Genomic DNA, 44,507 nt, shown 5'->3' on the forward strand with positions numbered 1-44,507 from the left:
TGATCGGCATGCTCACGGCGATTCTCACCAGCCTCAACGAACGCCGCCGAGAGATGGCGATACTGCGTTCGGTCGGGGCCCGGCCTTGGCATATTGCGGGGTTGCTGGTACTGGAAGCACTGTCACTGGCCTCGGTCGGGATCGTGGCCGGGCTTGGCTTGCTATATGCGGGTATCGCCCTGGCACAGGGGTATGTGCAGGCCAACTATGGTTTGTACTTGCCACTGGCTATGCCGAGTACCCATGAATGGACCTTGCTGGCTATCATCCTGGGGGCCGCGTTGCTGATGGGCAGCGTGCCGGCGTGGCGGGCTTACCGGCAATCGCTGGCCGACGGCCTGTCCATACACCTCTGAGTGCGCGTAATGATCAAACACCTCACCGCCTGCTTCGCGGGCACGCCCGCTCCCACAGGGAGCCCCGCAGGCTTCGGAGCGTGTGCAGTACCTGTGGGAGCGGGCATGCCCGCGAAGAGGCCGGCAATGCACATGCTGCTGGCCTTGCTGTTGCTGGTAGCGATGCCTCTATGGGCCGCCGAACCCAAGGAGCTGGACTGGCCCGCCCTGATCCCCGAAGGCGCCCCGGTCATCCCGCCGCAACTCACCCCGCTGCACGACATGTCGCAGCTCAGCAACGCCCTGTCTGCCGAATCCGCCCCACCCGCGCGCCAACAGGCGCCCGATGCGCCAGTGGTAAAAAGCCTCGACGGCCAACAGGTCAAACTACCCGGCTACATCGTGCCACTGGAGGTCAGCGAAGAAGGCCGCACCACCGAATTCCTGCTGGTCCCTTACTATGGCGCGTGCATCCACGTGCCGCCGCCACCGCCGAACCAGATCGTGCACATTTTCAGCGAGATGGGCGTGCGCGTCGAAGACCTCTACCAGCCCTACTGGATCGAGGGAAAGATGCAGGTTAGAGCTTCCAGCAGCGAGTTGGCCGACGCCGGCTACCAGATGGAAGCCGAGAAAATCTACACTTATGAGCTGAGATGAGAACTGTTTCGAATTCGTGAAGACGCTTCTTTGAGCTGGGTCAAACTTTCCGTTTAACCAGCTCCGTACCATTGGACCACTCGATTAATAACGTCCTTTGGGAGCTTCCATGAACAAGTCCTTGCTGGGTGCCTCGCTTGTGGCCCTTGCGCTCGCCGCCCCTGCCGCCCACGCCTATCAGGCGGGGGACATGATCCTGCGCGCAGGCGCCATCACCACCGCCCCGAACGAGAGCAGCGGCGACCTCAAGTTCGACGGTAACAAGGTGTCGGGCACCAAGGCGACTCTGGACAGCGATACCCAGTTGGGCCTGACCTTTGCCTACATGCTCACCGACCACATCGGCCTGGAGCTGCTGGCAGCTACCCCGTTCAAGCACACCGTCGCCGTAAAAGGCCTGGGCGGCGGGCTGGACGGCAAGCTGGCAGACATCAAGCAACTGCCACCGACGCTGTCGCTGCAGTACTACCCAATGGAACCGAATTCGCGCTTCCAGCCGTACGCTGGCGTCGGTATCAACTACACCCTGTTCTTTGACGAAGACTTGAGCAGCGCACGCAAGGACCAAGGCTTCAGCAACCTCAAGCTGCAGGATTCGGTAGGTATCGCCGGCCAACTGGGCATGGACTACATGCTGACCGACAACCTGCTGGTAAACGCCTCGGTCTGGTACGTCGACATCGACACCAAGGCCAGCGTCAACGGCCCGACCGCCCTTGGCTACAGCAAGACCAAGGTCGACGTCGACGTCGACCCGTGGGTATACATGGTCGGCCTTGGCTACAAGTTCTGACCTGAACATTGCAGGGCGGCCTCGGCCGCCCTCGCGCGTTGCAGCCATAGCCAGTAGCACAGTGCGACGGCACTGATGCCCATGCCAAGCCCACACACGGCAACCCAGCCCCAGTGTGCATACACCCAGCTCGCCAACACCGCCCCCAAACCGCTGCCCAGCGAATAGCAACACATGTAGGCGCCGATCAAACGGCTAGCCATCGCACCACGCCCCGCAAGCAACAGGCTCTGGTTGGTGACGTGCACTGCCTGCACGGCAAAGTCCAGCATCAGCACACCCAGCACGAAGGCCAGCAATGAATGCTCGACGAACGCTGTTGGCAGCCACGACAGCGTCAGCAGGGCCAACGACACCCCGGTCGTACGCTCACCCCTTCCAAGGTCGGCCAGACGACCGGCATGCGAAGCCGCCAGCGTACCCGCGACACCTGCCAGGCCAAACAGGCCGATCTCGGTATGGCTCAGCGCCAGCGGCGCAGCACTGAGCGGCATGACCATGGCACTCCACAGCACGCTGAATGCGGCGAAGATCAACACACCGAACACGCCGCGCTGGCGCAGCAACCGGTCGTGCCGATACAGGCTGAACTGGGCCATGATCAGCGCCCGGTAACCCGGCCGACTCCTCATCGGCTGCCCGCCGGGCAGACTGCGCCACAGCACCAGCGCCAGCAACATCAAGAGCCCTGCGGCGACCAGGTACACACTTCGCCAACCGGCCAGGTCAGCAAGCCCGCCCGAAGCCAGCCGTGCCAGCAGAATACCCAGTACCACACCACTGGTGACGGTGCCTACCGCCTGCCCTTGCTGGCCAGGTGAGGCCAGGCTCGCGGCATGAGCCACCATCACCTGCACCATGACTGCCATCAACCCGGCGATAGCCAGAGCCAGCAGCAATATTGCCCAGTTCGGCGCCATGCCAACGCCGACCAGCGCAAGCGCCGAGAACAGCAACTGGCCAAGCAACAGACGTTTACGGTCGACCAAGTCCCCGAGGGGCACAATCAGTAGCAGCCCCAGAGCGTAACCCCCCTGGGTCGCGCCAACTACCCAGCCAATCTGCTGCTGCGCCACCCCCAACTCAGCAGCCATCGACTCAAGCAGCGGTTGAGCGAAGTACACCGTTGCCACAGCCATCGCACTGGTGGTGGCAAGCAACAGGGTTATCCAGCGTGTCAGCGAAGGTGTCATCGGGCAAAGCCTCTGGAATCTGGTTTCAATTTGAAACCACATGCTGGCTATTTAGCAAATGTGGTTTTAATCTGCAACCAGATAATCAAGACAGGCTTGCCCCATGCTCGATGAAAACAATGCGCAGTGCCCCGTAGCCCGGGCTCTGGAGGTGCTGGGTGACCGTTGGGCGCTGATGATCCTGCGCGACGCCTTTGACGGCCTACGGCGTTTCAGTGAATTTCAGAAGAACCTGGGACTGGCGAAGAACATCCTCACCTCGCGGCTAAAGCTGTTGGTGGAAAGCGGGTTGCTGATGACACAGCCGGCGTCGGATGGCAGTGCCTATAAAGAATATGTGCTGACCGACAAAGGGCGGTCGGTGTTTCCAGTGGTGGTTGGTTTGAGGCAGTGGGGGGAGCGGTTTCTGTTCGAGGCGGGTGAAACGCGTTCGGAGCTGGTGGACGGCGTGACGGGGCAGGCGCTTGAAATATTGCAGGTCCGTGGCCAGGATGGGCGGGCCTTACATCCCGAAGATTGCCAGCGTAGAAGGGTGCGGCATGGGTGATGTCAGGGCTGCTGAGCAGCCCCGCGGGGCTCAGCCTTTACCGAGAAGCTTTGTCAGGCCTTCAACCATCGGCGTTACCTGCGCAAATTTGAACCGCGCCAACAACCGCTGGTTATTCGCTCGCGAATGGCGGATATCACCCGATCGCGCCGCCGCATAGCTGATCGCTGGCAAGCTCCCTACAACCTTCTCCAGCGCAGCCAGCAACTGGTTCAGTGAGGTCGCCTGGTTCAGCCCGATGTTCACCGCCCCCTCCTCAACCTGCGGCTGCTCCAGTGCCTGCACCATCACCTGCACCAGGTCGCCCACGTAAAGGAAGTCACGGGTCTGCTCGCCGTCACCGAACACTGTAATCGGCAAGCCCTGCACAGCGCGCTCGCAGAAGATGCTGATCACCCCGGAATACGGTGAGGAAGGGTCCTGCCGTGGCCCGAAGATATTGAAGAAGCGAAACACCACAGGCTCCAGACCATGCTGGCGACGGTAGAAGTCCAGGTACTGCTCACTGGCCAGCTTGTCCACGGCATAAGGGGTCAACGGCGCCTTGGGCGTGTCTTCGGAAATCGACTGCCCTTCACCATTGTTGCCGTACACCGCTGCGCTGGAGGCGAAGAGCACCCGACGCACGCCATGCACGCGCATGGCTTCGCAAACGTTGAGGGTACCGATGAAGTTACTCTGGTGGGTACGCACCGGGTCTTCGACCGAGGCCTGAACCGACGCTACCGCCGCCAGATGCACCACAGCACGGCAGCCAGCCGCAGCCTGAGTGACCAGCCCTGCATCGGCAACATCACCTTCGATCAGTTCCAGCCGTGGGTGGTCGACCTGCAGATTGCTCCGTCGGCCGGTGGAGAAGTCGTCGAGAATGCGTACGGCGTAGCCTTTTTCCAACAACGCATCGCACAGGTGGGAGCCAATGAAGCCGGCACCGCCGGTGATCAGGATGGGGGCGTCAGCCATGGCGGTAGAACCGGTCCAGTAGAGGTGGCAAACCAGCGCGCCAGGCACGCGGCTTGATACCGAAGGTATGAAGGATTTTCTTGCAGGCCAGTACCGCGTGCTGTGGCTCTTCGCTGGCATCCGGGCGCGCGGCATGGGCCTGCGGCGTGGGGGCCTGAACGGCCAGCTGGCGGTATTGACCGGCCTCGGCGAGGATCGCCTGGCCCAGCGCCAGCGGCGTGGTCGCCTCATTGCCGGCGTAATGGTAGGTGCCCCACAGCGGCGCATTGCAATCCAGTTGCTTGAGCACCGACAGGATCACTCGGGCGGCATCATCGACCGGCGTCGGGTTGCCACGTCGATCATCGGCCAGCAGCAGTTCCTGTGGTTGCTCGGCACGGGTCAGGAAGCGGCCCAACGCGCCATCGATGCTCTCGTCCAGCAACCAGCCAAAGCGCAGCAACACATGCTGCGGGCAGGCCGCACGCACGCTCTGCTCGATGCGCCATAGGGCCTGGCCACGCAAGCCCAGCGGCACTGGCTCGTCCTTTTCGCTATAGGCCGTGGCCCGCGAACCATCGAACACACGGTAGCTGGAGGGCTGCACCAAGGTGATCTGATGGTGCTGGCACAGCTCTGCCAACCGCTCCACCGCCCGCTCCTGTTGAGCCAGGCGCTGCTCGCTGACCGACTCGGCCTGGAACCAGTCGAAGTAATAGGCCAGGTTGACCAGCGCGTCGGGGCGATGGTCATCGAGCAGCTGAGTGAGGCTTGAGGGCGCCCAGCCGTTCTCGGGCGGGCGCGGTGCCAGGAATGCGATGTCCTCCTCGGCCCCAAGACGAATCAGCGCTTGCCCGAGGGCATTGCCACCACCCAACAGCATTAGGCGCATACGCATAGAGTCAGCAGATCCGGAGAGGTTGATGAGAAAAAAGAGTCATTTTGCGGTTTCCTGCCCGGGAAGTCCAACACCGGACCCGTTCGATGCCACAGGGGGTGATTCCACCGTTTCACTGCTCAATACCGCCACAGACAGAAATCTCCTACGACATACGAGGAATGGGCTGACTACCACGTCACGGCATAACTGCATTGAATAGTCGACTCCCCAACTGCCGGCCAGGGAGTTTCACCTAAAAACGAGAAGGAACGTTCAATGCCTCATTCGGAAGCTGCCTACCTGGATTTCTACCCAGAGCAAAGCCAGGCCCTCGCTGATTTGGGTGGAGGCTAAAGGAGTGGCACTTCAGGCTCGTATATTCGCCGATCAACTCGAGAAAGGTGCTCACTGAAGACCCGCTGCTGGTTCGTGGTTGAGCACAGAAAAATACTCCATAATCGAAATCGACTTGACGTCTGTCCAGCAAGCTTTTGAACGCAGCCTGTAACCTGGGCGCATTGTCAGTTTTTTCTCTCAGCGGGGCGATCCTCTGGCCGCTGGCGCTGGCAATAGCGCTCGCCGCCTTTCTGGGCGCGCAATTGGGGGCTCGCTGCGCAGTTCGCTTCGGCTCGCGCCTCATAAAACCGCTGCTGGTCAGCGTCTGCTGCATCATGGCACTCAAACTGCTGCTCGATACCGGCAACCCGCTCGGCGAATGGCTCAACCAGTTCTTCTAGAGAGCACCATGCACATTCAAAAGGCTTCCCCGCAGCGCGTGAAGTGGCAGTTTGACGAGCCCGCCCCGGGCAAAGAGCTGTTCATCAATGAAGTCTTTGAAAACTACCAGCAACAGGCGCGATTGCTGGTACCTGATATCGAGCGCGCAGCTCCCGCATTCGTTTTGGGGGGCGCGCGTTCCGACTTTACCCGGCTCAACCCCCTGCTTTATCGCCTGCAAGCCGCAGGCATTGGTTCACTCACTGGCAATCTGTCAGGTCATAGCCTCGCCAGCGAGCCAGGCGCAATGGCGCCGTCACTGGCGACGAACCTTGATGAAGCACAGCGTTTCCACGCGCATATCGCGCCTCGATGCCGAACGCTCATCGGCCACAGCCTAGGCGCGGCCATTACGCTCAAGCTTGCAGCACAGCTGCCACAAGTGGACAGCATCGTATTGATCTGCCCTGCAGTTTATCCAGACGATGCCCACCAGGCGCCGTTCGGCCCGGCATTCACTGCCGCCATCAACAAGCCTTTCGGTTTTCTGGAGAGCGATAGCTACACCTTCCTCAACCAGTTTCGTGGAAGAGTATTGATGGTGATCGGCGAGTACGACGGGCTCAACTCCCAGCGATTCGGCAAAGGCCCCGGCACCAGCGCTGGCAACCTGTGGCTTGCTGGCACTGAACGCTATAGCCCGATTCCTGAAGAAGTTACCCTCGCCTTGATGCGAGCAGTTTCAGCGTCACGTTTGCAATGCCTGTTTCTTACCGACTGCGACCATGGCATCGCAGCTCATTTGCGCAGTACTCCCGCAATAGCGGACCAAGTTGCGGACGCAGTAGCAACGTTCATCCTCGACAATGCTTGAGGCGTTGAGCATTACTCGATCTCGAACAGACCGTTGCGCAACGGCGCCACACTCAACCGCTCACGCACATCGTCATCTATGCGCGGATCATCCGGCCGGTACAGTTTCACCTGCCGATACGCATTGATGCGATTGATCTCCTCGCCCAGGTATTCCCACACCACCCGGGTACAGGCCGGGTTGCGCCGGTCGCCGCTGGATACGCCGGCCTTCAGGCCATTCAGCCGGGTAATGCGGCTTTTGAAGCTGGGGATGAGGATGGTCTGGCTCATTTCGTTGAACGTCAGCGACTCGTAGTCGATGAGGAACATCCGGTCCTGCAGCTGGAACGCCGCCCCCAGGTAGCGGCAGCGTACCTCGGCATGCTGATCGGTGGCGCTGGAGCGCTCCTGCCGTTCCTGGCGCTCGAACAGAAAACGGCCGCGCTCTTCCCACAGGTGCACCAGCGACACGAGGGTCGTGCCCGGCACCGACATGCAGTTGGAGTACTCGAAGTAGTAACCGCAATAGCGCGAAAGGTTGCCGCCATGTTCATGCAACGGGCGGAACAACTCGCTGATCGGGTCACTGGGTTGCTGGGCCTGGGGCGATATCCGCGCACCGATCAGACGGGCGAACTGCTCGGCGGGCAGGTTCAGTTCGTAATCCTCGACACCGAAGAAGTCGCCGATACGCTTCAGGTTGAAAGCCGTCGGACGGCTTTGCCCGCTCAGGTACTTGTTGAACTGTGCGCGGTTGATCGACAGCTGGCGGCAAACTTCGGAAATAGAGCGGTAGTGACTGCAGGCAAGTTTGAGGTTTGTAGCGAAGTGATCGCTCATATGCGGAATCCAGGTGACGCGAATGACGCCATTGTAGCATCAAGTCGCATCAAGTCAGAGCAATCCGCGAAATTGTAACCACTCTTGTCATAGCCAACCATGCGCCCCAACGAATAGCGGTGCGCCTGCCGTCCGCTGGTCTTTCCACACGAAGAATAAGAATCGAGGTCATTTTCCAATGCTCGAAGTAATCAACGATTTCCTTTCGGGGAAACTCCTCATCGTGCTGATCGTCGGGCTGGGTAGCTACTTCACCATCCGCTCCCGGTTCGTCCAGTTCCGCCACTTCACCCATATGTTCAGCGTGTTCAAGGAATCGCTGCGTGGCCAGGCAGGCCAGTTGAGCTCCTTCCAGGCCCTGATGCTGAGCCTGGCCGGCCGCGTGGGCGCCGGCAACATCGCCGGTGTCGGTATCGCAGTGACCCTGGGTGGCCCTGGTGCCGTGTTCTGGATGTGGGTTACCGCACTGGTGGGCATGTCCAGCAGCTTCTTCGAGTGCACCCTGGCCCAGGTGTACAAGCGCGCTGATGGCGACGGCCTGTACCGTGGCGGCCCGGCCTACTACATCCAGCACGGGCTGAAGCGCAAGAGCATGGCCATCGTGTTCTCGATCTTGCTGCTGGTCACCTACGGCTTCGCCTTCATCGGCCTGCAGTCGTACACCGTCACCCACTCGCTGCAGAATGCCTTTGCCTTCGACCCAAGCCACACCGGTATTGTGCTGGCCGTACTGCTGGCCATCACCTTCATCGGCGGCATCAAGCGCATCGCGGCGGTGTCGGACCTGCTGGTACCCGTCAAGACCCTGGCCTACATCGGCGTGACCCTGTACGTGATCGGCACCCAGATCGAACACGTGCCAGCCATGCTGGAAACCATCTTCAAGAGCGCCTTCGGCCTCGACCCGGCGTTTGCCGGCCTGCTCGGCAGCGCCATCGTCATGGGCGTGAAACGTGGCGTGTTCGCCAACGAAGCAGGCCTGGGCAGCGCGCCGAACGTCGCCGCCGTGGCCGCGGTGAAACACCCGGGCGCACAGGGCGTGGTCCAGGCCTTCAGCGTGTTCCTCGACACCTTCGTGATCTGCACCTGCACCGCCTTGCTGATCTTGCTGTCGGGCTTCTACACCCCGGGCTTCGAAGGTGACGGCATCGTCCTGACCCAGAACTCGCTGGCCGCCGTAGTCGGTGACTGGGGTCGCGTGTTCGTCAGCGTGGCGCTGTCGCTGTTCGTCTTCACCTGCATCCTCTACAACTACTACCTCGGCGAGAACAGCCTGCAATTCCTCAGCCGTAACCGCGCAGTGTTGATGGTGTTCCGTGGCCTGGTGCTGGCACTGGTCGTGTGGGGTTCGATGCAAGACCTGTCGACCGTGTTCGCCTTCGCCGACATCACCATGACCTGCCTGGCCTTCGTCAACCTGGTGGCCCTGGCCCTGCTGTTCAAGGTCGGCCTGCGGGTCATGCGCGACTACGACGACCAGCGCAAGGCCGGTGTAAAGCAGCCTGTGTTCGACTCGTCCAAGTTTGCCGACCTGGACCTGGACCGCAATGCCTGGCCTGCCAATCCGCAGGTGGAAACAGCCACTGACAAAGCAGTCGGCCAAGTTCAGACGCAGCGCTGATATCCTCCCCTGCCCAGCCGCCCCTTCCGCGGGCGGCTTTTCTTTGTCCGCTCACCGCTACGGATGCTTTCCATGCGCGCAGTAAAGAATCTTCTCGTTCTCTATACCGGTGGCACCATCGGCATGCTCGAAACACCCGAAGGCCTGGCACCGGCCGGTGGTTTTGACGCGCGGATGCGTGAACACTTTGCCCAGATGGCCAATGCACCCCAGGTGCAATGGACACTGCACGAGCTGAACCCGCTGCTCGACAGCGCCAATATGCAACAGCACAACTGGCTGGCGATGCGCGATGCCATCGTCGCGGCGGTGGATGTCGCGGGCCACGATGGCGTGTTGGTGCTGCACGGTACCGACAGCATGGCCTACAGCGCTGCTGCGTTGTCGTTCCTGTTGCTGGGCCTGCCAGCACCAGTAGTGCTGACCGGCTCGATGCTGCCGGCAGGTGCCCCGGACAGCGATGCCTGGGACAACCTGTGCGGCGCATTGCGCCAGTTCGAACACGGCCTGGAAGATGGCGTGCAGCTGTACTTCCACGGTCAGCTGCTGCATGGCTGTCGGGCGTCGAAGCTACGCAGCGAAGCGTTCGATGCCTTTGCTGCGCTGCCACGCCACCGTGACGCTGAGCGGGCCGATACGATCCCTGCCGAACTGGGCTACAAGCAGCCGCGCAAGCCGGTCAACCTGGCGGTTGTGCCAGTATTCCCGGGGCTTCAGGCCGGGCATTTGCAGGCCTTGATAGACAGTGGTGTGCAGGGTTTGCTGCTGGAGTGCTACGGCAGCGGGACCGGGCCATCGGATGACCAGGCGCTGTTGAATGTGCTGAGCGCAGCGCGCCAGCGCGGCGTGATGCTGGCGGCTATCAGCCAATGCCCGGAAGGCTCGGTGGTGTTCGACACCTATGCAGCGGGCAACCGCTTGCGCGGGGCCGGCCTGGTCAGTGGCGGTGGCATGACCCGTGAAGCAGCGCTGGGCAAGATGGTGGCGCTACTGGGCGCAGGGTTGGATGCTGACGCAGCGGACCGCTGGTTTGTCCTGGACCTGTGTGGCGAACGGGCTTGATCAGCGCCTTTGAGGGCCTCTTCGCGGGTAAACCCGCGCCTACGACGATTGCGTTTCCTGTGTAGAAGCGGGTTCACCCGCGAAGAGGCCCTAAAGGGTGAAAAATGGCGGAAGGCAGCGGGAGTCGAACCTGCCCGGGAACGGCTGCCGTCCCCAACCGGGTTTGAAGCCCGGCCGCGCCACCGGGCGCGATTGCCTTCCTTGAACTCAGTGCCTGGCCTGTTGTTGGGCCAGGGCGCTGTCGGCGCGGATGTGACGCTGGTCGGCCACCCTCCGGGTCAGGCCGATGCGGTCGAAGTATTCCAGAATCTGCACACTGCGCTTGCGACCGATGCCCAACATATCGCGAAACGCGGCAACCTGCACTATCGTCGTTTCACTGGCCTGCCCCAGCATCAACGCTGCCATGCGCTGTAGCGTCGCCTCGGGGTAGAACAAGTCGCGCACCACTTGATGCACCAGGCCCAGCCGGGCCAACTTGCGCAGTAACAGGCGCACATCGGCTTCGGCACGGTTCTCCTCACCCGCCAGCGTCCTGACCCAAGGTGGGTCGTATTGCCCTGCGATCAACTTCGGCTGCAGACGTGCCCACAATGCACTGTCGGCTTCGCTCAACTGCACCTTGTGATCGGGCAGATGCAGCCATGGCCCGCTGCTGGCGATGGCGCTGTCGTCGAGCAGTTCATCCAGCAGGCTGACGAAAGCCGGCCGTTCCAGGGGCAAGGCTACAAAGCGCCGCAGGCGATCGCGGTCCGGGCCGAGCTGGTCGGGCTCTTGCTCGTGAAAGCGCGCCAGCTGTTCCAGAACCTGCTGCTTGAGCGCCTGCCATTGGGCGTTGGCGAACAGCAGTTGGCCCTGCCGGGTGGCCACCACCCGCACATCATCCGGTAACTGCCAGGTTTCCCGCAGGCGGTTGAACTGCCGCTCGAGTCGCTGCGGGCTAATGCCGCCCGGTGCACTGGCGAGCAGTGCTGGCAGTGCCTGCTCCAGATCCGCTGCATCGCGCAGCACCTGCAACTGCTGCAGACGGGCATCGCTGCGGCGTTGGCGGCTTGGGGCGAACGGGTCGAGCACCTTGCCGCCGCCCAGTGTGCGTTGGGCGCGCTGATCGCGCAGCACCAGGCGGTCGCCGTGCACGGCCTGCAACGGCGCGTTGAGCAACAACTGGGCAAACATGCGTTGGCCGGCAGCCAGGCTTTCGCCTTCGAGCAAGGCGACCCGGGCCGTTACATCCTGGGTGCCGAGGTGCACATGCACAGCACTGAAATGTTCGAAAGCACGCTTCTCGTCCGGTAACAGGTTAAGCTCGATATCCACCCGAACACTGGGCGCATGCAACCATTCGGGCACCAGCCAGTCGCCCCGGTGCACCTGCTCCACGGCCAGGCGCTCGGCAGCGATGTTCAGCGCCACCCGTTGGCCTGCTTCTGCCACCAACGCGGCCTGGTTCTGTGCATGCAGGCCACGCACGCGCACCACCTTGCCGGCCTTGCCCAGCAACAACGTATCACCCGCACTGACCCGCCCGGCCAGTGCCGTGCCGGTGACCACCACACCGGCGCCGGTAACCGCAAAGGCACGGTCGACGGCCAGGCGAAAACCACCGAAGACACTACGCTGCCGTGTACCTGCTTCGGCCTCCAGCAGGGCCTGACGCAACGCGTCCACGCCCTCCCCGCTGATGCTCGACAGCGGAAACTGCCGCGCCCCGGCATATGGCCCAGGCGCCAGCAATTCACTGACTTGCATCTGCACCTCGGCCAGACGCGACGGCTCGACCCGGTCGCATTTGCTGATCGCCACCAAAGCGTGGGGAATGCCCAGCAGCTCGATGATCGCCAGGTGTTCACGGGTCTGTGGCATGACACCGTCGTCGGCCGCCACTACCAACAACACCAGGTCGATGCCATGAGCGCCGGCCAGCATGTTGTGGATAAAACGCTCGTGGCCCGGCACATCGATGAAGCCGGTCAGCGGCGCGCCTTCGCTCAGCGCCGCATAGCGGTAGCCAAGGTCGATGGTCATGCCGCGGGCGCGCTCTTCTTGCCGCTGGTCGCCGGCCTGGCCGGTCAGCGCCAGCAGCAGTGCGGTCTTGCCGTGGTCGATGTGGCCAGCGGTACCAACGATCACTGCACCGGCCCCAGCTGCAGGGCTGGCAACTGGGCCAGCCACTGGGCTTCGTCATCCAGCTGGCGCAGGTCCAGCCACAGGGCATCGTCATCAATGCGGCCCAGCACCGGCACCGGTAGGTCACGCAGGGCTCGCTCCAGCACATGCAGGCTGCGCCCGCGCAACTTCTTCGACACTTGCGGGCGCAGGCACAGCGCGGCACTGGGCAAGCGTGCAACCGGCTGGCTGCCACTGCCGATCATGCCCAACGCGGGCTCTACACGGATGGCCCATTGCTCGCCGAGGCGCGCCTGGAGCTCAGGCGCCAGGCGCTCGGCCTGGGCCTGGATCTCGGCCTGGCTGCGAGTCAGCAGGCGCAGGCTGGGCAGGCGCTCGGCCAGGCGATCAGGGTTGCGGTACAGCGCCAGCACCGCTTCGAGTGCAGCGAGGGTGATCTTGTCGACGCGCAAGGCACGCTTGAGCGGATTTTTCTTGATCCTGGTGATCAAGTCCTTGTGGCCGACAATGATCCCGGCTTGCGGCCCCCCCAGCAGTTTGTCGCCACTGAAGGTGACGATATCGGCACCATCGGCCAGGGCCTGGCGTACCGTGGGTTCGGCGGGCAGGCCCCAGCGGGTAAGGTCGAGCAGGCTGCCGCTGCCCAGGTCTTCAAGCAGTGGCAGTTGATGTTGGTGGGCGATACGTGCCAGCTCGACAGTAGGCACCTGGGTGGTGAAGCCCTGGATGCTGTAATTGCTGCAATGCACCCGCATCAGCAGACCAGTGCGCGGGCCGATGGCGGCCTCGTAGTCGCGGGCGTGGGTACGGTTGGTGGTGCCAACCTCGTGCAGCTTCACACCGGCACGGGCCATGATGTCGGGAATGCGGAAAGCACCACCGATCTCGATCAGTTCACCGCGAGAGATGATGCCTTCCTTGCGCGCGCCCAGGCTGTTGAGCGCTAGCAGTACGGCGGCGGCATTGTTGTTGACCACAGTGACGGCTTCGGCGCCGGTCAGCTCGCGAATCAGGCCTTCGATCAGGTCATCACGGTCGCCACGTTTGCCGGTGGCCAGGTCAAATTCCAGGTTGAGCGGGTAACGAGCCGCGGTCTGCATGGCCTCGATGGCTTCTTCCGGTAGCAAGGCGCGGCCCAGGTTGGTGTGCAGCACGGTCCCGGTGAGATTGAACACGCGGCGAACCTGGCTGCGTTGCTGGAGGGCGAGGCGTTCGCCGCTGCGGCCAAGGAGGATTTCCGGAGCCAGTTCGGCGCTGCCGAGTTCGCCATGACGGACGGGCTCGCGCAGGTCATCGAGCAACTGGCGCAGGGTATTCAGCACGGCGTCACGGCCGTGGCGATCGATCAGAGGGAGGCAAGCCGGGTGGCGAAGGAGGGTATCGATGGACGGCAGGCGTGGGGTGTCGCTGGCAAGGCTGTTGGACATGCGGTACTACCTTGGACTGATCCGTTGTCTGTGCTGGCCCATTCACGGGTGAACCCGCTCCTACAAGTACAGCGGGTTGGCGCATTTACCTGTAGGCAGGGGTTTGACCGCGAAGAAGGCAAGTCGATCTTTCAGTGTAGACACTCACCCGCCACCGGGCGCGAGCATCAGGTTGGGCGCCAGGCGATGGAAGCCCTCCCCGTCCAGACGTATATCCAGGGCCAGGCTGGCCAGGTCATCGGCCAGCGGCTCGGCCGCCGCATCGTTCTCCAGGTAGTTCTGCTTCAGGTAGCTGGCGCACCCGGGGCAGCATTCCGCGCGTAGCGGCGCTTTGCCTGGCGCATGGCGATCATCCTCAAGGCTGGTGTAACGCAAATCCTTGCTCGACTCGCAGTAGACACACTTGACCCGCACCACATGCCACTCACAGGCACACAACGAACAGGCCAGGTAACGCAAGCCGTTGTGCTTTCCACGGTTGCGCACCACCCCGGCCATCGCCGGCGAACCACAAGCCGGGCATTGGGCCAGGCTGCCGGCAGGCTTGAGCTGGTGTGCGGGCAGCGCCAGCAACCAGCTGGACCAGGCCGCCTGCAACGCGGCCCCGAGAAACGGCACCAGTGCTGCAGGCACACCATCGTACTGGCCTGCCAGCAAAGCAATGCCCCAGCCCTTGCGCTGATTGTCATCACTGCCTCGTAGCACCTGCAGGGCCTCACCCATCGGGCCACGGGTTTCGCCGCTGAGGTGCTCTAGCAGTGCCTGCAACCAGACCAGCCATGGCCCTTCACGCACCAGGCTGTCAGCCGCCAGCGGCGGCAAACCATGATCCATGCACAGGCGCTGACGCGCCTCGGCCACGGGCAAGCCGCTGGGCGGATTATCCACAAGCTGCTGCTGGATGCGGCATAAACGGGCAATCAGCCTCAGGTAATCGCCAAGCGCGTTGCCCTCAGCCAGTTGCTCCAGGCGCGCGGCGCGCAGTTCAAACAGGTTGGCGACAGGCAGGTGCAGAAATGGCGGCGTGACTGCCGACGCTTCGATCTGCCCGGGTTCGAGTAGGGTGCTCAAGCGCTTATCCTTCTTTTCGTCCGTGATCACCCGGCGTCTTGTCGCCGGTCACTTCGCGGTACCACAACTCATGATGCTTGCGGGCCCAGGCGCGGCTGACCCAGCCATGCAGCATGGCGCCGATCGAGCCCTTGATCCAGATGCCGGCGTAGATGTGCACGATGATGCTGAGAATCAGCACGAAGGCCGCCAGCGCGTGCAGCAGCGCAGACAAGCGAATGGCATCGATGCCAAACCAATGGCTGAAGTATGCACGCCAGATCACCACGCCACTGACCAGCAGCACCAGCATGCACACCAGCAGGGTCCAGAACAGCAGCTTCTGCCCGGCATTGTACTTGCCGATCGGCGGTACGCCCTCCTCCTCGTTGCGCATTACCCGGTCCACCCGACGCAGCCACAGGCGGTCATTGGCGGTGATGAAGTTGGCCCGCCAGAAGCGCAATACCAGGCCGAGGAAAAACACGAACATCGCCACCCCGATGAAGGGATGCAGAATGCGCGTCCACGGCCCGCCGCCGAACAGGTTGCTGAGCCAGAATAGCGCCGGATGGAACAGCGCAAGCCCCGACAGCCCAGCCAGGATGAACAGGATCGCCACCACCCAGTGGTTGCTACGCTCGTTGGCGTTGTAGCGCAGGATGGGTTTGTTGTCGTTCATGGCCGCTGCTCCCCTTGCCCACCGGGCTGCTTCGGATCATAGACATGGACCGACGGGTCCACTTGATGCACGCTTTCGTCTGGCGGTATCGGGTGTTCATCCTCCTCGACACGCTGTGGGCCGATCCGCACATAGTGGAAGAACCCCGCCAGCACCGCCGCGCCCATGGCCAACAGCGCCAGCGGCTTGGTGAAGCCCTTCCACAACCCCACCAACGGGCTGATCACTGGCTGGTCCGGCAGGCCGGCATACAGCTTCGGCGTGTCGGCATGGTGCAGCACGTACATCACGTGGGTACCACCGACGCCATCCGGGTCGTACAACCCGGCCTTGTCGTAGCCCCGCGACTTCAGATCGACGATGCGCTCGGCCGCATGCACTTTCATCTCGTCCTTGCTGCCGAACACGATCGCTCCGGTCGGGCAGGTTTTCACGCACGCCGGCTCCAGCCCCACGCTGACGCGATCGGAACACAGGGTGCACTTGTACGCCTTGTGGTCTTTCTGCGAGATACGCGGGATGTTGAACGGGCAGCCGGTGATGCAGTAGCCGCAGCCGATGCAGTGGTCCTGGTTGAAGTCGACGATACCGTTGGCGTGCTTGATGATCGCGCCCGGGCTCGGGCATGCCTTCAGGCAACCTGGGTCGGCACAGTGCATGCAACCGTCCTTGCGGATCAGCCACTCCAGGTTGCCGTCGTCGCGCTCGTGCTCGGTAAAGCGCATCAGTGTCCAGGTCTCGGCAGTGAGGTCCTGGGGGTTGTCGTAGGTGCCGTGGTTGTGGCCAACCTCGTCACGCAGTTCATTCCACTCCGAGCACGCCACCTGGCAGGCCTTGCAGCCGATGCACTTGGTAGTGTCGATCAGCTTGGCGACCTGCTCCTGCTGACGCACCGAGGGCGGCACGGTAGTGGTGGCCGAGCGGGCGATGATGTCTTGGCTGGCCATCAGAGTTTCTCCACTTTCACGAGGAACGACTTGGACTCTGGCGTCTGCGTATTGCCGTCACCGAGGAACGGCACCAAGGTATTGGTCAGGTAGCCATGCCGGGTAGCGCCGGTGAAGCCCCAGTGCAGCGGAATGCCGATTTGGTGCACGGTTTGATTATTGACCTGCAGCGGGCGAATCCGCTTGGTCACCACCGCCACCGCATCGATATGCCCACGCTTGCTCGACACCCGTACCCGGTCGCCGGCCTTGATGCCTTTCTCGTTGGCCAGCACCTCGCCTATCTCGACGAACTGCTCGGGCTGGGCAATGGCGTTGAGCCGGCAATGCTTGCTCCAGAAGTGGAAATGCTCGGTCAGCCGGTAGGTGGTCGCCGCATAAGGGAACTCATCGTGCGTGCCGAGGGTGTCCCACACAGAATCGAAGATGCGCCCGGCCGGGTTGCTGGTGGCCTTCTTGTTCTGCGGGTGCAGCGGGTTGATGCCGATCGGTGTTTCGAAGGGCTCATAGTGCTCGGGGAACGGGCCTTCGGCCATTTTGTCGATGGCGAAGAAACGCGCCACGCCTTCGGGGTTCATGATGAAGGGGTTCATCCCCGCCTCGGGCGGCGAGTCGACCTTGAAGTCCGGCACGTCGGTGCCGGTCCAGGCCTTGCCGTTCCACCATACCAGGCGCTTTTTCTCCGGGTCCCACGGCTTGCCTTGCGGGTCGCTGGAGGCACGGTTGTAAAGGATGCGGCGGTTGGCCGGCCAGGCCCAGGCCCAGTTCTGCACCTGGTGCATGCCATACGGGTCGCTGTTGTCGCGGCGAGCCATCTGGTTGCCCTGTTCGGTCCAGCTACCGGCAAAGATCCAGCAGCCAGACGCGGTGCTACCGTCGTCCTTGAGCTGACCGAAGCCCGCCAGTTGCTGGCCCGCCTTGATCACCGCGCCAGTCGGGTCGGTGACATCGGCCACCGCCCAGCCGTTCATCTCCTTGGCCAGCTCCTCCGGGGAGGGCTCTTCAGGGATCTTGTACGGCCAGCTGATATTCATTATCGCGTCAGGGTAGGCGCCCCCTTCGGCCTGGTAACGTTGGCGCAGGCGCAGGAACAGCTCGCTCATGATCTGCACGTCGGTGCGCGTCTCGCCGGGGCCGTCTGCGCCCTTCCAGTGCCATTGCAGCCAGCGGCTGCTGTTGACCAGCGAGCCGTCTTCCTCGGCGAAGCAGGTAGTGGGCAAGCGGATCACTTCGGTCTGGATAGAGGCCGTGTCGACATCGTTGAACGGCCCGACGTTACGCCAGAATTCCGAGGTCTCGGTGGCCAAGGGGTCCATGATCACCAGCCACTTGAGCTTGCCCAGTGCCGCAGTGACGCGGTTTTTGTCCGGCAGCGCGGCGATCGGGTTGAAGCCCTGGCACATATAACCGTTGACTTTGCCCTGGCCCATCATCTCGAACATGCGCAGCACGTCGTAGGCCGGTACATCGAGTTTGGGCAGCCAGTCATAACCCCAGTTGTTTTCCGCCGTGGCATTGGCGCCGTACCAGGCCTTCATCAGGCTGACGTGGAACTTGCCGTAGTTCTGCCAGTACGACAACTGCCCAGGCCGCAGCGGCTTGGAAGCGCGCTTGTCGATGTAGGCGGCGTAGTCCTGCTCGGCGTCACCGGCCAGGGTCAGGTAGCCCGGCAGCGAGTTGGACAGCAGGCCGAGGTCGGTCAGGCCCTGGATGTTGGAGTGCCCGCGCAGGGCATTGACCCCGCCACCGGGCATGCCGACGTTGCCGAGCAACAGCTGGACCATGGCCGCACTGCGGATAATCTGCGCACCGATCGAATGCTGCGTCCAACCTAGCGCATAAAGGATCGTCATGGTCTTGCCCGGAACCGAGCAGGAGGCGATCTCTTCCCAGACCTTCATCATGGCGTCCTGTGGCATGCCACAGGTCATGCTCGCCAGTTCCGGGGTATAGCGGCTGTAATGCTGCTTCATCAGCTGGAACACGCAGCGAGGGTGCTGCAGTGTCGGGTCGACCTTGGCATAGCCGTCCTCACCCAGCTCGTAACCCCAGCCGGACTTGTCGGCGTACACACGCTTGGCCTCGTCGTAGCCGCTGAACAGGCCATCCTCGAAGCCATAGTTCTCTTTGACGATGAACGACACGTCAGTGTAGTTGCGCACGTACTCGTGCTGGATCTTGTCGTTGCTGAGCAGGTAGTTGATCAGCCCGCCCATGAAGGCGATATCGGTGCCGGTACGGATCGGCGCGTAGTAGTCCGCCACCGAAGCGGTACGGGTAAACCGCGGGTCGACCACAATCAGCCGCGCCTTGTTGTGCGCTTTGGCCTCGGTCACCCACTTGAAGCCGCACGGATGCGCTTCTGCTGCGTTGCCACCCATCACCAGGACCAGATTCGCGTTGGCGATATCGGACCAGTGGTTGGTCATGGCGCCACGGCCGTACGTCGGGGCAAGACTTGCCACCGTCGGGCCATGTCAGACACGTGCCTGGTTATCGAACCCCAGCATGCCTGTTGCGCGGATGACCTTGTGGGTCAGGTAGCCAGCCTCGCTGGAAGCAGCGGAAGCGGCAAGAAAACCGGTGGTGAGCCAGCGGTTGACCGTTTGGCCTTGGGCATTCTTCTCGATGAAGTTGGCATCGCGGTCCTGCTTCATCAGGTCGGCGACGCGGTCCAGCGCCTCGTCCCAGCTGACCCGCACCCACTCTTTGCTGCCCGGCTTGCGCACCTCGGGGTACTGCAGGCGGCTCGGGCTGTGGATAAAGTCCAGCAAGCCGGCGCCTTTCGGGCAAAGTGTGCCGCGGTTGACCGGGTGGTCGGCGTCCCCTTCGATATGGATGATGTTCTGTTTGACGTTCTTCCCCGCATCGCCCTGGCTGTACAGGATCAGGCCGCAGCCGACCGAACAGTAGGGGCAGGTGTTACGGGTTTCTTTGGTATGCGCCAGCTTGAAGTGACGCACCTGCTCGGCGAATGCCGGCGTTGGGGCCATGCCCAACGCCGCAAGGCTCGAGCCTCCAAGGCCGACGGCGGCGACCTTGAAGAACTGCCGACGGTTCAGGTCCATCGTGCACTCCTGATCAGGTGGTGGACGCGCGGAACATTGCCGGCGCCTCTTGGTAGTCACGGTGGCGGCCAATTGATGGCCGCCAAAGGATAAGACTAGTCAAGAATCCAGAAGGTGCGATGACCTGGGTCAGTGGTGCGGCCCTGATCAGGCACGTGGCAAGTTGCGCACCACATTCAGCGCCGCACTGCTCTGCGCCACAGGCATGATCTCGATGGTATTGATATTCACATGCGCCGGCTGCTCGGCAACCCAGGCTACCGTCGCTGCGATGTCCTCTGGCAGAAGGGCCTCGACATCCCGATACAAGGCCTGCACGGCGTCCAGGTCGCCATTGAGGCGCACCACCGAGAAGTCCGTGCCTGAGCACAGCCCCGGCTCGATGTTGCTCACCCGCACCCGGGTGCCAGCCAGGTCGGCACGCAGGTTGAGGCTGAACTGGCGGACGAACGCCTTGCTGGCGCCATACACGTTACCGCCCGGGTAGGGGTAAGTGCCGGCAATCGAGCCGATGTTGATGATCATGCCGCTATCGGCTTCCACCATCTGCGGCAGGATCCTGTGGGTGACCATGGCCAGGCCGGTGATGTTGGTGTCGATCATCTGCTGCCAGTTTGCGGCACTGCTGGTTTGGGCACGGTCCACGCCCAGCGCCAGCCCCGCGTTGTTGACCAGCAGATCGATCTGCAGCGACGCCTCACGCAGCTGCTCGACCGCCTTCTCGAGCGATACGGGGTCAGTGACATCCAGCGCCAGCGGAATGAAATTTACGCCCAGTTCGGCCTCCAGTGCTTTCAGTTTGTCCATGCGCCTGGCGCCACCGATCACACGGTAGCCTTTGCCGATCAGGGTGCAGCAGATGGCGCGGCCAAAGCCTGAGGAAGCACCGGTTACAAATGCGGTTTTCATTTGTTATCTCCTATCAATGGGTCAGGTCAGGTACTTCACGCCCAGGCTGGTGAACAGACAGAGCATCGAGAACACCAACGCCTTGCGCACCACGTCATTGCCTTTACGCAAGGCCAGGGAACTGCCCAGGTGGTTACCGAGGATGTTGCAGGCCACAAGTGGCAATGCCAGCAGGTAGACGACCTTGCCTGCGCTGACGAACGCCACCAAGGCACCGATGTTGGAAGCGAAGTTGAAGGTTTTGGAGTTGGCCGAACTGGAGACCAGGTCCATGCGCAGCAGGTAATGGAAAGCGATGATGAACATGCTGCCGGTACCGGGGCCGAAGAAGCCGTCGTAGAAGCCAATGGCCAGGCACGTCAACGGCACTACGGTGTACAGCATTCGCGAAGACAGCTCGCGCTCCTCGACCGGACGATCCTTGGGGGTAAGGAAAATGAGAATGCCGAGGGGGATCAGTGCCAGGATGATCTTGCCCACCGTTTCCTGCGAGATCGATACGATCAGGTGAGCCCCCAGGTAGGCGCCTAATAGCGAAAACGGCACCCCGACCAACGCTACCTGCCAGACCATCTTGCTGTTGGCCAGGAAGTTGCGGATAGCCGCCAGCGTGCCGAGGGTACTGACCAGTTTTTCCTGGCCCAGTGCCACTTGGGGCGGCAGGCCAACCAGCAGAAAACCCGGCACCAGAAACAAACCACCACCACCGGCAATGCTGTCGACGAAGCCCGCAACGAAGGCGATCGCGCCAAGTATGAGGACTGCCAGCAACCAGTGCTCCGCCCAGTAAGTACCCAACATTTCCATAGCGATGTCCATCCCGTGGAGCGTTATGCCAGGCGCAGCCCGAGTGTGGCCGGTCTGATCGGTGCGATGATTGTAATTTCAAAAATTGAATCGATTCAATCTAAAATAAATTCAACTCAATCTAACCAATTACCATCATTACCTGCATCCGAGCTTTCATGCTAGGCTTTCGCGCTCTTGCAGAGCCTGGTGCCATCTCCCATGTGGGTTCCCCAATACAGCCATCAAACACAGCCGGTTTACCTGATGATCGCTGATGCCCTTGAACAGGACATCGAACGTGGTCGGCTTGCAGAAGGTGATCGCTTACCCACGCTCAAGGACCTGGCCGAGGCGCTGAATGTAACCCCCGGCACTGTTGGAAGGGCCTACGACGAAGCAGCCAAGCGTGGTCTGGTGGCTGGCGAGGTAGGCCGAGGCACATTTGTCAGGCAACTGCGGCAGCCATTACCCGCCCCGTCGGTGCCCACACCCGTTGCCGGCGAGAGTAGCCAGATCGACCTCTCGATCATCAAGCCCAACGACGCTCACATGAGCGAGTGGCTAGGCACGGCTATCCGCGAACTGGCCGCCTCCTCGGACTTGGGGCAGGTACTCGACTATGTGACGGAAGGTGGCCACACGTCCCACAAACAAGCCGGTGCAACCTGGATACAGCGCTGGCTGCCTGATGCTCGCTGGCAGCAGGTGGTACTGACCGCTGGCGCCCAGCATGGGCTGCTGGTGGCCATCAGCAGCCTGTCGAAGAGTGACGATGTGGTGCTGTGCGAGTCGCTCTGCTACCCGGGCATCATATCCCTGGCTCACAGCCTGGGCCGGCGCTTGCGCGGCGTCGCCATGGACGAACACGGGCTCATCCCGGAGGCATTGCGCGCGGCCTGTCTGGAACACCGCCCTTCCCTGCTGGTGTGCGTCACCACGCACCAGAACCCGACCAACTCGATCATGCCCCCAGCAAGGCGCCAGGCTATCGCCGAGATCGCCCGTGAGTTCGACCTGTTCATCGTGGATGACGATATCTACGGTTTTCTCGAGCCCGACCCGGGCTACAAGCCGCTTGCAGCGTATGCGCCTGAACGCTCGGTGTACCTCACCAGCCTGTCCAAAAGCGTGCTGCCGGCACTGCGCATCGGCTACCTGTACGCCCCGCCGCAAACCCTGTCGCGGTTATCATCGATGGTACGCAGCAGCGTGTGGATGCCATCGCCACTGATGGCGCAACTGGCCAGCAACCTGATCAACAGCGGCAAGGCCGACCAGCTGGTGCGTATGCAGCAGCAGGAGGCGGCCGCACGCCAGCACATGGCCCGGGAGATTCTTGGCCAATACAAGATCCGCACCCAGCCTCACAGCTTCCATATCTGGCTGGAGCTGCCAGAACCGTGGACCAGCGACGAGTTTGCCAACCTGGCGCGTGACAACGGCGTAACGGTGGTCAGCGGCAGCCAGTTCCTGCCAGAACGCAGCCACGCCACCTGCGGTGTGCGCATCGCCCTGATGGCACCCAGCCGCCAGGCACTGGGCTTTGCCCTGACCAAGCTGGCAAGCCTGCTGGATTCGGCGGAGCCGCGGTTGTTCTACTGAAAGCGATGCCAGATACGCGGTGCTGCCCATAAAAAAACCCAGGGCAACTGCCCTGGGTTTCTGGTCTTGCTGAACGCCTTACCGCTCTGATCAGAACGGAATATCGTCATCGAAGCTGTCGAAGTCAGCCGCCGGCTGCGGCGCAGGCTGTTGCGGCGCTGGGCGCTGAGGGGCCTGTTGCGGGCGCTGGGCCTGCTGGCGTGGCGGTGCCTGGTTGTACTGTTGCTGCTGGCCGCCACCGTAATTGCCGCCACCCTGGTTGTATGGGTCGCCGCCCTGCTGCTGGCCTTGCGGACGACCGCCGAGCAGCTGCATGGTGCCGTTGATGTCGACGATGATCTCGGTGGTGTAGCGCTTGATGCCGTCTTTTTCCCACTCGCGGGTCTGCAGCTTGCCTTCGATGTAGCACTGCGAACCCTTGCGCAGGTACTCGCCAGCGATTTCGGCAACCTTGCCGAACAGCGACACACGGTGCCACTCGGTACGCTCGACCTTCTGGCCCGACTGCTTGTCAGTCCACTGCTCGCTGGTGGCCAGGCTCAGGTTGGTCACGGCGTTACCGTTGGGCAGGTAGCGGACTTCGGGATCCTGGCCACAGGTACCGACCAGAATGACTTTGTTAACCCCACGGGCCATAACGTTCTCCTAGGCTTCGCACGCCGAAGAGGCTGGATTCACCAGTCGCTCGAGGGTCGCACGGTCCAAAATTTTCGTATCCAGTTTGATATAGATGGCGGCTTCTTCTTCCACCACCACAGCGTCGGTCACACCCGGCACGGCCATCAGGCGCTCGGTCAGGCCGGCTTCCCGGACCGCCTCAGGGGTCAGGGGCATGCGCAGGCTGGTCACATATGGCGGCTCGTTCATGCGCAAGGCGACGATCAGCCAGATAGCACACAGCACCGCGCTACCGAGGAACACCGTGTTCAGCCCACCGTGCTGGAACAGCCAGCCGCCAAGAATCCCGCCTAACGCTGCACCGAGGAACTGGCTGGTGGAATACACCCCCATTGCCGTCCCCTTGCCACCGGCAGGCGACACCTTGCTCACCAGAGAAGGCAGCGAAGCCTCCAGCAGGTTGAATGCGGTAAAGAATACCACGGTGCCAACCACCAGTCCGCGCAAACCGTCAGCCCACTCCCAGAAGTATATCTCCGTCAGCAGCAGGACACTGACCGCGCCGGCCAACACACGTTTCATCTTGCGCTTTTTTTCGCCGTAGATGATGAACGGGACCATTGCAAAAAATGAGATGAACAGCGCGGTCAGGTACACCCACCAATGCTGCTCCTTGGGCAGGCCGCCACGCTCGACGAACGCCAGCGGCAGCGCAACGAAGCTGGCCATGAGGACGGCGTGCAGGATGAAAATGCTGACGTCCAGGCGCAGAAGGTCCGGATGGCGCAGGGTCGGGCCGATGGCCTGGCGCGCCACACCCGACTCGCGGTGCTGCAAAATGCTGTGGGTGCTGGGCACGACAAACGCGATCAACAGCATGCCGACCAGGGCCAGCCCAGCCGTGACCAGGAACAAACCTGACAAACCAAAGGCACTTGTCAGCAATGGACCGACGACCATGGCGACAGCAAACGACAGGCCGATGCTCATGCCGATCATGGCCATGGCCTTGGTCCGGTGTTGTTCGCGGGTGAGGTCCGACAGCAGTGCCATGACCGCAGCAGAAATTGCCCCCGCGCCCTGCAGGATGCGCCCGGCAATCACGCCCCAGATAGAGTCGGCCTGGGCCGCCAGTACACTGCCCAGGGCGAAGATCACCAGCCCCAGATAAATCACCGGCCGGCGACCGATGCGGTCGGAAATCATCCCGAACGGGATCTGCAATACCGCCTGGGTCAGGCCATAGGCACCAATGGCCAGGCCGATCAGGGCAGGCGTGGCGCCAGCCAGGTCCATGCCGTAGGTGGCCAGTACCGGCAAGACCATGAACATGCCCAGCATACGAAAGGCAAAGACCAGGGCAAGGCCGCCAGCGGCGCGGGTTTCGCCGCTACTCATACGCTCGTTGTGGGTGTCGTGCATGGATTAACCTCGTGTGAACCGGCGGCGATTCTATCAGTCCGACAGCTTGACGGCATCTACGCGACGCTTTGCCGCGTCATACTGGCGCGCCGTATACTTCCTTGTTTATGCCCGCCAAGCGAGGCCGCAGTGGACAAGATCCTGATTCGTGGGGCACGTACCCACAACCTGAAGAACATCGACCTGACCCTGCCCCGGGACAAGTTGATCGTGATCACCGGCCTGTCCGGTTCCGGCAAGTCGTCCCTGGCGTTCGATACCTTGTACGCCGAAGGCCAGCGCCGCTACGTGGAATCGCTGTCGGCCTACGCCCGGCAGTTCCTGTCGATGATGGAAAAGCCCGACGTCGACACCATCGAAGGCCTGTCGCCGGCGATTTCCATCGAGCAGAAGTCGACCTCGCACAACCCGCGCTCCACGGTCGGCACCATCACCGAAATCTACGACTATCTGCGCCTGTTGTACGCCCGCGTCGGTACTCCACGCTGCCCGGACCACGATATCCCGCTGGAGGCGCAAACGATCAGCCAGATGGTCGACCTGGTGCTGGAGCGCCCGGAGGGCAGCAAGCTGATGCTGCTCGCGCCGGTGGTGCGCGAGCGCAAGGGCGAGCACCTGGCGGTGTTTGACGAGCTTCGCGCCCAGGGCTTCGTGCGGGCCAGGGTCAACGGCAAGCTCTACGAACTCGATGAATTGCCCAAGCTGGACAAACAGAAGAAGCACAGCATCGATGTGGTGGTGGACCGCTTCAAAGTCCGCGCCGACCTGCAACAGCGCCTGGCCGAATCGTTCGAGACCGCGTTGAAGCTGGCCGATGGTATTGCCCTGGTGGCACCGATGGACGACGAACAAGGCGAGGAGACGATCTTCTCCGCGCGCTTCGCCTGTCCGGTGTGCGGCCACGCGATCAGCGAGCTGGAACCGAAGCTGTTCTCCTTCAACAACCCGGCGGGCGCCTGCCCGACCTGCGACGGCCTGGGGGTCAAGCAGTTCTTCGACACCAAACGCCTGGTCAACACCGAACTGACCTTGGCCGAAGGCGCGATCCGCGGCTGGGACCGGCGTAACGTGTACTACTTCCAGATGCTCGGTTCGTTGGCTGCGCACTACGGCTTCAGCCTGGAGGAGCCTTTCGGCGAGCTGTCAGCCGAACACCAGAAGGTGATCCTGCAGGGCAGCGGCAAGCAGAGTGTCGACTTCAAATACCTCAACGACCGAGGCGATATCGTCAAGCGATCGCACCCGTTCGAAGGCATTGTGCCAAACCTTGAGCGCCGCTACCGCGAAACCGAATCGGCCACAGTGCGTGAAGAACTGGCCAAATTCCTTGGTACGCAACCGTGCCCGGATTGCCGGGGTACGCGCCTGCGCCGCGAGGCGCGCCATGTGTGGGTGGGCGAGAAAACCCTGCCGGCGGTAACCAATTTGCCGATCGGTGAAGCCAGCAACTACTTTGGTCAACTGACCCTCACCGGCCGCCGTGGCGAAATCGCGGCAAAAATCCTCAAGGAAATCTGCGAACGACTTCAGTTCCTGGTCAATGTCGGCCTCGACTACCTGACCCTGGATCGTAGCGCCGACACCCTGTCCGGCGGTGAAGCGCAACGTATCCGACTCGCCAGCCAGATCGGCGCCGGTCTGGTGGGGGTGATGTACATCCTCGATGAACCGTCCATCGGCCTTCATCAACGCGACAACGACCGCCTGTTGGCCACCCTCAACCATTTGCGCGACCTGGGCAACACGGTGATCGTGGTGGAACACGACGAGGACGCCATTCGGCTGGCCGACTACGTGGTCGATATCGGCCCAGGCGCCGGTGTTCACGGTGGGCAGATCGTCGCCGAGGGCTCGCCTCAGGAGGTCATGAACCATCCCGATTCGCTGACTGGCAAGTACCTGTCCGGGCGCAAGAAGATCGTCGTGCCGGCCAAGCGCACGCCGCGCAACAAGAAGCTGCAGCTCAAGCTCAAAGGCGCGCGTGGCAACAACCTGCAGAACGTCGACCTGGAAGTACCAATCGGCCTGCTGACCTGCGTGACTGGTGTATCCGGCTCGGGTAAATCGACGCTGATCAACAACACCCTGTACCCCTTGGCCGCCACCGCCCTCAATGGCGCAAGCAGCCTGGAAGCGGCACCGCACAGCAGCATGGACGGCCTGCAGCACCTGGACAAGGTGGTGGATATCGACCAGAGCCCGATCGGCCGCACACCACGCTCCAACCCGGCGACCTACACCGGCATCTTCACCCCGATCCGCGAGCTGTTCTCCGGTGTACCGGAGTCACGCTCGCGGGGTTATGGTCCGGGGCGTTTCTCATTCAACGTCAAGGGGGGCCGTTGCGAGGCCTGCCAGGGCGATGGCCTGATCAAGGTGGAAATGCACTTCCTGCCGGACATCTACGTGCCGTGTGATGTGTGCAAGAGCAAGCGCTACAACCGCGAAACCCTGGAGATCAAGTACAAGGGCAAGAACATCCACGAGGTGCTGGAAATGACCATCGAGGATGCCCGAGAGTTCTTCGATGCGGTGCCGGCGCTGGCGCGCAAGCTGCAAACGTTGATGGATGTAGGCCTGTCGTACATCAAACTGGGGCAATCAGCGACCACGTTGTCCGGCGGTGAGGCGCAGCGGGTGAAGCTGTCGCGCGAACTGTCCAAGCGCGATACCGGCAAGACCTTGTACATCCTCGACGAACCTACTACCGGTCTGCACTTTGCCGATATCCAGCAACTGCTGGATGTGTTGCATCGCCTGCGCGACCACGGCAATACCGTGGTGGTGATCGAGCATAACCTGGATGTGATCAAGACTGCCGACTGGCTGGTTGACCTGGGGCCTGAGGGCGGCTCCAAGGGTGGGCAGATCATTGCCTGCGGTACGCCAGAAGAGCTGAGCGAGATGAAGCAGTCATATACCGGCCATTACCTGAAACCATTGCTGGAGCGGGATCGGGCCTAAGTATTGCCAGCGCAATGAAAAAGCCCCTGGTACCGATGGTGCCAGGGGCTTTTACTTGAGCCTGTGGGTAACTTACATCTGCGACTGCAGGTAGTTTTCCAGCCCGATGGCCTTGATCAGCCCCTGCTGCTTCTCAAGCCAGTAGGTGTGATCTTCTTCGGTGTCGGCCAGCTGCGCACGCAGGATGTCACGACTTACGTAATCCTTGTGCAGTTCGCATAGCTCGATGCCTTTACAAAGCGCACCGCGCACCTTGTATTCGAGCTTGAGGTCTGCCTCGATCATTTCCGGCACGGTGCTACCGACCTCCAGGTCATCGGCACGCATGTCAGGGGTCCCTTCGAGCATGAGAATACGACGCATCAGGGCATCGGCGTGCTGCGTCTCTTCCTCCATCTCGTGGTTGATGCGCTCATAGAGCTTGGACAGGCCCCAGTCTTCGTACATGCGCGAATGAATGAAGTACTGGTCGCGTGCCGCCAGTTCGCCCTTCAGCAACGTGACGAGATAGTTGATTACATCCGGGTGGCCTTGCATCGCCCTGATTCTCCATGTGAAAACGTCTATGCCACATAGTGTGAACCAGCTTTTGCCTATGGTCACTGAAAAACGCGCAATCAGACGCAAAAAATCGGTTAAACAGTAGTGATATTCATTGAAAAACCGCCCAAATGAGGGCGGTTCTTCTTATCACTTCGACTTAGGCGAGATTGATGCCCAAAGCCTTTGCAATCCCTTCGCCATAGGCCGGATCCGCCTTGAAGAAGTACTGTAGCTGACGCTGAATCACATCTTCGCTGACACCCGCCATGGCACCGGCGATATTGCTGATCAGCAGGGCTTTCTGCTCATCGCTCATCAAACGGAACAAAGCGCCGGCATGGCTGAAGTAGTCGGTGTCCTCGCGGTGATCGTAGCGATCAGCCGAACCATTCATTGCCAAAGCTGGCTCAGCATGACGTGGCGACTGTTTCGGGGCATCGCTGTAGCTGTTTGGCTCGTAGTTCGGTGCACTACCGTAACTGCCGGTGGCCATCGAGCCGTCGCGCTGATAGCTGTTGACCGGGCAGCGTGGCGCGTTGACTGGCAATTGCTGGTGGTTGGTGCCCACGCGATAGCGGTGCGCGTCGGCGTAGGCGAATACACGGCCTTGCAGCATGCGGTCCGGTGAAAGACCGACGCCGGGCACCATATTGCTCGGGCCGAACGCGGCCTGCTCGACTTCTGCAAAATAGTTGAGCGGGTTACGGTTGAGCTCCAGCACACCCACCTCGATGAGCGGATACTCCTTCTGCGACCAGGTCTTGGTCACGTCGAATGGGTTCTCGTCGCGGCTGGCAGCCTCGGCTTCGCTCATCACCTGAATGCAGACAGTCCAGCGCGGGTAGTCGCCACGCTCAATGGCCTCGAAGAGGTCGCGCTGAGCGTAATCCGGGTCGGTACCTGCCAGGCGTGCAGCGTCTGCCGGGGTGAGGTTCTTGATGCCTTGTTGGGTCTTGAAGTGCCACTTGACCCAAGTGCGTTCGCCCTTTGCATTGATCAGGCTGTAGGTGTGGCTGCCGAAGCCATGCATGTGACGGTAGCCGTCCGGAATGCCACGGTCGGAAAACAGGATGGTGACCTGATGCAGCGCTTCTGGGGAGTGCGACCAGAAATCCCAAACCATCTGAGCGTTCTTCAGGTTGGACTGCGGGTGGCGCTTCTGGGTGTGGATAAAGTCCGGGAACTTCAGCGGGTCACGAATGAAGAACACTGGCGTGTTGTTACCGACGATGTCCCAGTTGCCTTCCTCGGTGTAGAACTTCACCGCGAAGCCACGCGGGTCACGCTCGGTATCTGCAGAGCCGCGCTCGCCACCAACGGTAGAGAAGCGTAAGAAAGTCTCGGTTTGTTTACCGACCTCTTCGAACAGCTTGGCGCTGGTATAGCCGGTGATATCGTGAGTAACGGTAAAGGTACCGTAGGCGCCCGAGCCTTTGGCATGGACGCGGCGCTCAGGAATGTTCTCGCGATTGAAATGGGCGAGCTTCTCGATCAGGTGGAAGTCGTCGAGCAACAGCGGACCGCGCGGGCCGGCGGAGCGGGAGTTCTGGTTGTCGGCTACAGGTGCACCGCTGGCGGTGGTGAGAATCTTGCTCATGGGCTCTCCTTTTCGGTCTTCAAGGGCCGGCTAATCGGCTGTAGAGAGAGTATTGACGAGCAAGATTACAGGGACAAATTCATTACATGACTTAAATCAATAGAAATAAACAATAGATGTAAAGACAAAAAACCGGGCACTAGGCCCGGTTTTCTGTAGCAGACAGAACGTCTTACTCAGCAGCTTCTACAGCACCGCCGACCGGACGATCAACCAGCTCGACGTACGCCATAGGCGCGTTGTCGCCAGCGCGGAAACCGCACTTCAGGATGCGCAGGTAGCCGCCCTGACGGGTGGCGTAGCGCTTGCCCAGGTCGTTGAACAGTTTGCCAACAGCGGACTTCGAACGGGTACGGTCGAAGGCCAGACGACGGTTAGCAACGCTGTCTTCCTTGGCCAGGGTGATCAGCGGCTCGGCAACGCGGCGCAGTTCCTTGGCTTTCGGCAGGGTGGTTTTGATCAGCTCGTGCTCGATCAGCGACACTGCCATGTTCTGGAACATAGCCTTGCGGTGAGAGCTGGTACGGCTCAGGTGACGTCCACTTTTACGATGACGCATGATTCATTCCTTACCAAACACTACGTTCGGTGATTACGACGATCAGGCGGTCGCCTTGTCGTCTTTCTTAAGACTTGCAGGCGGCCAGTTGTCGAGGCGCATGCCGAGAGACAGACCACGAGAGGCCAGAACGTCCTTGATTTCAGTCAGGGACTTCTTACCCAGGTTAGGAGTCTTCAACAGCTCTACTTCGGTACGCTGAATCAGGTCGCCGATGTAGTAGATGTTCTCCGCCTTGAGGCAGTTGGCCGAACGTACAGTCAGTTCCAGGTCGTCAACCGGACGCAGCAGGATCGGATCGATCTCGTCTTCCTGCTCGACTACGACAGGCTCGCTGTCACCTTTGAGGTCGACGAACGCGGCCAACTGCTGTTGCAGAATGGTCGCAGCGCGGCGGATAGCCTCTTCAGGATCCAGGGTGCCGTTGGTTTCCAGATCAATGACCAGTTTGTCCAGGTTGGTACGCTGTTCAACACGGGCGTTCTCGACCACATAGGCGATACGACGCACCGGGCTGAAGGAGGCGTCCAACTGCAGACGGCCAATGCTACGGCTTTCGTCTTCGTCGGTTTGACGGGAGTCGGCCGGCTCGTAACCACGACCACGAGCTACAGTGAGCTTCATGTTCAGAGCGCCGTTCGACGCCAGGTTCGCGATTACGTGATCGGGGTTGACGATCTCGACATCGTGATCCAGCTGAATATCGGCAGCGGTAACCACCCCCGAACCCTTTTTCGACAAGGTCAGCGTAACTTCGTCACGACCATGCAGTTTGATAGCGAGACCTTTCAGGTTCAACAGGATTTCAATTACGTCTTCCTGAACACCTTCGATCGCGGAGTACTCATGGAGTACGCCATCGATCTCGGCCTCGACTACTGCACAGCCAGGCATGGAGGACAACAGGATGCGGCGCAGCGCGTTGCCCAGGGTATGGCCGAAACCACGCTCGAGAGGCTCGAGCGTAATTTTGGCGCGGGTCGGACTGACTACCTGCACATCAATGTGGCGGGGAGTCAGGAACTCATTTACCGAAATCTGCATGGATGCACCTATTTTCTAGCCCTTACTTGGAGTAGAGCTCGACAATCAGGTTTTCGTTGATGTCGGCAGACAGGTCGCTGCGAGCAGGAACGTTCTTGAAAACGCCCGACTTTTTAGCAGCATCCACATCAACCCACTCAACGCGGCCACGCTGGGCGCACAGTTCAAGGGCTTGAACAATGCGCAACTGGCCCAGCGATTTCTCGCGGACTGCGACCACGTCACCCGGACGAACTTGGTAGGATGGAATGTTTACAGTCTTACCGTTGACGCTGATCGCTTTGTGCGAAACCAGCTGACGGGACTCGGAACGAGTCGAGCCGAAGCCCATACGGTAAACGACGTTATCCAGACGGCACTCGAGCAGTTGCAGCAGGTTCTCACCGGTTGCGCCTTTTTTCGAGGCAGCAGCTTGGTAGTAACCGCGGAACTGACGCTCCAGAACACCGTAGATACGACGGACTTTTTGTTTCTCACGCAGCTGGGTGCCGTAGTCGGACTGACGGCCACGGCGCTGGCCGTGGATACCTGGGGCTGCTTCGATATTGCACTTCGATTCCAGAGCGCGAACGCCGCTCTTCAGGAACAGATCGGTGCCTTCACGACGAGACAGTTTGCATTTTGGACCAATGTAACGTGCCATTCTTCTGTCTCCTGATTACACGCGACGCTTCTTCGGCGGACGGCACCCGTTGTGCGGGATTGGCGTCACGTCGGTGATGCTGGCGATCTTGTAGCCGCAGCTGTTCAATGCACGAACGGCGGACTCACGACCTGGACCTGGACCCTTGACGTTAACGTCGAGGTTCTTCAGACCGTATTCCAGCGCAGCTTGACCAGCACGCTCAGCAGCGATCTGAGCTGCGAACGGGGTGGATTTGCGCGAACCACGGAAACCCGAACCACCGGAGGTCGCCCAGGACAAAGCATTGCCCTGACGGTCGGTGATGGTCACGATGGTGTTGTTGAAAGAAGCATGGATGTGGGCGATGCCATCAACCACTGTCTTTTTGACTTTCTTACGAGGACGAGCAGCAGGTTTTGCCATGTCTATATTCCTGGGCGATTACTTGCGGATCGGCTTACGCGGGCCCTTACGGGTGCGTGCGTTGGTCTTGGTGCGCTGACCGCGAACCGGCAGACCTTTACGATGACGCAGGCCGCGGTAGCAACCCAGGTCCATCAAGCGCTTGATCTTCATGTTGATGTCACGACGCAGGTCACCTTCGGTGGTGAACTTCGCGACTTCGCCACGCAGGGTTTCGATTTGCTCGTCGCTCAGATCCTTGATCTTAGCGGCTGGGTTTACACCAGCGTCTGCACAAATCTTCTGTGCAGTTGTGCGACCGACACCATAGATGTAGGTCAGCGAGATAACAGTATGCTTGTTATCTGGAATGTTGACGCCTGCAATACGGGCCATTCAGTGGGACTCCAATTGACAGCTACCTACGCCCCGGAAGCCAAGAAATAGGGCGCGAGATAATATCGCTGTAGAAACGAATAATCAACCCAGCAGCACACTAGCTGCTGGGTTTGAAGCGCAGATCACACTCAGCCTTGGCGCTGTTTGTGACGCGGTTCCGCGCTGCAGATCACTCGTACGACGCCTTCGCGACGGATGATCTTGCAGTTACGGCACAGCTTTTTCACCGATGCACGAACTTTCATTACCGACTCCTCGAACCTTAGGGGCGTATCAGCGCAGCAAACCGCTGCCACCGTAGCCTTTCAGGTTGGCTTTCTTCATCAGGGATTCGTACTGGTGCGAAACGAGGTGCGATTGTACTTGGGACATGAAGTCCATCACAACCACTACCACAATCAGCAACGAGGTCCCGCCAAGGTAGAACGGCACATTTGCTGCCACCACCAGGAACTGGGGCAGAAGGCAGACGGCCATCATGTAAAGAGCACCGAACATGGTCAAACGGGTCAGAACGCCATCAATGTAGCGCGCCGACTGCTCACCAGGACGGATACCCGGAATAAAGGCACCGGACTTCTTCAGGTTTTCCGCTACGTCTTTCGGGTTGAACATCAACGCTGTGTAGAAGAAGCAGAAGAAAATGATCCCTGCACTAAACAGCAGAATGTTCAACGGCTGACCAGGAGCGATCGACTGCGAGATGTCCTGCAGCCAGCCCATACCTTCGGACTGACCAAACCAGGCACCCAGCGAAGCCGGGAACAGCAAAATGCTGCTCGCGAAAATGGCCGGGATAACCCCCGCCATGTTCACCTTCAGCGGCAAGTGGCTAGTCTGCGCAGCGAAGACCTTGCGGCCCTGCTGACGCTTGGCGTAATGAACGGCGATACGACGCTGACCACGCTCAATGAACACCACAAAACCGATAATCGCTACTGCCAGCAAACCGATGGCGACCAAGGCGAAAATGTTGATATCGCCTGTGCGTGCAGACTCGAAAGACTGCCCGATTGCTCTCGGAAGACCGGCAACGATACCTGCGAAGATCAACATCGAGATACCGTTGCCCACACCGCGCTCGGTGATCTGCTCGCCCAGCCACATCATGAACATCGCGCCTGCCACGAAAGTGGAAACAGCGACGACGTGGAAGCCCAGGCCTGCAGAAAACGCCACGCCCTGGTTGGCCAGGCCAATGGACATGCCAATGGCTTGGACCAGTGCCAGGATAACGGTGCCGTAGCGGGTGTACTGGCTGATCTTGCGACGGCCAGCTTCACCTTCCTTCTTCAACTGCTCCAGTTGCGGGCTGACCGCCGTCATCAACTGCATGATGATCGATGCCGAGATGTACGGCATGATCCCCAGTGCAAAGATGCTCATGCGCTCAAGCGCGCCACCGGAAAACATGTTGAACAAGCTAAGAATGGTCCCCTCATTCTGCCGAAACAGATCCGCCAGACGGTCCGGATTGATGCCGGGAACCGGGATATGCGCACCTATCCGATAGACGATGATCGCCATGAACAGAAAGCGCAGACGAGCCCAGAGTTCCGACATCCCGCCCTTACCGAGCGAAGAGAGAGCACCTTGCTTAGCCATTTATTCCTCGAATTTGCCGCCAGCTGCTTCGATAGCCGCACGCGCACCCTTGGTGGCTGCGATACCCTTGATGGTGACTGCGCGAGTAACTTCGCCAGACAGCATGATTTTCACACGCTGAATGTGCTGGTTGATCACGTTGGCATCCTTCAGGGATTGCACGGAGATCACGTCGCCTTCCACTTTGGCCAGCTCGGACAGGCGCACTTCAGCGCGGTCCATGGCTTTCAGGGAAACGAAGCCGAACTTCGGCAGGCGACGGTGCAGCGGCTGTTGACCGCCTTCGAAGCCAGGAGCGATCGAACCACCCGAACGGGAAGTCTGACCTTTGTGGCCACGGCCGCCGGTCTTACCCAGACCGCTACCGATACCACGACCTGGACGATGCTTCTCGCGACGGGAACCCGGCGCTGGACTCAGATCATTGAGTTTCATCGATTAGCCCTCGACCTTCAGCATGTAGTAAGCCTTGTTGATCATCCCGCGGTTCTCGGGAGTATCCTGGACTTCTACAGTGTGACCGATGCGACGCAGACCCAGGCCTTTAACACACAGCTTGTGGTTAGGCAGACGGCCCGAGACGCTCTTGATCAGCGTTACTTTTACGGTTGCCATGATCAGAAGATCTCCTCGACGCTCTTGCCACGCTTGGCGGCAATGGATTCAGGAGATTGCATGGCTTTCAGACCCTTGAAGGTGGCGTAAACCACGTTCACTGGGTTGGTCGAACCGTAGCACTTGGCCAGAACGTTCTGAACACCAGCAACTTCCAGGACAGCACGCATTGCGCCACCGGCGATGATACCGGTACCTTCCGAGGCAGGCTGCATGTATACCTTCGAGGCGCCGTGGGCAGCCTTGGTGGCGTACTGCAGAGTGGTGCCCTTCAGGTCAACCTGAATCATGTTGCGGCGAGCAGCTTCCATGGCTTTCTGGATCGCGGCTGGTACTTCGCGCGACTTGCCACGGCCGAAGCCAACACGACCTTTACCATCACCCACCACGGTCAGCGCGGTGAAGGTGAAGATACGGCCGCCTTTTACGGTTTTGGCAACGCGGTTAACTTGAACCAGCTTCTCGATGTAGCCTTCGTCGCGCTTTTGATCGTTATTTGCCATAACTTAGAACTCCAGCCCGCCTTCACGAGCAGCATCAGCCAGCGCTTTGACGCGGCCATGGTACTTGAAGCCGGAACGGTCAAAGGCAACTTGAGATACACCGGCGGCTTTCGCACGCTCAGCTACCAGCTTGCCAACCTTAGTGGCCGCGTCGATGTTGCCAGTGGCGCCATCACGCAGGTCTTTGTCCAAGGTCGAGGCGCTTGCCAGAACCTTGCTGCCGTCGGCCGAAATGACCTGGGCGTAGATGTGCTGCGAGGAGCGGAACACGCACAGGCGCACGACTTCGAGTTCGTGCATCTTGAGACGTGCTTTGCGAGCGCGACGCAGTCGAATAACTTTTTTGTCGGTCATTTACTAGGCCCTACTTCTTCTTGGCTTCTTTACGACGGACTACTTCGTCCGCGTAACGCACACCTTTACCTTTGTAAGGCTCTGGCGGACGGAAGTCGCGGATTTCAGCGGCCACCTGACCTACCAGCTGCTTGTCGATACCCTTGATCAGGATGTCGGTCTGGCTAGGTGTTTCAGCGGTGATACCGGCTGGCAGTTCGTAGTCCACTGGGTGAGAGAAGCCCAGGGCCAGGTTCAGGACGGTGCCTTTAGCCTGTGCCTTGTAACCAACACCGACCAGCTGGAGCTTGCGCTCGAAGCCTTGGCTTACGCCTTGGACCATGTTGTTGACCAGAGCGCGGGTGGTACCGGCCATGGCACGAGCTTGCTGGTCACCATTGCGAGCGACGAAACGCAGCTCACCAGACTCTTCGGTAACTTCAACAGACGAGTGAACGTTCAGTTCGAGAGTACCTTTGGCACCCTTCACCGAAAGCTGCTGGCCGGCGAATTTGACTTCGACACCGGATGGCAGCTTAACGGGGTTCTTAGCGACGCGAGACATGTCTATCCCCCCTTAGAACACTGTGCACAGAACTTCGCCGCCGACACCGGCAGCGCGCGCAGCGCGATCAGTCATCACACCTTTGTTGGTGGAGACGATAGACACGCCCAGACCGCCACGTACTTTCGGCAGATCGGTGACGGCCTTGTACTGGCGCAGGCCTGGACGGCTGGAGCGCTTCAGTTCCTCGATGACCGGACGGCCTTCGAAGTACTTCAGTTCGATCGACAGGGAAGGCTTGGCCTCACCAGTTACCTGGTAGCCAGCGATGTAACCTTCGTCCTTCAGAACTTTGGCAACCGCGACCTTCAGGGTAGAGGAAGGCATGCTTACGACGGACTTTTCAGCCATCTGGGCATTACGGATGCGAGTTAGCATGTCCGCTAACGGGTCCTGCATACTCATGGGCTAGATGCTCCTGATACAAGAATTATTAGCCTTGCGGCTATGACAACCACCCGAACGGTTTGGGCAAAAACCCAGGCTCAGGTGAGCCGGTCATTCTAGACACAAGGCAGAAACGAAACAAGCCCCATATAGGGGCTTGTTTGTTGGCAAGGTCACCGGCGGTCGGAAGATTGCTCTCCTTCCACCCGTGCCTTGCCTGCAGCGATTACCAGGAGGCCTTGACCAGGCCTGGTACGTCACCGCGCATTGCAGCTTGACGCAGCATGTTACGGCCCAGGCCGAACTTACGGTATACACCGTGAGGACGACCGGTCAGGCGGCAACGGTTGCGCAGGCGCGAGGCGCTAGCGTCGCGTGGCTGCTTCTGCAGAGCGACAACGGCAGCGAAACGCTCTTCTGGAGAGGCGTTCAGGTTGACGATGGTCGCTTTCAGCTCAGCACGCTTCTTGGCGAACTTCGCTACCGTGAGCTGACGCTTCAGCTCGCGGTTTTTCATGCTCTTCTTGGCCATTTTCCTACTCCAATCAGTTGCGGAACGGGAACTTGAAAGCACGCAGCAGAGCGCGGCCTTCGTCGTCCGAACGAGCAGTGGTGGTCAGGGTGATGTCCAAACCGCGCAGAGCATCGATCTTGTCGTAGTCGATTTCCGGGAAGATGATCTGCTCTTTCACGCCCATGCTGTAGTTGCCACGACCATCGAAGGACTTGGCATTCAGGCCGCGGAAGTCGCGAACCCGAGGCAGGGAGATCGCCAGCAGGCGGTCCAGGAATTCGTACATCTTGTCGCTACGCAGGGTCACCTTGACGCCGATCGGCCAGCCTTCGCGGACTTTGAAGCCAGCGATGGATTTGCGAGCGAAAGTCACGACCGGCTTTTGACCGGTGATCTTTTCCAGGTCGGCAACAGCGTGCTCGATGACTTTCTTGTCGCCGATCGCTTCGCCCAGACCCATGTTCAGGGTGATCTTGGTAACGCGCGGAACTTCCATCACGTTCGACAGCTTAAGTTCTTCCTTAAGCTTAGGAGCGATTTCGTTCCGGTAAATCTCTTTCAGTCGTGCCATGGTCTTCTACCTAGCAGTGTTCAAGCATCAACCGCTTTTTGGGTCGACTTGAAGACACGAATTTTTTTACCGTCTTCTACTTTGAAACCAACGCGGTCAGCCTTGTTGGTTTCACCGTTGAAGATGGCAACGTTGGAAGCGTGCAGAGGCGCTTCTTTCTCGACGATACCGCCCTGTACGCCCGCCATCGGGTTAGGCTTGGTATGACGCTTGACCAGGTTCACGCCACCGATAACCAGACGGTCATCAGCCAGAACCTTCAGCACCTTACCGCGCTTACCTTTGTCTTTGCCGGCGATCACGATGATCTCGTCGTCACGACGAATCTTTTGCATGTCGGATCTCCTTACAGCACTTCAGGGGCGAGCGAGACGATCTTCATGAACTTCTCAGTACGAAGTTCACGGGTCACTGGCCCGAAGATGCGAGTGCCGATCGGCTCTTGCTTGTTGTTCAGCAGAACAGCAGCGTTGCCGTCGAAACGAATGATGGAACCGTCAGCGCGACGAACACCATGACGGGTACGTACGACGACAGCGGTCATCACCTGGCCTTTTTTGACCTTACCGCGCGGAATTGCTTCCTTGACGGTTACTTTGATGATGTCACCGATACCGGCGTAACGGCGGTGCGAACCGCCGAGTACCTTGATGCACATGACGCGACGAGCGCCGCTGTTATCGGCCACATCGAGCATGGATTGAGTCTGAATCATAAAATTTCTCCGACCCCTAGCCCTTAGACTTCAACAGCGCGTTCGAGGACTTCAACCAGTGCCCAGGACTTGGTCTTGGCCAGCGGACGGGTTTCACGGATGGAAACCTTGTCGCCGATCTTGCACTGGTTGGCTTCGTCGTGCGCGTGCAGCTTAGTCGAACGCTTAACGTATTTACCGTAGATCGGGTGCTTTACGCGACGCTCGATCAGAACGGTGATGGTCTTGTCCATTTTGTCGCTGACGACACGGCCAGTCAGCGTACGGACGGTTTTTTCAGCTTCAGCCATGATCACTTACCTGCCTGCTGGTTGAGCACAGTTTTCACGCGAGCGATGTCACGCTTAACTTGCGAGAGCAGGTGCGACTGCCCCAACTGGCCAGTTGCTTTCTGCATACGCAGATTGAACTGGTCGCGCAGCAAGCCGAGCAGTTGCTCGTTCAGTTGCTGTGCCGATTTTTCACGAAGTTCATTCGCTTTCATCACATCACCGTCCGCTTAACAAAGGAGGTGGCGAGAGGCAGCTTTGCAGCAGCCAGGGCGAAAGCTTCGCGCGCCAGCTCTTCAGAAACACCCTCGATCTCGTACAGGACTTTGCCTGGCTGAATCTGGGCAACCCAGTATTCCACGGAGCCCTTACCTTTACCCATACGAACCTCAAGAGGTTTTTTGGAGATCGGCTTGTCCGGGAACACACGGATCCAGATCTTACCGCCACGCTTAACGTGACGGGTCAGCGCACGACGTGCGGACTCGATCTGGCGAGCGGTGAGGCGACCGCGAGCAACAGCTTTCAGGGCGAATTCGCCGAAGCTGACTTTGCTACCGCGCAGTGCCAGACCACGGTTGTGGCCAGTCATCTGCTTGCGGAATTTTGTACGCTTTGGTTGCAACATTTGGCGTACCCCTTACTTAGCAGCTTTTTTACGAGGCGCTGGTGCTTGTGGTTTCAGTTCTTCTTGGCGACCACCAATAACTTCGCCTTTGAAGATCCAAACCTTCACACCGATCACACCGTAAGTGGTGTGAGCTTCGTAGGTGTTGTAGTCGATATCGGCACGCAGGGTGTGCAGAGGCACACGACCTTCGCGATACCACTCGGTACGAGCAATCTCAGCACCGCCGAGACGACCGCTCACCTGGATCTTGATGCCCTTGGCACCAATACGCATGGCGTTCTGTACCGCGCGCTTCATGGCGCGACGGAACATTACACGGCGTTCCAGCTGCTGAGCTACGCTCTGCGCAACCAGCATAGCGTCGAGTTCCGGCTTGCGGATCTCTTCGATGTTGATGTGCACAGGCACACCCATCTGCTTGGTCAGGTCCTGACGCAGCTTCTCGACATCTTCACCTTTCTTACCGATAACGATACCGGGACGAGCGGTGTGGATGGTGATGCGTGCAGTTTGAGCCGGACGATGAATATCGATACGGCTTACGGACGCGCTTTTTAGTTTGTCTTGGAGGTACTCACGCGTTTTCAGATCCTTCAACAGGTAATCTGCGTAAGTAGCACCGTCTGCGTACCAGACGGAGGTGTGCTCCTTGACGATTCCCAGGCGAATGCCAGTGGGATGTACTTTCTGACCCATCTGATCGACTCCGTTACTTGTCCGCAACCTTGACAGTGATATGGCAAGACCGCTTGACGATGCGATCAGCACGGCCTTTGGCACGTGGCATGATGCGCTTCAGCGAACGCCCTTCGTTGACGAAGACGGTGGAGACCTTCAGGTCATCAACGTCTGCGCCTTCGTTGTGTTCGGCGTTGGCTACGGCCGACTCGAGGACTTTCTTCATGATTTCAGCGGCTTTTTTGCTGCTGAAGGCCAACAGGTTGAGCGCTTCGCCCACCTTCTTCCCGCGGATCTGGTCGGCGACCAAGCGGGCTTTCTGGGCGGAGATGCGAGCGCCCGACAACTTAGCGGCTACTTCCATTTCCTTACCCCTTAACGCTTGGCTTTCTTGTCAGCCACGTGCCCGCGATAGGTGCGGGTACCGGCGAACTCGCCCAGTTTGTGGCCGACCATGTCTTCGTTCACGAGAACTGGAACATGCTGGCGACCGTTGTGAACCGCGATGGTCAGACCGACCATTTGTGGCAGGATCATCGAACGGCGCGACCAGGTTTTAACTGGCTTGCGATCGTTCTTCTCCACCGCCACTTCGACCTTCTTCAACAGGTGAAGATCGATAAAAGGACCTTTTTTCAGAGAACGTGGCACTGTCGTATCCCTCTAGTTACTTGCGACGACGGACGATCATGTTGTCGGTACGCTTATTACCACGGGTTTTAGCACCCTTGGTTGGGAAGCCCCATGGCGATACCGGATGACGACCACCGGAGGTACGACCTTCACCACCACCGTGTGGGTGGTCAACCGGGTTCATGGCAACACCACGAACGGTTGGGCGAACGCCGCGCCAGCGTTTGGCACCAGCTTTACCCAGCGAACGCAGGCTGTGCTCGGAGTTCGAGACTTCGCCCAGGGTCGCACGGCACTCAGCCAGGACTTTACGCATTTCACCAGAGCGCAGACGCAGGGTCACGTAGACACCTTCGCGAGCGATCAGCTGAGCCGAAGCACCAGCGGAACGAGCGATCTGAGCACCTTTACCCGGCTTCAGTTCGATGCCGTGAATGGTGCTACCTACTGGAATGTTGCGCAGCTGCAGGGAGTTACCGGCCTTGATTGGGGCCAGGGCACCTGCGATCAGCTGGTCGCCAGCGCTCACGCCTTTAGGCGCGATGATGTAGCGACGCTCACCGTCTGCGTAGCACAGCAGGGCGATGTGAGCAGTACGGTTTGGATCGTATTCGATACGCTCGACAGTGGCTGGAATGCCATCTTTGTCGTTGCGACGGAAGTCGACCAGACGGTAATGCTGCTTGTGACCACCACCAACGTGACGAGTGGTAATGCGGCCATTGTTGTTACGACCACCAGACTTCGATTTTTTCTCGATCAGCGGTGCGTGAGGAGCGCCTTTGTGCAGCTCCTTGTTGACCACCTTGACCACGAAACGGCGGCCAGGGGAAGTCGGTTTGCATTTAACGATTGCCATGATGCACCCCTTCCTTACTCAGCACTGCTGCTGAAATCGAGATCTTGGCCTGGCTGAAGGGAGACGATCGCCTTCTTCCAGTCATTACGCTTGCCCAGACCACGTGCGGTACGCTTGGTTTTACCCAGAACGTTAACAGTCGACACGTTTTCAACTTTTACGTTGAACAGGCCTTCGACAGCTTTCTTGATTTCCAGCTTGGTTGCATCAGTAGCAACCTTGAATACGAACTGGCCTTTTTTCTCAGCCAGAACGGTAGCCTTCTCGGAAACGTGCGGGCCAAGGAGGACTTTGAATACGCGTTCCTGGTTCATCCCAGCAGCTCCTCGAATTTCTTCACGGCCGAGACAGTGATCAACACTTTCTCGTATGCGATCAGACTGACCGGGTCGGAACCTTGTACGTCACGTACATCGACGTGCGGCAGGTTACGAGCAGCCAGGTACAGGTTCTGATCAACAGCGTCGGAAACGATCAATACGTCGCTCAGACCCATGCCGTTCAGCTTGTTCAGCAGATCTTTGGTTTTCGGTGCTTCAACAGCGAAGTCCTGAACCACGACCAGACGGTCGCTACGCACCAGCTCAGCGAGGATGGAGCGCAGAGCTGCGCGATACATCTTCTTGTTGAGCTTTTGCGAGTGATCTTGAGGGCGAGCTGCGAAGGTTACACCACCGCCACGCCAGATCGGACCACGAGTGGTACCAGCACGAGCACGGCCAGTACCCTTCTGACGCCATGGGCGCTTACCGCCACCAGCCACGTCGGAACGGGTCTTCTGCTGCTTGGTGCCCTGACGGCCGCCGGCCATGTAGGCCACGACTGCTTGGTGAACCAGCGTCTCGTTGAATTCGCCACCGAAAGTCAGTTCGGAAACTTCGATCGCCTGAGCGTCATTTACATTAAGTTGCATGTCAGTTTCCCCTTAACCGCGAGCCTTGACAGCTGGACGTACAACCACGTCGCCGCCAGTAGCGCCAGGTACGGCACCCTTGATCAGCAGCAGGTTGCGTTCAGCGTCTACGCGAACTACTTCCAGGGACTGAACAGTCACGCGCTCGGCGCCCATGTGACCGGACATTTTCTTGCCCTTGAACACACGACCAGGAGTCTGGCACTGGCCGATGGAACCAGGAACACGGTGCGACACGGAGTTACCGTGGGTGTTGTCCTGACCACGGAAGTTCCAGCGCTTGATGGTACCGGCGAAGCCTTTACCTTTGGACTGACCAGTAACGTCAACCAGCTGGCCTGCAGTGAAGAGTTCAGCTTTGATCAGATCGCCAGCCTGGAAATCGCCTTCTTCAAGACGGAACTCCCAAACACCGCGACCAGCGGCAACGTTGGCCTTGGCGAAGTGGCCTGCCTGAGCGGCAGTCACACGCGAAGCACGACGCTCGCCGACAGTGACTTGCACTGCACGGTAGCCATCGGTTTCTTCAGTTTTGAACTGGGTGACGCGATTCGGCTCGATCTCAATGACCGTGACCGGAATGGAGACACCTTCTTCGGTGAAAATGCGGGTCATACCGCACTTGCGACCGATTACACCAATAGTCATGTTGTAAACCTCATGAGTGTACGGGGCTTTCACCCGCTATGGCCGCCCATTTCAGAGCGTTACACGACTAGACCGAAGTCTTAGCCGAGGCTGATCTGTACTTCCACACCTGCCGCCAGATCAAGCTTCATCAGCGCGTCAACGGTTTTATCCGTTGGCTGGACGATGTCCAGAACACGCTTATGAGTGCGAATCTCGTACTGGTCACGCGCGTCTTTGTTGACGTGCGGGGAAACCAGAACGGTGAAACGCTCTTTGCGGGTAGGCAGTGGAATTGGACCACGCACTTGTGCACCAGTACGTTTCGCGGTTTCCACGATTTCCTGGGTGGATTGGTCGATCAGGCGATGGTCGAAAGCCTTCAACCTGATACGGATTTGCTGATTTTGCATTGGATTTCAGACTCCAGGCTGTTCCCAACGGACGCACTACGCCCGCTAAAAGGAGGCGTGATTCTATAGACGCCCCCAATTAGTGTCAACCCAATAAAAAAAACCCCCGCTGAGCGGGGGTTTTTTTCAATCGGTCGAGTGATTACTCGATGATTTTGGCCACAACGCCGGCGCCGACGGTACGACCGCCTTCACGGATAGCGAAGCGCAGACCGTCTTCCATTGCGATGGTCTTGATCAGGGTAACAGTCATCTGAATGTTGTCACCTGGCATTACCATTTCAACGCCTTCCGGCAGTTCGCAGTTACCGGTCACGTCAGTGGTACGGAAGTAGAACTGTGGACGGTAGCCTTTGAAGAACGGAGTGTGACGACCGCCTTCTTCCTTCGACAGGACGTAGACTTCTGCGGTGAACTTGGTGTGCGGCTTGACCGAACCTGGCTTGACCAGAACCTG

Annotated in this window: 53 protein-coding genes, 1 tRNA gene and 2 pseudogenes (1 of these 56 only partly in view); 10 read left to right on the forward strand and 46 right to left on the reverse strand. The window is 60.0% G+C overall.

All coding sequences use genetic code 11. The features are described from left to right. From ACF8Q6_RS13935 to ACF8Q6_RS13945, 3 genes are all read left to right on the forward strand, one after another. Window positions 1–356, forward strand: partial view of an ABC transporter permease gene (locus ACF8Q6_RS13935; protein ID WP_011953341.1) — the end only. Its footprint begins 910 nt before the window's first position; 356 of the gene's 1,266 nt are visible here — the last part of the coding sequence; its start codon lies beyond the left edge, outside the window; it ends in the stop codon at window positions 354–356. Between the two features lie 126 nt (window positions 357–482). Beyond that, a complete protein-coding gene (locus tag ACF8Q6_RS13940; RefSeq protein WP_392494328.1) occupies window positions 483–995 on the forward strand; it encodes a DUF3299 domain-containing protein in 513 nt (170 codons plus the stop codon). Window positions 996–1,104: 109 nt separating this feature from the next. Next, a complete protein-coding gene (locus tag ACF8Q6_RS13945; protein ID WP_392494329.1) occupies window positions 1,105–1,788 on the forward strand; it encodes an OmpW family protein in 684 nt (227 codons plus the stop codon). Here ACF8Q6_RS13945 and ACF8Q6_RS13950 read toward each other — a convergent pair. Beyond that, window positions 1,776–2,981 (reverse strand): MFS transporter, encoded by a 1,206-nt coding sequence (locus tag ACF8Q6_RS13950; RefSeq protein ID WP_392494330.1) that lies wholly within the window; start codon window positions 2,979–2,981, stop codon window positions 1,776–1,778. The two genes, ACF8Q6_RS13945 and ACF8Q6_RS13950, sit on opposite strands and share 13 nt — an antisense overlap. Before the next feature lie 103 nt (window positions 2,982–3,084). On the opposite strand from ACF8Q6_RS13950, the gene ACF8Q6_RS13955 reads away from it, so the two are divergent. Beyond that, window positions 3,085–3,528, forward strand: a complete 444-nt coding sequence (locus ACF8Q6_RS13955; RefSeq protein WP_392494331.1) for a winged helix-turn-helix transcriptional regulator — start codon at window positions 3,085–3,087, stop codon at window positions 3,526–3,528. 30 nt (window positions 3,529–3,558) lie between these two features. On the opposite strand, the gene ACF8Q6_RS13960 is transcribed toward ACF8Q6_RS13955, so the two are convergent. Then, the gene (locus ACF8Q6_RS13960) at window positions 3,559–4,491 is read right to left on the reverse strand and encodes an NAD-dependent epimerase/dehydratase family protein (protein WP_392494333.1); all 933 of its coding nucleotides are present in this window, start codon (window positions 4,489–4,491) and stop codon (window positions 3,559–3,561) included. Further along, entirely contained in the window at window positions 4,484–5,368 is an 885-nt protein-coding gene (locus ACF8Q6_RS13965) for a sugar nucleotide-binding protein (RefSeq protein ID WP_003255419.1), read from the reverse strand. The genes ACF8Q6_RS13960 and ACF8Q6_RS13965 overlap by 8 nt, the downstream gene beginning before the upstream one ends. Before the next feature lie 461 nt (window positions 5,369–5,829). Here ACF8Q6_RS13965 and ACF8Q6_RS13970 point away from each other — a divergent pair. Together ACF8Q6_RS13970 and ACF8Q6_RS13975 are read left to right on the forward strand one after the other, a co-directional pair. Next, window positions 5,830–6,087: pseudogene (locus tag ACF8Q6_RS13970) on the forward strand (TSUP family transporter); the annotation flags it as partial. 8 nt (window positions 6,088–6,095) lie between these two features. Beyond that, window positions 6,096–6,941, forward strand: a complete 846-nt coding sequence (locus ACF8Q6_RS13975) for an alpha/beta hydrolase (RefSeq protein ID WP_392494335.1) — start codon at window positions 6,096–6,098, stop codon at window positions 6,939–6,941. Window positions 6,942–6,952: 11 nt separating this feature from the next. Here ACF8Q6_RS13975 and ACF8Q6_RS13980 read toward each other — a convergent pair whose 3' ends face one another. Then, complete coding sequence (locus ACF8Q6_RS13980) at window positions 6,953–7,762, reverse strand: helix-turn-helix domain-containing protein (RefSeq protein ID WP_392494336.1); 810 nt, start codon at window positions 7,760–7,762, stop codon at window positions 6,953–6,955. 178 nt (window positions 7,763–7,940) lie between these two features. On the opposite strand from ACF8Q6_RS13980, the gene ACF8Q6_RS13985 reads away from it, so the two are divergent. Together ACF8Q6_RS13985 and ACF8Q6_RS13990 are read left to right on the forward strand one after the other, a co-directional pair. Then, a complete protein-coding gene (locus ACF8Q6_RS13985; protein WP_221100848.1) occupies window positions 7,941–9,383 on the forward strand; it encodes a sodium:alanine symporter family protein in 1,443 nt (480 codons plus the stop codon). 63 nt (window positions 9,384–9,446) lie between these two features. Beyond that, entirely contained in the window at window positions 9,447–10,445 is a 999-nt protein-coding gene (locus ACF8Q6_RS13990; RefSeq protein ID WP_011953333.1) for an asparaginase, read from the forward strand. Window positions 10,446–10,550: 105 nt separating this feature from the next. Here ACF8Q6_RS13990 and ACF8Q6_RS13995 read toward each other — a convergent pair. From ACF8Q6_RS13995 to ACF8Q6_RS14035, 9 genes are all read right to left on the reverse strand, one after another. Beyond that, window positions 10,551–10,646: transfer RNA gene (locus ACF8Q6_RS13995), tRNA-Sec, on the reverse strand. 6 nt (window positions 10,647–10,652) lie between these two features. Further along, window positions 10,653–12,575: a selenocysteine-specific translation elongation factor gene (gene selB / locus ACF8Q6_RS14000; RefSeq protein WP_392494337.1), complete on the reverse strand. Its 1,923-nt coding sequence runs from the start codon at window positions 12,573–12,575 to the stop codon at window positions 10,653–10,655. After that, window positions 12,572–13,999 carry an L-seryl-tRNA(Sec) selenium transferase gene (gene selA / locus ACF8Q6_RS14005; RefSeq protein ID WP_392494338.1) on the reverse strand — a complete coding sequence of 476 codons (1,428 nt, stop codon included), beginning with the start codon at window positions 13,997–13,999 and terminating at the stop codon, window positions 12,572–12,574. The genes selB and selA overlap by 4 nt, the downstream gene beginning before the upstream one ends. A gap of 144 nt (window positions 14,000–14,143) precedes the next feature. Further along, window positions 14,144–15,070 carry a formate dehydrogenase accessory protein FdhE gene (gene fdhE / locus ACF8Q6_RS14010; protein WP_392494339.1) on the reverse strand — a complete coding sequence of 309 codons (927 nt, stop codon included), beginning with the start codon at window positions 15,068–15,070 and terminating at the stop codon, window positions 14,144–14,146. A gap of 4 nt (window positions 15,071–15,074) precedes the next feature. After that, a complete protein-coding gene (locus ACF8Q6_RS14015; RefSeq protein WP_011953329.1) occupies window positions 15,075–15,731 on the reverse strand; it encodes a formate dehydrogenase subunit gamma in 657 nt (218 codons plus the stop codon). Then, window positions 15,728–16,678 carry a formate dehydrogenase subunit beta gene (gene fdxH / locus ACF8Q6_RS14020; RefSeq protein ID WP_392494341.1) on the reverse strand — a complete coding sequence of 317 codons (951 nt, stop codon included), beginning with the start codon at window positions 16,676–16,678 and terminating at the stop codon, window positions 15,728–15,730. The genes ACF8Q6_RS14015 and fdxH overlap by 4 nt, the downstream gene beginning before the upstream one ends. Next, on the reverse strand, window positions 16,678–19,746 hold the full coding sequence (gene fdnG / locus ACF8Q6_RS14025) for a formate dehydrogenase-N subunit alpha (RefSeq protein ID WP_143494999.1): 3,069 nt from the start codon (window positions 19,744–19,746) through the stop codon (window positions 16,678–16,680). Before fdnG ends, fdxH begins: the two co-directional genes overlap by 1 nt. Window positions 19,747–19,893: 147 nt before the next feature. Then, window positions 19,894–20,655 (reverse strand): SDR family NAD(P)-dependent oxidoreductase, encoded by a 762-nt coding sequence (locus ACF8Q6_RS14030; protein ID WP_392494343.1) that lies wholly within the window; start codon window positions 20,653–20,655, stop codon window positions 19,894–19,896. Window positions 20,656–20,676: 21 nt separating this feature from the next. Beyond that, entirely contained in the window at window positions 20,677–21,462 is a 786-nt protein-coding gene (locus ACF8Q6_RS14035) for a sulfite exporter TauE/SafE family protein (RefSeq protein ID WP_392494345.1), read from the reverse strand. Between the two features lie 201 nt (window positions 21,463–21,663). Between ACF8Q6_RS14035 and ACF8Q6_RS14040 the strand changes: the two genes are divergently transcribed. Further along, a complete protein-coding gene (locus tag ACF8Q6_RS14040; protein WP_392494347.1) occupies window positions 21,664–23,046 on the forward strand; it encodes a PLP-dependent aminotransferase family protein in 1,383 nt (460 codons plus the stop codon). Between the two features lie 90 nt (window positions 23,047–23,136). Here ACF8Q6_RS14040 and ACF8Q6_RS14045 read toward each other — a convergent pair whose 3' ends face one another. Continuing rightward, complete coding sequence (locus ACF8Q6_RS14045; RefSeq protein ID WP_003255446.1) at window positions 23,137–23,682, reverse strand: single-stranded DNA-binding protein; 546 nt, start codon at window positions 23,680–23,682, stop codon at window positions 23,137–23,139. A 9-nt stretch (window positions 23,683–23,691) separates the two neighbouring features. Then, window positions 23,692–25,086, reverse strand: a complete 1,395-nt coding sequence (locus ACF8Q6_RS14050) for an MFS transporter (protein ID WP_392494348.1) — start codon at window positions 25,084–25,086, stop codon at window positions 23,692–23,694. Window positions 25,087–25,215: 129 nt separating this feature from the next. Between ACF8Q6_RS14050 and uvrA the strand changes: the two genes are divergently transcribed. Beyond that, window positions 25,216–28,050, forward strand: a complete 2,835-nt coding sequence (gene uvrA, locus ACF8Q6_RS14055) for an excinuclease ABC subunit UvrA (RefSeq protein ID WP_392494350.1) — start codon at window positions 25,216–25,218, stop codon at window positions 28,048–28,050. 72 nt (window positions 28,051–28,122) lie between these two features. Here the strand turns inward: uvrA and bfr are convergent, their stop codons facing one another. The 31 genes and pseudogenes from bfr to ACF8Q6_RS14210 all read right to left on the reverse strand — a co-directional run. Continuing rightward, a complete protein-coding gene (gene bfr / locus ACF8Q6_RS14060; protein WP_003255449.1) occupies window positions 28,123–28,587 on the reverse strand; it encodes a bacterioferritin in 465 nt (154 codons plus the stop codon). 163 nt (window positions 28,588–28,750) lie between these two features. Then, window positions 28,751–30,190, reverse strand: coding sequence for a catalase (locus tag ACF8Q6_RS14065; protein ID WP_392494351.1), 1,440 nt, complete (start codon window positions 30,188–30,190; stop codon window positions 28,751–28,753). A 172-nt stretch (window positions 30,191–30,362) separates the two neighbouring features. After that, a complete protein-coding gene (gene rplQ, locus ACF8Q6_RS14070) occupies window positions 30,363–30,749 on the reverse strand; it encodes a 50S ribosomal protein L17 (RefSeq protein ID WP_003255451.1) in 387 nt (128 codons plus the stop codon). 42 nt (window positions 30,750–30,791) lie between these two features. Further along, the gene (locus tag ACF8Q6_RS14075; protein WP_003255452.1) at window positions 30,792–31,793 is read right to left on the reverse strand and encodes a DNA-directed RNA polymerase subunit alpha; all 1,002 of its coding nucleotides are present in this window, start codon (window positions 31,791–31,793) and stop codon (window positions 30,792–30,794) included. Window positions 31,794–31,815: 22 nt separating this feature from the next. Then, a complete protein-coding gene (gene rpsD, locus ACF8Q6_RS14080) occupies window positions 31,816–32,436 on the reverse strand; it encodes a 30S ribosomal protein S4 (protein ID WP_003255453.1) in 621 nt (206 codons plus the stop codon). A 15-nt stretch (window positions 32,437–32,451) separates the two neighbouring features. Then, the gene (rpsK, locus tag ACF8Q6_RS14085) at window positions 32,452–32,841 is read right to left on the reverse strand and encodes a 30S ribosomal protein S11 (protein ID WP_003255454.1); all 390 of its coding nucleotides are present in this window, start codon (window positions 32,839–32,841) and stop codon (window positions 32,452–32,454) included. 18 nt (window positions 32,842–32,859) lie between these two features. Next, window positions 32,860–33,216, reverse strand: coding sequence for a 30S ribosomal protein S13 (gene rpsM / locus ACF8Q6_RS14090; RefSeq protein WP_003255457.1), 357 nt, complete (start codon window positions 33,214–33,216; stop codon window positions 32,860–32,862). A 131-nt stretch (window positions 33,217–33,347) separates the two neighbouring features. After that, window positions 33,348–33,464 (reverse strand): 50S ribosomal protein L36, encoded by a 117-nt coding sequence (gene rpmJ, locus ACF8Q6_RS14095; RefSeq protein ID WP_002555468.1) that lies wholly within the window; start codon window positions 33,462–33,464, stop codon window positions 33,348–33,350. A 28-nt stretch (window positions 33,465–33,492) separates the two neighbouring features. Next, window positions 33,493–34,824: a preprotein translocase subunit SecY gene (gene secY / locus ACF8Q6_RS14100; RefSeq protein ID WP_003255459.1), complete on the reverse strand. Its 1,332-nt coding sequence runs from the start codon at window positions 34,822–34,824 to the stop codon at window positions 33,493–33,495. After that, complete coding sequence (gene rplO / locus ACF8Q6_RS14105) at window positions 34,825–35,259, reverse strand: 50S ribosomal protein L15 (protein WP_003255461.1); 435 nt, start codon at window positions 35,257–35,259, stop codon at window positions 34,825–34,827. 3 nt (window positions 35,260–35,262) lie between these two features. After that, complete coding sequence (gene rpmD / locus ACF8Q6_RS14110) at window positions 35,263–35,439, reverse strand: 50S ribosomal protein L30 (protein WP_003255463.1); 177 nt, start codon at window positions 35,437–35,439, stop codon at window positions 35,263–35,265. A 2-nt stretch (window positions 35,440–35,441) separates the two neighbouring features. Beyond that, a complete protein-coding gene (rpsE, locus tag ACF8Q6_RS14115) occupies window positions 35,442–35,942 on the reverse strand; it encodes a 30S ribosomal protein S5 (RefSeq protein WP_003255465.1) in 501 nt (166 codons plus the stop codon). A 3-nt stretch (window positions 35,943–35,945) separates the two neighbouring features. Next, entirely contained in the window at window positions 35,946–36,296 is a 351-nt protein-coding gene (gene rplR, locus ACF8Q6_RS14120) for a 50S ribosomal protein L18 (protein ID WP_003255467.1), read from the reverse strand. Window positions 36,297–36,306: 10 nt separating this feature from the next. Continuing rightward, the gene (rplF, locus tag ACF8Q6_RS14125) at window positions 36,307–36,840 is read right to left on the reverse strand and encodes a 50S ribosomal protein L6 (protein WP_003255469.1); all 534 of its coding nucleotides are present in this window, start codon (window positions 36,838–36,840) and stop codon (window positions 36,307–36,309) included. Between the two features lie 12 nt (window positions 36,841–36,852). Beyond that, window positions 36,853–37,245 carry a 30S ribosomal protein S8 gene (gene rpsH / locus ACF8Q6_RS14130; protein ID WP_003255471.1) on the reverse strand — a complete coding sequence of 131 codons (393 nt, stop codon included), beginning with the start codon at window positions 37,243–37,245 and terminating at the stop codon, window positions 36,853–36,855. Window positions 37,246–37,453: 208 nt separating this feature from the next. Next, window positions 37,454–37,759, reverse strand: coding sequence for a 30S ribosomal protein S14 (gene rpsN, locus ACF8Q6_RS14135; RefSeq protein WP_003255472.1), 306 nt, complete (start codon window positions 37,757–37,759; stop codon window positions 37,454–37,456). Window positions 37,760–37,772: 13 nt separating this feature from the next. Next, window positions 37,773–38,312, reverse strand: coding sequence for a 50S ribosomal protein L5 (gene rplE / locus ACF8Q6_RS14140; protein WP_003255474.1), 540 nt, complete (start codon window positions 38,310–38,312; stop codon window positions 37,773–37,775). A 20-nt stretch (window positions 38,313–38,332) separates the two neighbouring features. Next, window positions 38,333–38,647, reverse strand: coding sequence for a 50S ribosomal protein L24 (rplX, locus tag ACF8Q6_RS14145; RefSeq protein ID WP_003255476.1), 315 nt, complete (start codon window positions 38,645–38,647; stop codon window positions 38,333–38,335). Window positions 38,648–38,658: 11 nt separating this feature from the next. After that, window positions 38,659–39,027: a 50S ribosomal protein L14 gene (gene rplN, locus ACF8Q6_RS14150; protein WP_002555479.1), complete on the reverse strand. Its 369-nt coding sequence runs from the start codon at window positions 39,025–39,027 to the stop codon at window positions 38,659–38,661. Window positions 39,028–39,050: 23 nt separating this feature from the next. Next, window positions 39,051–39,317: a 30S ribosomal protein S17 gene (gene rpsQ / locus ACF8Q6_RS14155; protein WP_003255478.1), complete on the reverse strand. Its 267-nt coding sequence runs from the start codon at window positions 39,315–39,317 to the stop codon at window positions 39,051–39,053. Window positions 39,318–39,319: 2 nt separating this feature from the next. After that, the gene (gene rpmC, locus ACF8Q6_RS14160) at window positions 39,320–39,511 is read right to left on the reverse strand and encodes a 50S ribosomal protein L29 (protein WP_002555481.1); all 192 of its coding nucleotides are present in this window, start codon (window positions 39,509–39,511) and stop codon (window positions 39,320–39,322) included. Beyond that, complete coding sequence (rplP, locus tag ACF8Q6_RS14165) at window positions 39,511–39,924, reverse strand: 50S ribosomal protein L16 (RefSeq protein ID WP_003255479.1); 414 nt, start codon at window positions 39,922–39,924, stop codon at window positions 39,511–39,513. Before rplP ends, rpmC begins: the two co-directional genes overlap by 1 nt. A 12-nt stretch (window positions 39,925–39,936) precedes the next feature. Continuing rightward, window positions 39,937–40,623, reverse strand: a complete 687-nt coding sequence (rpsC, locus tag ACF8Q6_RS14170) for a 30S ribosomal protein S3 (RefSeq protein WP_003255481.1) — start codon at window positions 40,621–40,623, stop codon at window positions 39,937–39,939. A 13-nt stretch (window positions 40,624–40,636) separates the two neighbouring features. Beyond that, the gene (gene rplV, locus ACF8Q6_RS14175) at window positions 40,637–40,969 is read right to left on the reverse strand and encodes a 50S ribosomal protein L22 (protein WP_003103908.1); all 333 of its coding nucleotides are present in this window, start codon (window positions 40,967–40,969) and stop codon (window positions 40,637–40,639) included. An 11-nt stretch (window positions 40,970–40,980) separates the two neighbouring features. Then, entirely contained in the window at window positions 40,981–41,256 is a 276-nt protein-coding gene (rpsS, locus tag ACF8Q6_RS14180; RefSeq protein WP_003255482.1) for a 30S ribosomal protein S19, read from the reverse strand. A 16-nt stretch (window positions 41,257–41,272) separates the two neighbouring features. Then, the gene (rplB, locus tag ACF8Q6_RS14185) at window positions 41,273–42,097 is read right to left on the reverse strand and encodes a 50S ribosomal protein L2 (RefSeq protein WP_003255483.1); all 825 of its coding nucleotides are present in this window, start codon (window positions 42,095–42,097) and stop codon (window positions 41,273–41,275) included. A 14-nt stretch (window positions 42,098–42,111) separates the two neighbouring features. Beyond that, a complete protein-coding gene (gene rplW, locus ACF8Q6_RS14190) occupies window positions 42,112–42,411 on the reverse strand; it encodes a 50S ribosomal protein L23 (protein ID WP_003255484.1) in 300 nt (99 codons plus the stop codon). Next, on the reverse strand, window positions 42,408–43,010 hold the full coding sequence (gene rplD / locus ACF8Q6_RS14195) for a 50S ribosomal protein L4 (RefSeq protein ID WP_003255485.1): 603 nt from the start codon (window positions 43,008–43,010) through the stop codon (window positions 42,408–42,410). The genes rplW and rplD overlap by 4 nt, the downstream gene beginning before the upstream one ends. A gap of 12 nt (window positions 43,011–43,022) precedes the next feature. After that, a complete protein-coding gene (rplC, locus tag ACF8Q6_RS14200; RefSeq protein ID WP_003255486.1) occupies window positions 43,023–43,658 on the reverse strand; it encodes a 50S ribosomal protein L3 in 636 nt (211 codons plus the stop codon). Between the two features lie 80 nt (window positions 43,659–43,738). Continuing rightward, window positions 43,739–44,050, reverse strand: coding sequence for a 30S ribosomal protein S10 (gene rpsJ / locus ACF8Q6_RS14205; RefSeq protein ID WP_003186070.1), 312 nt, complete (start codon window positions 44,048–44,050; stop codon window positions 43,739–43,741). Window positions 44,051–44,192: 142 nt separating this feature from the next. Next, window positions 44,193–44,507, reverse strand: a pseudogene (locus ACF8Q6_RS14210) (elongation factor Tu); the annotation flags it as partial.

This window comes from Pseudomonas sp. GLN_2, from assembly GCF_043106005.1.
Taxonomy (GTDB): domain Bacteria; phylum Pseudomonadota; class Gammaproteobacteria; order Pseudomonadales; family Pseudomonadaceae; genus Aquipseudomonas; species Aquipseudomonas alloputida.

Coding starts and splice junctions, on each gene's coding strand:
- ACF8Q6_RS13940 (WP_392494328.1), top strand. CDS start 483: ATGCACATGCTGCTGGCCTTGCTGTTGCTGGTAGCGATGCCTCTATGG.
- ACF8Q6_RS13945 (WP_392494329.1), top strand. CDS start 1,105: ATGAACAAGTCCTTGCTGGGTGCCTCGCTTGTGGCCCTTGCGCTCGCC.
- ACF8Q6_RS13950 (WP_392494330.1), bottom strand. CDS start 2,981: ATGACACCTTCGCTGACACGCTGGATAACCCTGTTGCTTGCCACCACC.
- ACF8Q6_RS13955 (WP_392494331.1), top strand. CDS start 3,085: ATGCTCGATGAAAACAATGCGCAGTGCCCCGTAGCCCGGGCTCTGGAG.
- ACF8Q6_RS13960 (WP_392494333.1), bottom strand. CDS start 4,491: ATGGCTGACGCCCCCATCCTGATCACCGGCGGTGCCGGCTTCATTGGC.
- ACF8Q6_RS13965 (WP_003255419.1), bottom strand. CDS start 5,368: ATGCGTATGCGCCTAATGCTGTTGGGTGGTGGCAATGCCCTCGGGCAA.
- ACF8Q6_RS13975 (WP_392494335.1), top strand. CDS start 6,096: ATGCACATTCAAAAGGCTTCCCCGCAGCGCGTGAAGTGGCAGTTTGAC.
- ACF8Q6_RS13980 (WP_392494336.1), bottom strand. CDS start 7,762: ATGAGCGATCACTTCGCTACAAACCTCAAACTTGCCTGCAGTCACTAC.
- ACF8Q6_RS13985 (WP_221100848.1), top strand. CDS start 7,941: ATGCTCGAAGTAATCAACGATTTCCTTTCGGGGAAACTCCTCATCGTG.
- ACF8Q6_RS13990 (WP_011953333.1), top strand. CDS start 9,447: ATGCTTTCCATGCGCGCAGTAAAGAATCTTCTCGTTCTCTATACCGGT.
- selA (WP_392494338.1), bottom strand. CDS start 13,999: ATGTCCAACAGCCTTGCCAGCGACACCCCACGCCTGCCGTCCATCGAT.
- ACF8Q6_RS14015 (WP_011953329.1), bottom strand. CDS start 15,731: ATGAACGACAACAAACCCATCCTGCGCTACAACGCCAACGAGCGTAGC.
- fdxH (WP_392494341.1), bottom strand. CDS start 16,678: ATGGCCAGCCAAGACATCATCGCCCGCTCGGCCACCACTACCGTGCCG.
- ACF8Q6_RS14030 (WP_392494343.1), bottom strand. CDS start 20,655: ATGAAAACCGCATTTGTAACCGGTGCTTCCTCAGGCTTTGGCCGCGCC.
- ACF8Q6_RS14035 (WP_392494345.1), bottom strand. CDS start 21,462: ATGGAAATGTTGGGTACTTACTGGGCGGAGCACTGGTTGCTGGCAGTC.
- ACF8Q6_RS14040 (WP_392494347.1), top strand. CDS start 21,664: ATGTGGGTTCCCCAATACAGCCATCAAACACAGCCGGTTTACCTGATG.
- ACF8Q6_RS14045 (WP_003255446.1), bottom strand. CDS start 23,682: ATGGCCCGTGGGGTTAACAAAGTCATTCTGGTCGGTACCTGTGGCCAG.
- ACF8Q6_RS14050 (WP_392494348.1), bottom strand. CDS start 25,086: ATGCACGACACCCACAACGAGCGTATGAGTAGCGGCGAAACCCGCGCC.
- bfr (WP_003255449.1), bottom strand. CDS start 28,587: ATGCAAGGCCACCCGGATGTAATCAACTATCTCGTCACGTTGCTGAAG.
- ACF8Q6_RS14065 (WP_392494351.1), bottom strand. CDS start 30,190: ATGAGCAAGATTCTCACCACCGCCAGCGGTGCACCTGTAGCCGACAAC.
- rplQ (WP_003255451.1), bottom strand. CDS start 30,749: ATGCGTCATCGTAAAAGTGGACGTCACCTGAGCCGTACCAGCTCTCAC.
- ACF8Q6_RS14075 (WP_003255452.1), bottom strand. CDS start 31,793: ATGCAGATTTCGGTAAATGAGTTCCTGACTCCCCGCCACATTGATGTG.
- rpsD (WP_003255453.1), bottom strand. CDS start 32,436: ATGGCACGTTACATTGGTCCAAAATGCAAACTGTCTCGTCGTGAAGGC.
- rpsK (WP_003255454.1), bottom strand. CDS start 32,841: ATGGCAAAACCTGCTGCTCGTCCTCGTAAGAAAGTCAAAAAGACAGTG.
- rpsM (WP_003255457.1), bottom strand. CDS start 33,216: ATGGCCCGTATTGCAGGCGTCAACATTCCAGATAACAAGCATACTGTT.
- rpmJ (WP_002555468.1), bottom strand. CDS start 33,464: ATGAAAGTTCGTGCATCGGTGAAAAAGCTGTGCCGTAACTGCAAGATC.
- secY (WP_003255459.1), bottom strand. CDS start 34,824: ATGGCTAAGCAAGGTGCTCTCTCTTCGCTCGGTAAGGGCGGGATGTCG.
- rplO (WP_003255461.1), bottom strand. CDS start 35,259: ATGAAACTCAATGATCTGAGTCCAGCGCCGGGTTCCCGTCGCGAGAAG.
- rpmD (WP_003255463.1), bottom strand. CDS start 35,439: ATGGCAACCGTAAAAGTAACGCTGATCAAGAGCGTCTCGGGCCGTCTG.
- rpsE (WP_003255465.1), bottom strand. CDS start 35,942: ATGGCAAATAACGATCAAAAGCGCGACGAAGGCTACATCGAGAAGCTG.
- rplR (WP_003255467.1), bottom strand. CDS start 36,296: ATGACCGACAAAAAAGTTATTCGACTGCGTCGCGCTCGCAAAGCACGT.
- rplF (WP_003255469.1), bottom strand. CDS start 36,840: ATGTCTCGCGTCGCTAAGAACCCCGTTAAGCTGCCATCCGGTGTCGAA.
- rpsH (WP_003255471.1), bottom strand. CDS start 37,245: ATGAGTATGCAGGACCCGTTAGCGGACATGCTAACTCGCATCCGTAAT.
- rpsN (WP_003255472.1), bottom strand. CDS start 37,759: ATGGCCAAGAAGAGCATGAAAAACCGCGAGCTGAAGCGTCAGCTCACG.
- rplE (WP_003255474.1), bottom strand. CDS start 38,312: ATGGCACGACTGAAAGAGATTTACCGGAACGAAATCGCTCCTAAGCTT.
- rplX (WP_003255476.1), bottom strand. CDS start 38,647: ATGCAAAAGATTCGTCGTGACGACGAGATCATCGTGATCGCCGGCAAA.
- rplN (WP_002555479.1), bottom strand. CDS start 39,027: ATGATTCAGACTCAATCCATGCTCGATGTGGCCGATAACAGCGGCGCT.
- rpsQ (WP_003255478.1), bottom strand. CDS start 39,317: ATGGCTGAAGCTGAAAAAACCGTCCGTACGCTGACTGGCCGTGTCGTC.
- rpmC (WP_002555481.1), bottom strand. CDS start 39,511: ATGAAAGCGAATGAACTTCGTGAAAAATCGGCACAGCAACTGAACGAG.
- rplP (WP_003255479.1), bottom strand. CDS start 39,924: ATGTTGCAACCAAAGCGTACAAAATTCCGCAAGCAGATGACTGGCCAC.
- rpsC (WP_003255481.1), bottom strand. CDS start 40,623: ATGGGTCAGAAAGTACATCCCACTGGCATTCGCCTGGGAATCGTCAAG.
- rplV (WP_003103908.1), bottom strand. CDS start 40,969: ATGGAAGTAGCCGCTAAGTTGTCGGGCGCTCGCATCTCCGCCCAGAAA.
- rplB (WP_003255483.1), bottom strand. CDS start 42,097: ATGGCAATCGTTAAATGCAAACCGACTTCCCCTGGCCGCCGTTTCGTG.
- rplW (WP_003255484.1), bottom strand. CDS start 42,411: ATGAACCAGGAACGCGTATTCAAAGTCCTCCTTGGCCCGCACGTTTCC.
- rplD (WP_003255485.1), bottom strand. CDS start 43,010: ATGCAACTTAATGTAAATGACGCTCAGGCGATCGAAGTTTCCGAACTG.
- rplC (WP_003255486.1), bottom strand. CDS start 43,658: ATGACTATTGGTGTAATCGGTCGCAAGTGCGGTATGACCCGCATTTTC.
- rpsJ (WP_003186070.1), bottom strand. CDS start 44,050: ATGCAAAATCAGCAAATCCGTATCAGGTTGAAGGCTTTCGACCATCGC.